Source organism: Paraburkholderia caffeinilytica (genome assembly GCF_003368325.1).
GTDB classification, from domain to species: Bacteria; Pseudomonadota; Gammaproteobacteria; order Burkholderiales; family Burkholderiaceae; genus Paraburkholderia; species Paraburkholderia caffeinilytica.
This window is the reverse complement of the sequence record NZ_CP031466.1, coordinates 3,564,116-3,619,047: the sequence shown is the minus strand read 5'-3', so window position 1 is coordinate 3,619,047 and position 54,932 is coordinate 3,564,116. Positions and strand designations below refer to the sequence as shown.

General features: G+C 59.7%; 44 protein-coding genes and 4 pseudogenes (1 of these 48 cut by a window edge). 37 read left to right on the top strand and 11 right to left on the bottom strand.

Going from position 1 to position 54,932, the window contains the following annotated elements; genetic code table 11:
- Nucleotides 1-270: 270 nt before the first annotated feature.
- From DSC91_RS15935 to DSC91_RS15915, 3 genes and pseudogenes are all read right to left on the bottom strand, one after another.
- Nucleotides 271-477: a hypothetical protein gene (locus DSC91_RS15935; RefSeq protein WP_115779613.1), complete on the bottom strand. Its 207-nt coding sequence runs from the start codon at nt 475-477 to the stop codon at nt 271-273.
- A 172-nt stretch (nt 478-649) separates the two neighbouring features.
- Nucleotides 650-926: pseudogene (locus DSC91_RS15930) on the bottom strand (HU family DNA-binding protein).
- A 2,530-nt stretch (nt 927-3,456) separates the two neighbouring features.
- The gene (locus DSC91_RS15915) at nt 3,457-5,544 is read right to left on the bottom strand and encodes a Na/Pi cotransporter family protein (protein WP_115779610.1); all 2,088 of its coding nucleotides are present in this window, start codon (nt 5,542-5,544) and stop codon (nt 3,457-3,459) included.
- Nucleotides 5,545-5,949: 405 nt separating this feature from the next.
- On the opposite strand from DSC91_RS15915, the gene DSC91_RS15910 reads away from it, so the two are divergent.
- The 3 genes and pseudogenes from DSC91_RS15910 to DSC91_RS15900 all read left to right on the top strand — a co-directional run.
- Complete coding sequence (locus DSC91_RS15910; protein ID WP_115779609.1) at nt 5,950-6,372, top strand: NUDIX hydrolase; 423 nt, start codon at nt 5,950-5,952, stop codon at nt 6,370-6,372.
- Complete coding sequence (locus tag DSC91_RS15905) at nt 6,369-6,632, top strand: hypothetical protein (RefSeq protein ID WP_115779608.1); 264 nt, start codon at nt 6,369-6,371, stop codon at nt 6,630-6,632. The genes DSC91_RS15910 and DSC91_RS15905 overlap by 4 nt, the downstream gene beginning before the upstream one ends.
- A gap of 219 nt (nt 6,633-6,851) precedes the next feature.
- Nucleotides 6,852-7,043: pseudogene (locus DSC91_RS15900) on the top strand (transposase); the annotation flags it as partial.
- 315 nt (nt 7,044-7,358) lie between these two features.
- Here DSC91_RS15900 and DSC91_RS15895 read toward each other — a convergent pair.
- Together DSC91_RS15895 and DSC91_RS15890 are read right to left on the bottom strand one after the other, a co-directional pair.
- Nucleotides 7,359-8,345, bottom strand: coding sequence for a PDR/VanB family oxidoreductase (locus DSC91_RS15895; RefSeq protein ID WP_208645722.1), 987 nt, complete (start codon nt 8,343-8,345; stop codon nt 7,359-7,361).
- Nucleotides 8,342-9,379 (bottom strand): aromatic ring-hydroxylating dioxygenase subunit alpha, encoded by a 1,038-nt coding sequence (locus DSC91_RS15890; protein WP_115779606.1) that lies wholly within the window; start codon nt 9,377-9,379, stop codon nt 8,342-8,344. Before DSC91_RS15890 ends, DSC91_RS15895 begins: the two co-directional genes overlap by 4 nt.
- Before the next feature lie 80 nt (nt 9,380-9,459).
- Between DSC91_RS15890 and DSC91_RS15885 the strand changes: the two genes are divergently transcribed.
- The 5 genes from DSC91_RS15885 (at nt 9,460) to DSC91_RS37520 (ending at nt 15,089) form a co-directional block, all read left to right on the top strand.
- Entirely contained in the window at nt 9,460-10,383 is a 924-nt protein-coding gene (locus tag DSC91_RS15885; RefSeq protein ID WP_115779605.1) for a LysR family transcriptional regulator, read from the top strand.
- Nucleotides 10,384-10,646: 263 nt separating this feature from the next.
- Complete coding sequence (gene hisC, locus DSC91_RS15880; RefSeq protein WP_115779604.1) at nt 10,647-11,744, top strand: histidinol-phosphate transaminase; 1,098 nt, start codon at nt 10,647-10,649, stop codon at nt 11,742-11,744.
- A gap of 351 nt (nt 11,745-12,095) precedes the next feature.
- Nucleotides 12,096-13,223, top strand: coding sequence for a branched-chain amino acid ABC transporter substrate-binding protein (locus DSC91_RS15875; RefSeq protein ID WP_229758414.1), 1,128 nt, complete (start codon nt 12,096-12,098; stop codon nt 13,221-13,223).
- Nucleotides 13,224-13,358: 135 nt separating this feature from the next.
- Nucleotides 13,359-14,459 (top strand): porin, encoded by a 1,101-nt coding sequence (locus tag DSC91_RS15870; RefSeq protein ID WP_115779602.1) that lies wholly within the window; start codon nt 13,359-13,361, stop codon nt 14,457-14,459.
- 207 nt (nt 14,460-14,666) lie between these two features.
- Nucleotides 14,667-15,089, top strand: a complete 423-nt coding sequence (locus tag DSC91_RS37520) for a P-loop NTPase family protein (RefSeq protein ID WP_162831411.1) — start codon at nt 14,667-14,669, stop codon at nt 15,087-15,089.
- 88 nt (nt 15,090-15,177) lie between these two features.
- Here DSC91_RS37520 and DSC91_RS15860 read toward each other — a convergent pair whose 3' ends face one another.
- Both DSC91_RS15860 and DSC91_RS15855 read right to left on the bottom strand, forming a co-directional pair.
- Nucleotides 15,178-15,549, bottom strand: a complete 372-nt coding sequence (locus DSC91_RS15860) for a hypothetical protein (protein WP_162831410.1) — start codon at nt 15,547-15,549, stop codon at nt 15,178-15,180.
- A 159-nt stretch (nt 15,550-15,708) separates the two neighbouring features.
- Complete coding sequence (locus DSC91_RS15855) at nt 15,709-16,506, bottom strand: hypothetical protein (RefSeq protein WP_115779599.1); 798 nt, start codon at nt 16,504-16,506, stop codon at nt 15,709-15,711.
- A gap of 212 nt (nt 16,507-16,718) precedes the next feature.
- On the opposite strand from DSC91_RS15855, the pseudogene DSC91_RS15850 reads away from it, so the two are divergent.
- Nucleotides 16,719-17,983: pseudogene (locus tag DSC91_RS15850) on the top strand (IS110 family RNA-guided transposase).
- 414 nt (nt 17,984-18,397) lie between these two features.
- On the opposite strand, the gene DSC91_RS15845 reads toward DSC91_RS15850, so the two are convergent.
- Nucleotides 18,398-21,871 (bottom strand): indolepyruvate ferredoxin oxidoreductase family protein, encoded by a 3,474-nt coding sequence (locus DSC91_RS15845; RefSeq protein ID WP_115779597.1) that lies wholly within the window; start codon nt 21,869-21,871, stop codon nt 18,398-18,400.
- A gap of 120 nt (nt 21,872-21,991) precedes the next feature.
- Here DSC91_RS15845 and DSC91_RS15840 point away from each other — a divergent pair, with 120 nt between their 5' ends.
- The 10 genes from DSC91_RS15840 to DSC91_RS15795 all read left to right on the top strand — a co-directional run bounded on the left by DSC91_RS15840 (nt 21,992) and on the right by DSC91_RS15795 (nt 31,486).
- Complete coding sequence (locus DSC91_RS15840; protein WP_115779596.1) at nt 21,992-22,942, top strand: LysR family transcriptional regulator; 951 nt, start codon at nt 21,992-21,994, stop codon at nt 22,940-22,942.
- 162 nt (nt 22,943-23,104) lie between these two features.
- Nucleotides 23,105-24,088, top strand: coding sequence for an NADPH:quinone reductase (locus tag DSC91_RS15835; RefSeq protein WP_115779595.1), 984 nt, complete (start codon nt 23,105-23,107; stop codon nt 24,086-24,088).
- 157 nt (nt 24,089-24,245) lie between these two features.
- On the top strand, nt 24,246-25,058 hold the full coding sequence (locus DSC91_RS15830) for a helix-turn-helix transcriptional regulator (RefSeq protein WP_115779594.1): 813 nt from the start codon (nt 24,246-24,248) through the stop codon (nt 25,056-25,058).
- 358 nt (nt 25,059-25,416) lie between these two features.
- A complete protein-coding gene (locus DSC91_RS15825) occupies nt 25,417-26,049 on the top strand; it encodes an alanyl-tRNA editing protein (protein ID WP_115779593.1) in 633 nt (210 codons plus the stop codon).
- 66 nt (nt 26,050-26,115) lie between these two features.
- Entirely contained in the window at nt 26,116-26,583 is a 468-nt protein-coding gene (locus DSC91_RS15820) for a RidA family protein (RefSeq protein ID WP_115779592.1), read from the top strand.
- 25 nt (nt 26,584-26,608) lie between these two features.
- Nucleotides 26,609-27,595 carry a pyridoxal-phosphate dependent enzyme gene (locus DSC91_RS15815; RefSeq protein WP_115779591.1) on the top strand — a complete coding sequence of 329 codons (987 nt, stop codon included), beginning with the start codon at nt 26,609-26,611 and terminating at the stop codon, nt 27,593-27,595.
- The gene (dmpE, locus tag DSC91_RS15810) at nt 27,592-28,374 is read left to right on the top strand and encodes a 2-oxopent-4-enoate hydratase (RefSeq protein WP_115779590.1); all 783 of its coding nucleotides are present in this window, start codon (nt 27,592-27,594) and stop codon (nt 28,372-28,374) included. Before DSC91_RS15815 ends, dmpE begins: the two co-directional genes overlap by 4 nt.
- A 15-nt stretch (nt 28,375-28,389) precedes the next feature.
- Nucleotides 28,390-29,307 carry an acetaldehyde dehydrogenase (acetylating) gene (locus DSC91_RS15805; RefSeq protein ID WP_115779589.1) on the top strand — a complete coding sequence of 306 codons (918 nt, stop codon included), beginning with the start codon at nt 28,390-28,392 and terminating at the stop codon, nt 29,305-29,307.
- A 12-nt stretch (nt 29,308-29,319) separates the two neighbouring features.
- Nucleotides 29,320-30,375 (top strand): 4-hydroxy-2-oxovalerate aldolase, encoded by a 1,056-nt coding sequence (gene dmpG, locus DSC91_RS15800; protein WP_115779588.1) that lies wholly within the window; start codon nt 29,320-29,322, stop codon nt 30,373-30,375.
- 124 nt (nt 30,376-30,499) lie between these two features.
- Nucleotides 30,500-31,486, top strand: coding sequence for a pseudouridine-5'-phosphate glycosidase (locus tag DSC91_RS15795; protein ID WP_115779587.1), 987 nt, complete (start codon nt 30,500-30,502; stop codon nt 31,484-31,486).
- Nucleotides 31,487-31,547: 61 nt separating this feature from the next.
- On the opposite strand, the gene DSC91_RS15790 is transcribed toward DSC91_RS15795, so the two are convergent.
- From DSC91_RS15790 to DSC91_RS15775, 3 genes are all read right to left on the bottom strand, one after another.
- Nucleotides 31,548-31,805 carry a hypothetical protein gene (locus tag DSC91_RS15790; protein ID WP_115779586.1) on the bottom strand — a complete coding sequence of 86 codons (258 nt, stop codon included), beginning with the start codon at nt 31,803-31,805 and terminating at the stop codon, nt 31,548-31,550.
- A gap of 759 nt (nt 31,806-32,564) precedes the next feature.
- Nucleotides 32,565-33,050, bottom strand: coding sequence for an AbrB/MazE/SpoVT family DNA-binding domain-containing protein (locus tag DSC91_RS15780; protein ID WP_115779585.1), 486 nt, complete (start codon nt 33,048-33,050; stop codon nt 32,565-32,567).
- A gap of 255 nt (nt 33,051-33,305) precedes the next feature.
- A complete protein-coding gene (locus DSC91_RS15775) occupies nt 33,306-33,593 on the bottom strand; it encodes a helix-turn-helix domain-containing protein (RefSeq protein WP_115779584.1) in 288 nt (95 codons plus the stop codon).
- Between the two features lie 244 nt (nt 33,594-33,837).
- On the opposite strand from DSC91_RS15775, the gene DSC91_RS15770 reads away from it, so the two are divergent.
- The 18 genes and pseudogenes from DSC91_RS15770 to DSC91_RS15685 all read left to right on the top strand — a co-directional run.
- Entirely contained in the window at nt 33,838-34,299 is a 462-nt protein-coding gene (locus DSC91_RS15770) for a hypothetical protein (protein WP_115779583.1), read from the top strand.
- Nucleotides 34,300-34,381: 82 nt separating this feature from the next.
- Nucleotides 34,382-34,900, top strand: coding sequence for an HAD domain-containing protein (locus DSC91_RS15765; protein ID WP_229758357.1), 519 nt, complete (start codon nt 34,382-34,384; stop codon nt 34,898-34,900).
- Between the two features lie 149 nt (nt 34,901-35,049).
- Entirely contained in the window at nt 35,050-35,457 is a 408-nt protein-coding gene (locus DSC91_RS15760; RefSeq protein ID WP_175172080.1) for a hypothetical protein, read from the top strand.
- The gene (locus DSC91_RS15755; protein ID WP_115779581.1) at nt 35,454-36,104 is read left to right on the top strand and encodes a hypothetical protein; all 651 of its coding nucleotides are present in this window, start codon (nt 35,454-35,456) and stop codon (nt 36,102-36,104) included. The genes DSC91_RS15760 and DSC91_RS15755 overlap by 4 nt, the downstream gene beginning before the upstream one ends.
- A gap of 776 nt (nt 36,105-36,880) precedes the next feature.
- Nucleotides 36,881-37,858, top strand: coding sequence for a DNA-binding protein (locus DSC91_RS15750; RefSeq protein WP_115779580.1), 978 nt, complete (start codon nt 36,881-36,883; stop codon nt 37,856-37,858).
- Nucleotides 37,855-39,477 (top strand): tyrosine-type recombinase/integrase, encoded by a 1,623-nt coding sequence (locus tag DSC91_RS15745; RefSeq protein WP_115779579.1) that lies wholly within the window; start codon nt 37,855-37,857, stop codon nt 39,475-39,477. The genes DSC91_RS15750 and DSC91_RS15745 overlap by 4 nt, the downstream gene beginning before the upstream one ends.
- 790 nt (nt 39,478-40,267) lie before the next feature.
- Complete coding sequence (locus DSC91_RS15740; RefSeq protein WP_115779578.1) at nt 40,268-41,065, top strand: DUF6602 domain-containing protein; 798 nt, start codon at nt 40,268-40,270, stop codon at nt 41,063-41,065.
- A gap of 1 nt (nt 41,066) precedes the next feature.
- A complete protein-coding gene (locus DSC91_RS15735; RefSeq protein ID WP_162831409.1) occupies nt 41,067-44,354 on the top strand; it encodes a P-loop NTPase in 3,288 nt (1,095 codons plus the stop codon).
- Nucleotides 44,355-44,902: 548 nt separating this feature from the next.
- Complete coding sequence (locus DSC91_RS15730) at nt 44,903-47,275, top strand: bifunctional salicylyl-CoA 5-hydroxylase/oxidoreductase (RefSeq protein ID WP_115779576.1); 2,373 nt, start codon at nt 44,903-44,905, stop codon at nt 47,273-47,275.
- Nucleotides 47,272-48,045: an SDR family NAD(P)-dependent oxidoreductase gene (locus tag DSC91_RS15725; protein ID WP_115779575.1), complete on the top strand. Its 774-nt coding sequence runs from the start codon at nt 47,272-47,274 to the stop codon at nt 48,043-48,045. The genes DSC91_RS15730 and DSC91_RS15725 overlap by 4 nt, the downstream gene beginning before the upstream one ends.
- Entirely contained in the window at nt 48,042-48,599 is a 558-nt protein-coding gene (locus DSC91_RS15720) for a MarR family winged helix-turn-helix transcriptional regulator (protein ID WP_115779574.1), read from the top strand. The genes DSC91_RS15725 and DSC91_RS15720 overlap by 4 nt, the downstream gene beginning before the upstream one ends.
- 54 nt (nt 48,600-48,653) lie before the next feature.
- On the top strand, nt 48,654-49,505 hold the full coding sequence (locus tag DSC91_RS15715) for an enoyl-CoA hydratase family protein (protein ID WP_115779573.1): 852 nt from the start codon (nt 48,654-48,656) through the stop codon (nt 49,503-49,505).
- A gap of 19 nt (nt 49,506-49,524) precedes the next feature.
- On the top strand, nt 49,525-50,715 hold the full coding sequence (locus tag DSC91_RS15710; RefSeq protein WP_373291946.1) for an acyl-CoA dehydrogenase family protein: 1,191 nt from the start codon (nt 49,525-49,527) through the stop codon (nt 50,713-50,715).
- Nucleotides 50,712-51,155 (top strand): acyl-CoA thioesterase, encoded by a 444-nt coding sequence (locus tag DSC91_RS15705; protein WP_115779571.1) that lies wholly within the window; start codon nt 50,712-50,714, stop codon nt 51,153-51,155. The genes DSC91_RS15710 and DSC91_RS15705 overlap by 4 nt, the downstream gene beginning before the upstream one ends.
- Nucleotides 51,152-51,547: a RidA family protein gene (locus tag DSC91_RS15700; RefSeq protein WP_115779570.1), complete on the top strand. Its 396-nt coding sequence runs from the start codon at nt 51,152-51,154 to the stop codon at nt 51,545-51,547. Before DSC91_RS15705 ends, DSC91_RS15700 begins: the two co-directional genes overlap by 4 nt.
- Nucleotides 51,548-51,623: 76 nt before the next feature.
- A complete protein-coding gene (locus DSC91_RS15695; RefSeq protein ID WP_115779569.1) occupies nt 51,624-53,264 on the top strand; it encodes an AMP-binding protein in 1,641 nt (546 codons plus the stop codon).
- Nucleotides 53,265-53,352: 88 nt separating this feature from the next.
- A pseudogene (locus DSC91_RS15690) lies at nt 53,353-53,586 on the top strand (glutathione S-transferase N-terminal domain-containing protein); the annotation flags it as partial.
- Between the two features lie 206 nt (nt 53,587-53,792).
- On the top strand, nt 53,793-54,932 hold the 5' portion of the coding sequence (locus DSC91_RS15685) for a DHA2 family efflux MFS transporter permease subunit (RefSeq protein WP_115779568.1). The gene runs 387 nt beyond the window's last position; only the first 1,140 of its 1,527 coding nucleotides appear in the window; its start codon is at nt 53,793-53,795; its stop codon lies beyond the right edge, outside the window.

The window sequence follows — 54,932 nt, the reverse complement described above, 5'->3', positions numbered from 1 at the left end:
CGTTCAGATTAGCGCAAGAAAAATCAGACGTTACTGCACCAAATCGTAATAATCAGCGCAATTTTCATAACCACGGAGCTTATGATAGGAATTTGCGCTTACCTTGCTCGTAGGCCTATACGAGCTGCAAATTTCCGCATCCAGTGTGATGGGATGAGCACGCGCTTGCCACGTTCGGGCACCGGCGGGCATTTCGAAGCTGGAGAGTCGAGGTATTTGATCCGCAGGCATCCCGGAATGACCGACGATCGCCCGCGAAGAGATCCAACTTCAGAAAAGCTGATTACCCAGCTCACGCAGGCTGACCCACTTCACAGTGCTCACGAAGGTCCGGCCAGTGGTATCGAGCGATTCGATCATCGCGCGTTGCCCGCGGGCTTCCGCAATGACGCGCACGATGCGCGTCCGGTAACGCAGTAATGCGCCGATCGTTGGGCACGAGATTTCGCGCCCGGTCCGCGATCGTTTCTTTTCCATGCGGATATCGATAGAGACATACAGCGAATCGCAGGGGCCGCAGTACGTCGCGACATCTCGCACTGATGCTACCAGGCCGGCTGGCTGGGGTCTAGGCCTTGCCCGATCACTCCGTGCTGTTGCTGCCGCCAGCATCTGTCGCGGCGATCCGGCCGACGGCTTGCGCCCGGTCTCAGGCGCCGTTCACCGCATCCTTGAACGCCTTGCCCGCCGTGAATTTGACGGTCTTCGCTGCGGGGATCTGGATTTCGGCACCGGTCGCCGGATTGCGGCCGACCCGCGCGGCGCGCGCGCTCGTGGAAAGCGACCCAAAGCCGATCAACTGCACAGTCTCACCTTTTTACGGCGGCCGTGACTGCGTCAATAAACGCATCGATCGCCTCGCCGGTTGCCGCCTTGCTGCCGCCCGTCTTCGCGGCGACCGCATCCGCCAGTTCCTGCTTGTTCATTGCTTTTCCTTTCTGTGGTTGTGAATGTCGCCACCCCACCCGATCTGCACGCCTTTGCGCAATTGGCCGGCGGTCGGACCGATCCGCGATCACAGGCGTTGCGAGCATGTCCCAGGCGTGGATGGTGACGCCGCCGTGAACCCGCGCCTGGGATCGCATCCTTGTGTTGTCGATCGCCCGTGTCAGCGGCATGGATTTGATAACCAGGCGGACGCAGGTCGCTCCCGCGACGCGCCAACTGGGAAATGCGGTCGCTCCCGGCAAGCCCGGGCCCACCCTCGGGTACCTCGGATGATCGCCCGTTGCCGCCCCTGTTGCGTCTACGCACTGCGGGCTGTCCGACGTCCGGGCCGCATCGCAGTGATCCGGTTGCGCGCGCGCCGGTCCTCCGCCGGTGTCCGGCGTGGTCACGCTAGGTGCCATCCGGCGACATAATCGTGTTCCTACAAGGACCAGTGTCCGCAAATGAAGGGGTAGATAGCCCCAATTATGTGGAATTGGACGATTTTTTCGTTGGGAACCAAAACTTGCGAGCTTCGGCCTGCCCTGCGACGATAGGTTTGGAGTTCCTCATATCGCCCAGAAAGCCAAGTCGACCGGCAAATTTCGACCCAACTGAGCCGTTGACCGATTGCGGTCGAGGGACACGTCCAGGCTCGGAAAGAGACATTGGTTTAGAGACGGACGAACCTACCTTGAATCTGACGGCCAGTTCGCGCAGTCCTTGCCCGACCGCGCCATATCGCCTGGAGTTACCTTTGGTCGCCATGTGACCTTTGCTTTCAGGCTTGGAGCGATTCCCTACGCCGCACCAGCCAGCTACCCGATTCGATAGTCTTTCCAACCCGGGCGGCTATGTCTCGTAGTTCAAATCGCATGTGCCACGGCCACCATACTCGATCGAATTATTCTCGGGATCGTCGCTCCCCAGCTTCCCGATTCTCAGCCACGGCTCGGCGAACGGCTTCCAGAAGGTCGGGGCGAGCCTCGGGGTCGGGGACTTCGATCAGCTTGCGCGGAGCCCTGGCTTGGGGCTTAAGCGTCACACCGTAAAGTTTTTGCGGCGCAGTCATGGTTCGTCTCCGGCTTCGGTGACAGCTAATTCGGACGGCAGGCTCGATCCTGCTTCTGGTTTCCGAAAATCAGGCTTTCGGGACTTTACTGAGTAGGGAACTGTGGACTCCGTGCGTCGTGCGTCTCCAGGCTTCGTCGGCGCGTTGCTGGGCCGATTTCACGGTATCTGCGACCCCTTGCTTGCCCTTCGGACCTAGCGAAAACGCCGAAGTCAGACCGGAAAATGTCCGGCGGACGGTCTTGGTGACCATGGCGCGCTCCGCGTTTGTGTCGGAATGGTAAGTCTAGGTCTTTACGTGCAACCCGCGATACTGTACGTTTACACAGTACTTTGGCGAGTCCACCATGGACGCGAGAGGATGCCTCGAACGAAACCGTGCCCGTACGGTCACGCCGCGCCAGGGGAGCCCGCGTCAATCCACTACGCCCTTAAGAGAGTGCTGATGCCGAACCGGCGAGCTTCCCCGATTCGGCATCAGCAACGAGAGCCGGGGCGCACTGGAATCGCTGGAGTGAGTCCAGGAGGAACAGGATGCGTTCGTCCGTCGGGAAGATTGAAATGACAGATGACCTGCGACGACAACTCCGCGAAGTTGAGCAAGCCCTGGTGGCGCTTGAAGGCGTGATTGCCGTGCGAAGGGAGTACATTTCGCTGCTTCAGCGTTTGGGATCTTGTGACAAGGAGCTAGCGTCCCTCGACGCGCTTATGACCGCCTGGTCACGTCTGCAGTCGCAGCGAGACTGCCTTGCCGCAGCTATCGCGAGCGGGGCCCGGTGACTGGCGTCGGGAGTGTCCAGGTCGCATGTCGATTAATATCGATTGTGGTTGGGCACGAGGTGATGGCATACGAGCCCCGGCGTGCTCGACCGTCGAGACATGCAGATCAGTAGCCTTGCACGGTGTTGAAGGAGCAAACGGATCCCGCGAGTGTTAGCGTGACGCGCGCGGCGGCAAAATAAACGCGCTCCGGCATACCGGGTAGCGCCACTTGATCGACAACATCCTTAGTCCGGACAGGCGATCTACCGACGTTTGTGACAGAGTTCGCGCCCCGCGTAGACGGCAGAAAACAGGCCAACGATGACGGCCGCTACGGCCAACGATTCATCCTGTCGTCCGGAGGAGGCCGACGACGTCGCATAAAACCAGAGGCCTATTCCGATTGCCGTCATGAACACGCCAAAGACAAGTCCCCACACCGGTCCCGCCGTATCGGGGCTTCCTAATCTGTGAGACATTTTCATCGCTATACTCCCCGCCCCGCACCGACATTTTTCCTGACTGCCGCAGCCTGCGAGTTCCGCATTGGCACAGTTTGAAGGTAGCGTACGTAGCCAAAAAGACGCCATCAACAAACTAAATTATCATCAAGATTATTTAGAGTCTTGCGATCAAACGGACAGGCACCAATGAACGAGAGGGCAACTGCCGTACGTGAGCGCGTCAATGGTTCGATCATCGATTTTTGAATACGAAAACAATAACCAGGACGGCGATAAGTACCGCAAGCCATTTCAGGCTGACGACGAGCGTGCTCAACCTCTCGACAAGTGCGTTCATCGAGGTTGCGTCACCAGCGTTTGTTTGGTGTTGACCCTCGCGTGAACTGTCGCGTTGACCAGGCACGTCGAAGCTGACTTTTCCGAAGTCGAGCGCGAGATGAACGACATATCCGCTCGCAATTTCCGGCGATTCCATTTCGCTGCCTTCCATTCCCGGTCTGAGAAACAGGTACGACTCCCCCGGAAAATCAGCAAACACCTGCCTCGACACATAAACGTTCTTCAGACACAAACCGACCTTGACCGAGGCAAGGCGGCCAGCCTCAACCCCCTGTATCAGCGCCTTCATGCTGCTTTCCGGCACGTGGCAAGACGCCCACCACTGATCAGGTTCCTGCATCTCCAGGTCCGTCGGGTTGTAGCCGAGCCTTGCGGTGCCCAGTGGGATATCCGAGAACGTCGTACCGAGCACGTCCTGCCATTCACGCAGGCCCTGCCGGTCTGCCGGACGGATTTCCCTGCCCGCGAATGAGATCTGGACCTTGCGGGTGCTATTCCCGTGTTCGCCAATAACTGACAGGCAAGCGTCATCAAAGAAAGCTGTTCCACGGACGCAGGTAGTAAGGGTGGATTGCGCTTCTCCGTCAGCAGGTTCCAGTTGTTGAACGACCTGGAGATCCTGCAAGGTGAGCCAGAGGGAGCTTGCGGGGTAATACGTCTTTGCGTTGCCATCAGAACTGCCGTGTTCTAGCGAGTGGCCGCTGCCCGGCTTCACATCGATTCGCCCGTTCTCCTCACGATAGACCACGTTGACTTTCTTATCGAGGTGCGGATACATCGCTGCCTCGATCTTCCCGGCACCGGGAGACGTCCGGTAAGTCCTGGCTGCGCCATTCAGGCTGTCCAGAATATCGTCATGCGGGCGTACCTCAGCAATGAGCTTGCGCCCACGATCTGACGGTGATGCATGAATGCCCGATAGCATTTCGCCGAAGCGATCGACGAACCGAAGTGCCCTGGGTGCGGTCCCCGACGCTCCGGTTGGAATCCGGCTAGAGGTGGAATCGAGGCACGGCGACTGCTGCGGATCGGCGACTTCTACGGGCGAAGGCAGCAATCGGCTCAACAGGCTCGCATAGAGCGGAAGCATCGGCAGGAATACGCAGGCGAGAGCCACGTTGAAGAGCGTGTGAAAATCCGCAACCACTCGTGCATTGTCCGGTTCCATGGTGACCATGAAGTGGCCGATCGGTCCGAGTGCTGTAAGCGCCAACACAACGCCGGTGACCCGTGTGAGCAGGTTTCCGACCGGCAGTCGCTTCAATATGGGATCGTATGGTGCCGTCCGTGCCAGTACGGGGTTGATCGCGGTGCCGAGGTTCGCGCCCATCACCAGCGCAAAGGCCGTATTGGGCGGGACGACGTTCCGCGCGCAAAGCGAGGTGACAAGCAGGACCGCCGCGACGTTCGAATCTGCTGCCCATGTCAAACCCGCAGCCAGCAAAACATCGACGACCGGTACGGTGGACGCAGCGCCTAGCAGCATGCGAAGGCTTGGTGCATCCTCGTATTCGGTCATCAGATCAAGCAGATGGTGCAGCGCGAGCAGCATCAGGCCCAGACCAATGAACATGCGTCCCAGGTCGTGTGCACGTGTGTTCGATACTTTGCGGAACATCAGCGCGCCGACAAGGATCAGGGCCGGCGAAACGGCTTCCGCGAGGTCGAGTGACAGTAACTGCACGATCAACGTTGCGCCGACGTTTGCCCCCAGCATCACGGCAAGCGCGGGTACAAGTCCGACGAGCCCCTCCGCAGCGAAGCCCTCGACCATGAGTCCGGTCGTCGCGGTGCTCTGCAATGCCGCCGTCGCGCCTATTCCGGCGAGGAAGGCCCGGAAGGGTCCACCCAGCGACCTGGCGAGGAGTGACCGAAGACCTGCGCCGAATGCCCGATGCATGCCGGTTTGGACCATCTGGGTGCCCAGCAGCAGCAAGGCAACGGTGCCAGCAAGATCGATCAGCGTGAACGTCGTTATCATGATTCGGACTCCTGGCGTCCAACCGTTCGCCCACGAGACTTCGGCCCTTCCCCCTTGGTCGGCTGAGCGTCACAGTAAATCGACGCTCGTGGCTCGAACCCGGTTTGAGCATGACCGGCACTCGCCTACCCTGTACGCGGCCCCATGGAGAGTTGTATCAGTAAAAGTTGCCCGACCGCGAGGTGAGCCAGTTTAGCGCGATACCGTGCCGACTGTTAGAGTGGAAAACAACAGTTAATCCCGGATTACCGCGCCAGATACAGCGATGCCTGCTGGTACGCCGCCTAAAAGATTCGGGTGCGGCATTTTCGACAGGATTTACAATGCCGGGAAAAAGTCGCCGGCGCTGCTTGCATTGCCGCAGGTTTCGGCTGATGGTCAAGAGATCAGGTGGGCAGGGAAAGAATGAAAGACAGAGCGACCGTGGTATGCGTGCGGGAAAACCGGATTCTGCTGGTTGCCAGAGAACGATCAAGATGGGCGTTACCTGGTGGGAGAATCTGTCGGGATGAAACGCCCCATGAAGCCGCGCTACGCGAACTGTCGGAAGAAACGACGCTTGTGGCTAATGAGTTGACATACCTCTTTCAATTCACCGGTTTCAACACCTTGCATCACGTCTTTTTCACCGACGTTGCGCATCATGCACGCGTACAGCCCAGCAACGAGATCGCGAAGTGCAGGTGGTTCGCCCCGGTCAAGATAGCGACGCTTTCCGCCAGCATTCCTACTCGTGGAATCGTAGAGCTTTTCTACCGGTATATCCGCACTCTGGAACCGGACGACGTCCAGCGGATGTCGCGGCAGGCGGAACGGGTGAGCCTATGAACCGCACTTATCACTATCACGGATTCGATGTCGAGGTGGCCGTAGAGACTGACTTCAGCTGGCAGGCCGGACGCAGTGCGTTATCCAGCGCGGGCTATGTCGCGGTCGTGAGAATCTGCAAGGCCGGTGCCGCTCTTGCCGTTTTCTCCCCGTTGCGTTTTGGTGAATCTCAAGGCAAGCCATTTTTCAGCGAAGCTGATGCGCTCATGGGTGGCTATAGCGCGGGACGACGTATCGTCGATGATTTGTTCAGTTCATGACACGCGTCCACGCCGTCCCGCAAACATAGCCTTTCATCTAAGGATGATTCAACGACGAGTGACTGCTGTGGGGCCGATGCCCCGTCATTTGTCGGTGCTCCGCGATTGTCTCTTGTTGGCCGAGGGCGTGTGAAAATGCATTGATCGCCTAAACTGAATCAACGCATTCAGACAGGGTGACTCACGAAGCGATTCGTTGAAGGCGATGACCGCAAGCAGGTGGCACTACTTCCCGAATGCATCGATGACTACATTGGACAGGACAATCCGGTCAGGGTCATAGATGCCTTTGTCGACGAACTGGACCTTGCGGAACTTGGCTTCAACGGTACCGCGCTGGTACTGACGGGCCGCCCGTCCTATCATCCAGGCGTGATGCTCAGGATCTATATGTACGGGTACCTTCCTCGACGACGGAGATACGGTGCTCATCAGCGGCTGGGGTGCTAGAAGCCGGATGCCGTTCGCATCGGCTTCGGCGAGTGCCGCGGCGCGATCCTCCCGGCTCGGCCCACAATGTGACGCGCCATCCTGGGCAGCTCTCGCGAAGTCCCTGTTCATCTAGCGGACAGTGAGCATTCGGGGCAAACGACTCGATGGGCAATCGCCGCATCTCTCGCGCATGCGCGGCTTGCGCCGCACGGCGCCTTCGCAATCGAACTACTCTTGGCGTGCAGCGATCGTTTCCGTGCTTCCAGTGCGGCGCCTGCCTGGCAAATCATCTGGCTAGACGCCGAGTATCAGCGTGTCGCTCCGGGCACGCGAAACGCAGATCATCACCGACGACTGCGCACGGCGCTCTACTTCCGACAACACGTAGTCACGATGATCGGCCTCACCGCCGAACAGCGGAGTTTCACACGTACGGCAAAGGCCCTCGCGGCATGCGAACGGCACGCTAATGTCTCGTTGCTCGAGCGTCTCGAGGATGCTCGTGCCAGGCTCGACGCGAAGCCGCTCTCCTGTCGATCGCAGCACGATGTCGAATGCAACCTCGTGGGAGGCGGGCTGAACATTCGAAAGCCCCTTTGTGGAGAACCATTCGAAATGAACGGATTCCGGGGAGCGGCCTGTCCACACCTCCTCTACCGCGTGCATCAGACCACCCGGGCCGCAGCAGTACACGTGTTCCGACGCTACTCCATCAGCGAGCTCGCGAGCGAGGTCCGGAAGCAGGCTGCCTGACTCGTCGTCGAAATGAAACCGCACCGCGGCGCCGAATCCCGCCAAGGTCTCGTAGAACGCAGTGCGTGTCCGGCTACGTGTGCAGTACAGCAATGACCAGCTCTTTTCGTGCGACTGGCACCATCGGATCATGGACAGGATCGGCGTAATGCCTATCCCGCCTGCAATGAACCGGTAATGTCCGGCGTCCCCGACCAACGGAAAATTGTTCCGCGGTGAACGCACCCGCAATGTGGAGCCGACCCGCACGTGCTCATGCATGGCAAGCGATCCGCCGCGACTGTTCGATGCGCGTCCGACCGCAATGACATACCGATTCGTTTCCGCGGAATCGTTGCACAGCGAATAGTGGCGAATCAGGCTACTCGGGGCGCTATCGTATTCAGGCAACGTGATTTCCAGGTGAGCCCCCGGAGCGAACTCCGGCAGTGGCTTGCCACTCGGATCTCGCAACTCGAACGAAGCGACATCGAGCGCCTCTGCGCGATAGCCGGTTACGACGAGCGTCATCGATTCGTTTGCCTTCATGATGGCTGCTCCTCGCGGATCAGCTTATCGACGACCCAGCGAAATTGAGAGAGCGCGGCATCGATGCCGAGCGGCACCATCTTGAACGACGGATCCAGCTCGATATTCTGCTGTTGAGACGTGATCATCTGGCGATCTTCCTCGAACGCGTGCACGATGCCCGCGTGGATTTCCTTCGTGACCTCCGGGCGATCGATCAGGAAATTGTGCGGGTGTGCGAAGAAGTAGTGCGTCGACGTCTCCGTTTCCGGCGTCAACGCCTGGCAACCACGAAACGCGAGAGCACTCTCCCGGTGCTCGACATTTCCTCCCGTACCGGCGGGCATCATTCCGGAATCCATTAGCAGAACCCCCGGCGCAAGAAAGTCGTAATACATCCAGCGATCCACCAGCGCGCCTTCCGGGTAGTTCGCATACTTTGCCGAATACGCCGGCGGTTGCGTACCTTTCACCCATTTCGTCAGGCGGACGCCTCGTTCACCGCGCTCGACTTTCGGCAATACGGATGCATAGTCGGTCGAACCTCCCACTGTCGTGGGGTGCAGGAACGGCAAATGGGAAAAATCGAGCAGGTTGTCTGCGATCAGCAGATAGTTGACGTCGTAGTGAAGATAGCCATCTTGCGAACGCCATTCCGGATGGTCGAGCCAACGAGTATCGGGAATCAGCGACTCATCTGCACGGTCCGGGTTGCCCATCCAGATCCAGATCCATCGATGCGATTCGACGATCGGGAAGCTTCTCACTTTCGCCTGAGGCGGCAGCCTGTCCTGTGCCGGCGCGCTGATGCATTGCCCGGTCCGATCGAACACCAGACCGTGATACATGCATCGGACGCAGTCTCCGCCGTTCTCCTTGCGTCCCATGGACAGCTTCGCTCCGCGATGGCAGCAGCGGTCCTCCAGCGCGATGACCTTTCCAGCCGCGTCTCGCCAGAACACGAGCGGTACGTTGATGATGGTTCTGCTGAGGAATCCTTCATCACCGACATCGTTATCCCATCCCGCGACATACCAGCAATTCCGCACGAACACGTTTCGTCTCCCTTGTTGACCTTGACAACATTGGACAGCACGCCCGAACATTCAACAAGATCATTCTGCGAATAGCTCATATGAACAAAATTCATTTTCCATCGATGGACATGAACCTGCTGCGGGTGTTTCATTCTGTCTACATCGAGAAAAACGTCAGCAACGCCGCCGAGCAGCTCGGGCTGACGCAGTCGGCCGTCAGCCATGGCCTGCGCAAGCTCCGAGAACTCTTCGACGACGAACTGTTCGTGCGTTCTGGTACCGGCATGGTGGCCACCATTCGTGCCCAGCAGTTATTCGAGCCCGTGCATCGAATCATGGAAACGTTAACCGAGCAGGTCCTCGCCATATCGACGTTCGATGCCGGAGCCGCACAACGCGAGTTTTCGCTGGCGATGGGAGACATGGCCGAGGTCGTGTTTCTTCCCCCGCTGATACGCCATTTACGGACACATGCGCCGAACTGCACGTTGCGCGTCCAGAGGATGCACAACGACGCAATGCTGGATGCACTGGAACGCGGAGAGGCCGAGCTCGCCCTCGGCAACCTGCCGGAGGCACACGGTCACTTCTACAGCCAGACCATGTTCCAGCACGGCTATGTCGTGCTGGCATCGACTCAGCACCCGCGTATCAAATCGCGCTTGACGTGGAAAGACTATGCGCGCGAAAAACACATTGTCGTAAGGTCCGGCCTGGACTTCAATCTTCAGGAAAAAGCGCTCGCGCCGCGCGGGATCAAAAGAAGCGTCTTTCTGACCGTCAGTGGATTTCTCTCCGTCCCCTGGCTCATCCGAGGTACGGAGTATCTCGCGACCGTTCCTACGCGCCTGAGCGAGGGAATCACCCAAGCCGCCGAGGTCAAGCAGCTTGACCTTCCCGAATCGATCGAGCCTTACGGACTTCAGTCCGTCTGGCACCCGAGATGGCACAAGGATCCCGGGCATCGCTGGCTGCGCGAGACGCTGTTTAATCTGATGAACCGCTATCCCGAGATGCCCTGACCGCGCCTTCGTGCTCGCGGCTGAATTGCAGCGACACGGTGATTTCGAGTCACGCCACAACATTCCCGCTTAGTTTCATCGCGCTGCGCGACGCTTGCGGCCAACCGAAGAATGAAGGACGTTCATGATGTATATGAGCGGTGCCGCATTGCCAAGCAGATTTTGTATGGATCAAATGCGCCCATTCGTTTGAGCAGGTCTGTAGCTCTACTTGTGCTACTTCGGAATGGTATTGCTGAAACTTCGCATCGGATGAGGAAAGTATGGTCGACGTTGTATCGCAGGTACTCAAGGCGCACCCGTATCAGGCCGGCAAGCCGATTGACGAACTGGCTCGGGAGTTCGGAATCGATCCATCGAAGATTGTGAAGTTGGCCTCCAATGAAAACCCTTTGGGCATGTCACCCAAGGCCCGGCGCAATGCATTGAGGGCGGTGCAGACGTCTGCGCTCTACCCTGACCCGAACGGATTCGATTTAAAGGCTTCGCTCAGCCGGCAATTCGATGTTCCTCAAGCATGGATTACCCTCGGGGCCGGCTCGAATGACATACTTGAGCTAATTGCGAGCGCATTCTTGACGATGGGTAGGTCGGCCGTGTTTGCGCAGTACGCGTTCTCGGTCTACGCGCAAGCGACGCTGCGCACAGGCGCCGACGGCATTGTCGTGAATGCAAGAGACTTCTCGCATGATCTCGATGCGATGAACCGAGCGACCCGCGGCGATACTAAAGTCATCTTCGTGGCAAATCCGAACAATCCCACCGGAACGTATCTTGCACCAGACAAGCTCGAAACGTTCATCGCCTGCATGCGTAGCGATATCGTTGTCGTTCTCGATGAGGCGTACAACGAATATCTCGCCCCCGAGTTTCAGTACGACAGCATCGCGTGGGTAAAACGATATCCGAACCTCATCGTGACACGCACGTTTTCAAAGGCCTACGGCTTGGCCGGGCTACGTGTTGGTTACTCGATCAGTTCCTCGGAAGTGGCTGGTTTCTTGAATCGCATCCGTCCCGCGTTCAATGTAAGTAGTGTGGCGCAAGCTGCGGCAATCGGAGCGCTTGAAGATCAGGATTTTCGAGAGCAAACATTTCGACTCAACAAGCATGGGCTGGAGCAGCTCGCTACAGGGCTTAGAAAGCTCGCCATTCCCTGCCTGGAGTCGTATGGCAATTTCGTTCTCGCCCGATTTGGTGCCAATACCTCGCGCGTAAACGCCTACCTGCTGCGCCACGGAATCATCGTGAGGTCGGTCGACAATTATGGGCTTGGCGACTGGTTGCGCATCTCGGTGGGGTTGCCAGATCAGAACGAGTTGTTTCTTCGCACACTTGAGCGCGCGCTCATCGGAGCCTAATCAGTAATCTCCGAAGCAGCGCTAGCGGTAGTACACGGTCCTGCAATCATCCGACACCCGAAGATAGAAGTCCTCCATCAGCCGCGCCGGCAACCTTCGTACTTGTAGTGCGTCGGCCGCTCGTTGCACATGTTCTTGAGGATCTAGGCTTCATCTAACGATAGACGAATGACGGATTGTTTCGGAACAATCCGGCGTCGCATGCTATCGCTTTTATTCAATGAATCAATTGTCTTTTTGGTAGCGGCAGTGGTAGTTGGGAAGTTCATGTGAAAGCCATAACGCGCGGCTCTCTTCACATATTAAAAATTAGAAGTACCAATTGGAGACTGTATGAAAAACATTCGCAACATGAAGGTGGAGATGATGGCGCTCGCCATTTTCTCTCTGCCATTAGGGAATGTAGCTTACGCGGACGAAGTGGTGCGGATTGGTCATGTCGCGCCGCTAACTGGAGGCATCGCGCATCTGGGTAAAGACAACGAGAATGGCGCGACCTTGGCAGTTGAGGAAATCAACGCAAAAGGTCTGGCGATCGGCGGGAAGAAGATCACGCTCGTACTCGATTCGCAGGATGACGCCGGCGATCCCAAGACTGCGACCCAAGTCGCACAAAAATTGGTCGATGAAAATGTCGTTGCGGTCGTTGGACACCTGAATTCGGGAACGACGATTCCCGCGTCGAAACTTTACAGCGATGCAGGAATCGTCCAGATTTCTCCGTCCGCGACCAATCCCATCTATACGTTGCAGGGCTTCAAAACGACATACCGATTGGTCGCAACGGACGGACAGCAGGCACCGGCGCTGGCTCACTACGTGGCAAAGAAACTGCACGTGAAGTCGGTTGCCATCGTTGACGATTCGACCGCGTACGGGCAGGGCTTAGCGGCGGAATTTGCAAAGCAGGCGACTGCACTTGGGATAAAGGTCCTATCCCACGACGCTACAAATGACCATGCTGTAGATTTCCGTGCGATCGCGACGAAGATCAAGGGAGAGAATCCCGACGCGATTATGTACGGCGGCATGGATGCCACTGGCGGCCCGTTCGCAAAGCAGGCACGGCAACTTGGCGTGCAAGCGAAGTTTCTCGCGGGCGACGGCGTGTGTTCGCCGACGTTGTCAAGCCTTGCGGGCGAAGCGACAGACAACGTGGTTTGCTCGGAAGCGGGGGCAGCGCTGGAGACGATGCCTGAGGGGGCCGCGTTCACGGCAAAGTACACGAAGCGATTCGGTCATCCGCCATTGGTCTATTCGCCTGAGACCTACGATGCCGTCTACATCATTGTCGATGCAATGAAACGTGCGAATTCCACGGATCCCAAAAAAATTCTGGACGCCATGCGCTCTACGGATTACCACGGCATCACCGGCGAGACCGTCTTTGACTCAAAGGGCGACCTGAAGCACGGTGTGATTTCTCTCTACCAATACATAACAGGAAAGAAGACATTGCTCGACTCGGTCAGCATGTAGTGTGATCCAGGATCGTGGCCGGCCTCGATTCATCTTACATGCACGAATCCAGTTGCGAGATAAGACCGCAGCCGAGCTAACGTTCGCGTGATCACAATGAAGTATAACGAATCGTCTACGAGAAATTTAACGGCAATGAAAACGACAGCATTTATTAGATTGCTCGCCGGCACCATGCTGGCTGGCACAGTGCCATATGTTCACGCACAAAGCTCCGTCGCGCTGTACGGAATCGTGGACACCAGTCTGCGCTACTTGACGAACGCGGACGCAAAAAACGACAGTCAACTGGCGATGGGCGTGGGCCCTGTTACCGGGAGCCGGTGGGGTCTCAAGGGAAGTGAAGATCTCGGCGGGGGGTTACAAACGATCTTCCGCCTCGAGAATGGATTCAACCTTTGGAACGGTCAGTTGGCGAGCACCAATACCCTTTTCAGTCGCCTCGCCTATGTCGGTCTTTCGAGCAACCGATATGGCGCGGTGACGGTCGGTCGCCAGAACACCCCGCTTTTCGATCAACTCGGCGATGTGTATGACCCGCTCACAGTTGGCAACTACGATCAGGATGGCTGGCTTCCTGGCGCTCTCGGCTATGGGTTGCGTTCGAACAATGCGATCAAATATAACGGGCAATTTGGCGGCCTGAACGTCGAGGGAATGTACAGCGTGGGAGGTGTACCAGGAAGTCTCGGCGCCAGCAGCATGTATGGTCTGACAGCGTCGTATGTGGTTAATGGCCTTTCGTTCGACGCGGGTTATCAGCAAAACAGCGACAGCGCCAACAACAAGTTCCGAGTGGTCAACGTGAGCGCAGTCTATTCGCTCGATTCGGTCAAGGCATACGCGGGCTGGTTGCACGCGCAGGACAACACCGGCATCGTGGATCTTTACATGGGCGCGACAGGCTCACCGGCGTCTACATGGACGCCGAAGACAAAGACAAATCGAATTGACGACGGGTTCTACGTCGGAACGACGTGGCAGGTAACGTCGCCGTTGCTCCTCACGGCCGCCGGCTACTACGACCACTCGCGAAATGCGCTCAATAGCGACGGCACAACTTTGGGGCGTGGGACTCGATACTCTGCTGCTCTGCTTGCAGAATACTCGCTTTCTAAACGGACGGAGGTGTACGGGACCGTTGACTACATCCGTGGGACGGGGGCGGCGACTGCAGACTTTCCTGGTCGCAACAACCAGACGGGCATTGCAGTGGGTCTTCGCAACATCTTTTGAAACTGCTGGTTTGGCTGACTCTCGATCTGGAATGCACCCCTGCTCACCGTGTGGGAATTGGTAGCGGGGTGCAGACATGATGCTGTGCTGGTACGCATGTCTGTTCCTCGCGATTCCTTTCGTGACCTGGCTCCTGTTTCGTAAATCTCATAGCCGAGACAGTCGGGGTGAGGCACGAACGGTGAAAAGCTGACCGGATTCCGAAACGTGCGCGGCGAAGCACAGCGTTGCGCAGGCTATCTCGCGGCAGCCCTCGACGATGGTCTGGCAACAGCAGCGATCGAAACCTTACCAGAACACGGCCGCACCGCCGCTTCCCGGAATTTGCGTGCCTTCAGGGCGGCCGCCTTCCACAATGCCAACCAGCTGCGGGCCGAGCGTGAAGCTGTCGAGCGTGGCTTTCGTAGCGCCGAAGGCGGAATCCATGTTCTGGGATCAACGACATCGCTCGAAGCGGAGATTAATACACTCACCGCTACTGTGATTTTCGCCGAAAATGAGCTTCTTAGCGAAGACGGTCGACCTTTCACGATCGCCGAATACAAGGATATGGCGGCACACGCAGGTCGGCTTGGCTTCAATGAGACAGGCAAGGCGATCATCCTTGCCGGCCCTAGCCGTAACCAGTAGGCCATCGGCATCGCGCAACCACTCGGCAGCGATCGCAAAGGCATCGTTCAAGCGGTCAGTTATCGCCATGCTTCTTTCCATTTCCGATTTAGTCGGCCGTGTGCCGGCGGCACTCGAACAGCAGCGCCTGCGCATACGCGGGACCTTCGCCGTGTTCTACCATCAGCCTGCCGACAGCGGCCGGATGGGATGTCCGGATTTCGCCGCCCCCGATCTGCTGGGCGGTGTAGCTTTGCTGCAGTCCGATCGCTGAAAACCCACCATGCACTATCTGTAGCGCAAGTTCAGCCGATTCGGCGAGCCTCACCAGCAGATCGGGATCGGCCGCGACGTAATCGGGCTGCCCTCCTTCCGTGACTGGTAGCGACGGCAGTTGCCGTAGCAGATCGCGCAGCGGGCGGCGGATCATCTCGCCTGGATTTGCGATCTCGGGTGACGTGGGAAGCGGGCTTGCATTCATGCGCAGTCTCTCTTGAACGACAAAAGCCGGAGCACAGTGCCCTAGCTTCGTGATGGTTGATCGGTACAGGAAAGAACGACGCGCGCGGCGTCGGAGGATTACGTCAACGAGAACGAATGAGCGGACTCATCGCCGGCGGAAGAGCCCATCGTGACACGTTTATTGTGTAGCGACTGGCTGCCCGGCTAGCCAGCTGTTGATGTCGCTGAGCACCTCTTTCTCGACACCGAGGAAGCCGTGCGGCGAATGCCCGCCGCATTTCTGCGAGGCGTCACCGTTGCCGTCCGTCGAATCGACCGAGACGAAATCGAAGTGGTTGTGCTCGGCCAGACGCTTGCCCGCATAGGCAGGAGACGATACACATTCGTCATGCTCGTTCGAGATGACCAGTACGCGATGCTTGGCGCCGTCCGCTTCGAGGTTGGAGATGGTAGCGCTGCCCTTGTGCGAGACGGTCACCGGGGACGTCAGCACAAACGCATCGGCCAGCGTCGGATCGCGGCCCAGCGCGTTGCCCACCGAAACCGTCTCGGCGCTCGTACCGACCAGCGCGATCTTTGAATTCGGGAAGCGTTGCCGCCACGTCGCCATGACGGCCTGCGTATCCGTGAACGACGCCTTGCTGCGACGGAATAGGTCATCGACGCCTTCGGTATGGTCGGACGGCGTATCGACCAAGACAACCGCATCGCCCCAATCGATCCAGTGATGCGCCGGGCGAATCAGAAAGTTGCCCTTGAGCGTGGTCGCCCCGCTCGCGTCGAGATGTAAGTTGCCCGGCGTACCGCCGAACAGGACTATTACCCATGGCGGGCTCGGCGACGGCGACTCGATAAAGATGCTTTGCGTCACGCCGTCCCGTGTCGGAAACGTCACGAGGTCGCCATGATCGAGCGGGTTGGCGTGGGCGTTCGCGGCGACGAGCAAGGCGGTGACTGCGTAACAGAAGCGTTTCATGCGGATTCCCCGTAAAGTGGTCTAGTCAGCGGGCAGCCCCCGTTACTATCTTCACTCCTCGATAATTGAGGATTTGGCCAGCCAGGCCCGGCATGATTCCCGCCCCCAGTCGCAGTCATGATCCGGGGGGTGTTGTCACCGGGTCTGGTGGGTGGCTGGTGATCGCTAATAGGGGCTCGGCCGGGCACATCTTGAGGCCGTCCGTAACGTGGATGCCGAGACTTGCCACCGATGTTGCAGGCCAACCAGCTCAATCTGCACAAACACTTCGATGCAAGAAAACCAACAACATGACTCCGTCGATGTCTTCGTCGGCGTTGACGTAGGTAAAGGCCATCATCACGCCGTCGCTCTCGATCGGACCGGAAAGCGCCTGTACAACAAAGCGCTTCCAAACGATGAAACCAAACTGCGCGCCCTAATCACCGAACTCAAGGAGCACGGCCAACTTCTATTCGTCGTCGACCAGCCCGCCACCATCGGCGCGCTGCCGCTGGCAGTCGCTCGGGACGAAGGCGTTCTGGTCGCCTATCTGCCAGGTCTGGCCATGCGCCGCATCGCCGATCTGCATGCGGGCGAAGCCAAGACCGACGCCCGCGATGCCGCCATCATTGCAGAGGCCGCCCGCTCGATGCCGCACACGCTGCGCTCGCTTCGACTTGCTGACGAGCCGCTTGCCGAACTCACCATGTTGTGCGGTTTCGACGACGATCTCGCCGCGCAGATCACGCAGACCAGCAACCGCATTCGCGGCCTGCTTACCCAGATCCATCCCGCACTGGAACGGGTTCTGGGGCCGCGCCTCGACCATCCGGCCGTGCTCGATCTGCTTGAGCGGTACCCGTCGCCCGCCGAGCTTGCCGCGACCAGCGAAAAAGCACTCGCCAACCGCCTCACCAAACTTGCACCTCGCATGGGCAAAAGCCTTGCTGCCGAAATCGTTCAGGCGCTCAGCGAACAGGCTGTGGTCGTACCCGGTACGCAGGCAGCAACCATCGTCATGCCGCGTCTGGCCCAGCAGCTCGCGTCTTTGCGCAAACAACGCGACGAGGTTGCCAGCGAAGTTGAACGCCTGGTGCACGCACACCCTCTTTGGCCGGTCCTGACCAGCATGCCGGGAGTCGGCGTCAGGACCGCCGCCAGACTCCTCACGGAAGTCGCCCACAAAGCCTTCGCTTCAGCTGCGCATCTCGCAGCCTACGCCGGCCTCGCCCCGGTCACCCGACGCTCAGGCTCGTCTATCCGTGGCGAACACCCCTCCAGACGCGGCAACAAGGTGCTCAAGAGAGCGCTCTTCCTCTCCGCCTTTGCTGCCCTGCGAGACCCGACTTCGAGGGACTATTACGCCCGCAAGGTCCAGCAGGGCAAGCGCCACAATCAGGCGCTCATCGCTCTTGCCAGACGGCGCTGCGACGTGCTGTTCGCGATGCTGCGCGACGGAACCTTCTACCACCCGAAATCAGCCCCTAATGCTTGACGAAACACATAGGGGCACCCCCCGCCGCGGGAACAGACCATTCGCCTGGGTACAACAATCGCAGCCACAATTCTCTGCGGACAGAAAAGTTGCAAATCAACTACCGTAATTTTCGGCGCAGGGTTCACGAAGCCAAGACACCACGCGGTTCTTCCTCGTTGTCTGGAGGGAATACGAAGGTGCCTGTTAATATGCGAGGTGACGCAGCGACTAATTAATGTCCGCTCGTGACACTCATTCCGGCTACACCGACCTCACGACAGGCAAGAATGTGTTTGTCGCGACAACCTTGGCCAAGGACGGCGCATACGACGATCAATTGCTCCTGTTCGAAAGGGCTGATGCGTGGCACCCGTATCAATCCGACCGTCGCGACCGCCGATGCGCTGCACTCCGCAGTTTCCGTCGCAGCCGTCACTGCCGAATGCCTTTGACAAGACGGCCTTCAAGTTCGTCCCAGCGCTTCGATGCGCTGTCCATCGCATGGCCCTTAACATGCCCAAAGCCCCGTACGTCTGCAGGAAGTTGCGCAATCTGCCCGGCCACGGACATATCCAATGTCTCAGAGGAGGACAGCAGTAATTCGATAAATGCGATGTACCGATCCCGCCATGCCCGTTCGCGCCGGCGCTCGTCGTTGCGGGCGAACGGGTCGAAAGGCGTCTCACGAAGCCACTGCAGGCGCGCGAGAACCAACATTGGCCAGCGCATCCATTGACCGACCATGTGTTTGCGAACGTCCTTACCGGTTCCAAGAGTAGGCGGAGCAAGGTGATAGCTCAAACGAACGCCCTGACCGAACTCCCGTTCGATAGACTTGCGAAAGCTCGCTGACACCAGCATACGGGCGACTTCATACTCGTCCTTGTACGCCATCACCCGGTAGAGCTGGGTTGCCAGCGTCATCGCCAATGACTCGGGCAAGGTACGATTCGCCTGTTCCAGCAGTTTGCGATACCGTAGCGAATACCTCGCACTCCAGTACGCATCGAGGCGTTGCGCACGATCCTCTATCACCTCCACGAGTGATCTCGGCACGGACGGGCTCTCTTCTCCTGCGAGCAGTCGCCCCACGAGTTGCGAGTCGCTAGCGAGATGGCAGCCAATCCGGAACGCTTCCAGATTCTTCGCAACGGCGGTGCCATTGAGTTCGATAGCGCGCTCGATGCTGTCACGAGCCAGCGCAATACGCCCCGATTGCCATCCCATGCCGAGCAACAGCAGATTAGCGAATATCGCGTCGCCGAGCGCGCGCACCGCAACGCGAGCGGCCGGCAATGCGACAACACGCCCATGACTCACCTTTTGATGCAGACGGGTCATGAGATCGCTCACGGGCGCTGACCAGTCACGAGCCTGGATGAACTCAGAGGTCGGGCCTGCGTTCTCGCTGACGATGACGAGCGCGGTGGCGCGTAGTCGAGAAAGTGTGGCGCTGCTGCCAGCCACGACGGCATCCGCTCCAATCAGCAGATCACACTGGTCAGCCGCGATTTTTGTCGCCGAAATTTCATCGTCATCCGCGGCAAGCTGCACATACGAATAGACAGTGCCTCCCTTTTGCGCCATCCCGGCCATGTCCATCACGCGAACAGCCTTTCCTTCGAGATGGGCTGCCATGCCGAGCAAAGCACCAATGGTCACGACGCCCGTCCCCCCCACGCCGCCGACCATGATGCGCAGCGGTGATTTCAGAACCGGCACCTTCGGACTGGACGGCCAGCCCTGTGGCAACCCCTCAAATTTCGCGGGCCGTTTCGTATCGCGTGTATGGACGGTGACGAAGCTCGGACAGAATCCCTCTACACACGAGAAATCCTTGTTGCAACTGCTCTGATTGATGCGACGCTTGATGCCGAGCGCTGTATCGACTGGCTCGACTGACAGACAGTTTGATTTCTTCGAGCAATCACCGCAGCCTTCGCAGATTTCGGTGTTGATAAATGCTCTTTGAGGGAGATCCGGGTATTCGTTTCGCTTGCGCCGACGGCGCTTCTCGCTCGCGCAGGTTTGCGCGTAGATCAGCGCAGTCACGCCCGGTATGACGCGAAATTCGCGCTGCACCGCATCAAGTTCGTTACGGTGCCGTACGGTCACACCAGGTGCAAGACCCTCGGTCTCACCGATCAGGCCCGGCTCGTCGCTCACGATGACCTGTTTGCCGACACCCTCCGCAGCCAGTTGCCGAGTGAGCTGCGCAACGCTAAGCTGGCCATCGACATGCTGGCCGCCCGTCATGCCGACCGCGTCGTTATAAAGGATCTTGTACGTGATGTTCACCTTCGCGGCGACGGCCTGCCTGATTGCCATATACCCTGAGTGGAAATAAGTGCCGTCACCGAGATTGGTAAATACATGTGATTCCTTCGTGAACGGTGCGGTCCCCACCCAGTTGGCACCTTCACCGCCCATGTGAGTGAAGGTCTCCGTACCGCGGTCCATGGTTAGCGCAAGGAAGTGGCAACCGATGCCACCGAGAGCGCGACTACCCTCCGGGACGACGGTAGACGAGTTATGAGGACAGCCACTACAGAAGTAGGCCTTGCGCTCTGCGATGTCGATGATCCGGCGAGAATCGCGCTCCGCCTGTTCGATGTTGCGGACGCTCTCCTCGATGAGACGTTTGATGTCTTCTGGAAGGGTGAACCTGAGCAAGCGTGCCGCAAGCATCTTCGCAATGGGTTCGGGCTGGAGTTCATAATGGGAAATCAGTGGCGCTTCGTCACGGGGCGTGCTCCATTCCCCATGATGATCCGAAGATTTTCCGACGACTTGCGGGCGCAGATGATCGGGTAGCGAATAGAGTTCGTCCTTGATCTGGGATTCGAGGATGGGACGCTTCTCCTCGACGACAATCAGTTCTTGAAGGCCGGCCGCAAAAGCACGAAGTCCGGCAGGTTCAAGCGGCCAGATCATGCCCACACGGAAAAGACGAAGGCCAATACGTTGAGCGGGCTCACCTTCGAGCTTGAGAAGTCTAAGCGCTTCAACGGTGTCTAGATATCCCTTACCGCTTGCCGCGATGCCGATTCGTGCGTTTTCGCATTGCCAGGTCACCTGGTTGATGGCGTTGGCTCGCGCGTAAGCAATCGCAGCTGGAAGCTTGTATTTGTATAGCCGCTCCTCCTGTGCGAGCGAGCGGTCTGGCCAACGGATATTCAGTCCACCGGACGGCATGGGAGCATCGATAGCTATATCGGGTCGCACGCGCTGGAGACTAACGTCGACGGAAGCAGACGTTTCCACAATCTCGCTTACCAGCTTCATGGAGGCCCAGAGCCCCGACCTGCGGGACATCGCCACCGCGTGCGCACCGAAGTCCAGAATCTCCTGCAGGGACGTGGGATAAAAGATGGGTAATCCGCAACCCATCATCACATGCTCAGACTGATGCGGAATGCTCGAAGACTTGCAGGAATGGTCATCGCCGAACAGCGCTACGACGCCGCCATGCTCCGCAGTACCGGCAAGGTTCGCATGCCTGAGCACATCCCCTGAACGGTCTGCCCCCGGGCCTTTTCCGTACCACAAACTGCACACACCGTCGAACTTGCCCTGACCCGCGAGGTTGGCCTGCTGCGTGCCCCAGCACGCCGTGGCCGCCAGGTCTTCATTGACACCGGGTTGAAACACGACGTCATGGCTCTTCAGGTGCTGTCCCGCTTGCCAGAGCGAAGTATCGAAAGAGCCGAGAGGCGAGCCGCGGTAGCCGGAAATGAACCCCGCCGTGCGCAAGCCATTGCGGGCATCCCGCCGCTGCTGGGAAAGGGCCAGTCGCACCAGAGCCTGCATGCCATTCATGTAGGCCTGTCCCTCGTCGCGAAGGTACTTGTCGTCGAGTGAAGTAAGGGGCTGTCCGGTCGTCGGGATAACGTCTGGGTGGGTCATCGTGCTCTATCTTATGTGGGGGCGAAGCTCGGAACGTTAGGCAAACCAAAGTCTCAATCCAGATACTGAATGCATTGGTTTTATGCAACAATAAGATGCAAGGTAAATCATATTTGCGTTATGCGTAAAACTCTGGACGGCGGTCTCCTCCACGCGATGCGTGCCTTTCTGCGGGTCATCGACAGCGGTAGCTTTACCGCCGCGGCCGGGCAGATGGATCTGACCACCGCACAAGTCTCCCGGCTCGTCACCGAACTCGAGAAGCGGCTTGGCGCCAAACTTCTTCAGCGTTCGACGCGCCAGCGCCTCCTGACTGATGTCGGCGCGGACTATGCGGAACGTTGTCGCGAAGTGCTCGCTCTCGTCGAGGAAGCCGACGCCAACGCATCCGGTACAAGTACAACCCCTCACGGTCGCCTGCGAGTCCAGTGCATGGTCAACTTTGGCCAGCACTACGTCGCGCCGATGATGGCCGATTTTTGCGCCAGCTATCCGCAACTGACCGTCGAATACAGTACGTCGCAGTACGTGCCTGACCTGCTCGCCCGAGGTGTCGATGTCAGCCTCTATCTGGCGGAAAAGCTCGCCGATTCGGGGCTGGCGGCGAGACGGCTGGGGACGACGTTCTCGGTCCTTTGCGCTTCACCTGAGTACCTCGAGCGATACGGCGAACCGCAAACGCCCGATGACCTTAACGGACATACGTGCCTGCGACTGGTCAACCCGTCAATCCGCCCCGAATGGAATCTGATCGACGACAGCGGAATGACCCGGAAACTCGACGTGCATGGCAAGTTGATCGCAGATACCCCGGACATGGTGCTCGATGTGGCCATGCAAGGTGCAGGCATTACCTTATTGCCGCTCTTTACCGTGATCGACGCTGTTCGTGCGAGGCGTCTGAAGCGCGTGCTGCCCGCATGGCGCTCACCCGACATTGGCCTCTACGCTTTGCTCCCCTCGCGGCACTTCCTGAATGCCAGGACAAGGGCGTGGCTCGAATGGGTTGAGACGCAAATCGCGCCGCAGGTTGAAGCCGACGCCGCATTTTTTTCCGGAAGGGCCCGATAGCAACGAGGTGCAGCCGCGGATGGCAGTTTGTATGGTCAATTTTTTACAAGCGCGTTTCAGTCCAAAGGATCACAGTATCGGCAATGTTGCGTTGGAAACGTTCGCCCGAAACACGTCGGATTGCGAGCGCTGTTCGCTAAACGAGTCTGGAGGTTGAAAGACATGAAGGCTGCGTACTATTCATCAAAAGGCCCCGCCCGAGACGTTCTCGTCGTTGGCGAACAGCCTGATCCAGCCCCGCAGGCGGGTGAAGTTCTCGTGTGCCTCACACACTCGGGCGTGAATCCTTCAGACGTCAAGTCGCGCTCGGGCGTCACAAGTCCCGCAATGGAGTTTCCGCTCGTTATTCCTCACAGCGATGGCGCGGGCGTCGTCCAGGCCGTTGGGGAAGGCGTTCCGAAACAGTGGATCGGACAGCGGGTCTGGACGATCAACGGCCAGTGGCAGCGGCCATTCGGTACAGCAGCCGAACTGATCGCCTTGCCCGAGAGTCAGGTGGCGCCTCTTCCTGACAGCGTGTCGACCGAGACAGGCGCCTCACTTGGTATTCCGCTCCTGACGGCCTGGTACGCGGTGCATGCTTGCGGAGGGCTGCTCGGCAAGACAGTTCTTGTCTACGGTGCCACCGGCGCGGTAGGCGGCTACGCTACGCAACTGGCCGCGCTCTCGGGTGCAAGGGTCATTGGCGTCGCAGGTAGCCGGGAGAGATGCCAGCTCGCCTCCCGCCTCGGCGCCGAGTGGGTCGTCAATCGCAACGAGGAGGAGGTGGCGGCTTCGGTACGCAAGATCACAGCCGGCAAGGGTGTAGACGCCATCATCGAAGTCGACGCAGCAGCGAATGCCGGTAAATATGGAGAGTTGTTGAGGTTTGGCGGCGACGTGATCATCTATGGCTCGGGGGCTGGATCAATCGAGGTCCCTTTCCGGCCGATGATCGTTGGTTTCGCGAATCTGCGATTTTTTATCGTCTACAACTTGCCCGTCCCGACGAGAAAGACAGCCATCGACGTGCTCACCCCTCTGTTGGAACGAGGCGCGCTGCAACATCCGCAGATCGAAATGTTTGCCCTGTCGGAAATCGCGAAGGCCCACGAACGCGTTGAGTCCGGTGCGAACGCAAAAATCATCGTCGACACACGCGGATAGCACATCGTGGTGCTTGCCAATGGCGGATACCGGTCCGCAATTTACGTATGTCTATAATGTGAACGATGTTGTGGATGGTTCATAGAACGCAGGACAGGTTCCGCCTCGGAGCGACGATTCGCTCAAGGGTACGAGGAAAGTCCTGCAGGAGGCCCTGATGAAGGATCGCGTCGAGTACAAACGCAGCGAGGAGATTCCCGGTCTCGTGCTGAGCGAGGCGCGCTTTTCTGACTTCCGCTTCGAACGTCACTACCATCTGGACTACCATATCGCGCTGGTGACCGAAGGTGTCCAGCGACAGGGATTTCATGGCGAAACACTGCTACTTACGCCGGGCAGCATCCAGTTGATGCCCCCCGGGGAAGTGCATGACGGCATCAGCGCTGGAGACCAGTCTTACACACTCAAAACGTTTCGCCTCTCACCTCAGTTGCTGGACGGGCTCGGAGAGGAAATCTCGGGTCGGGACCGTTTCCCTGCACTCGGTGGCGCCGTCCTTCAGGATTCGTCGCTTGCTGGTCACCTGTCCCGGTTGCACGATGCGCTACGGGCAGCTCCGCCAGGCGCCGCCCCCATTGAAGTGCAGTCCGAATGGCTGACGTTACTTGACCGTCTGTTCATCCAGGCGTGTATGATCAAGCCACAGTTTGTCAAAGGCACACTCACGTCGGGACAGTGGCAGCGAGTCAAAGAGTATTGCGATGTCCACCTGGCGGAAAAGATTACCCTCGAGGAGCTTGCTGCCCTTTGCAATCTCGAGCGCTTCCACTTCCTCAAGCTTTTCAAACGAACCGTCGGCATGACACCGCACGCCTGGGTCGTGCGGCTGCGGCTGGAGCGCGCGTGCTACCTGCTGAGTCACACCGACCGGGCCCCGTCGCAGGTCGCTCATGAAGTCGGCTTCTACGACCATAGCCACTTCACTCGCGCGTTCCGGCAAGCCTTTGGCGTATCCCCGTCGAAGTATTGACATTCCAGATCCCAGCAGACCAGTCAAGACGCTACGCCCGTCGACATCCCCCGCAGCACTCAACGACGCTGTCTCAACACATTGACGTCACGCCGCGATGTCCCTGGCCGCTAGTCCCTGTGTGGCGTCCCGTCCACGCTGGGCGCTCTGCCGGCAATTGAATCGCACAAGCGAAAAACTCAACTTTTTACAAGCGGGACGAGCGTGCGTCCTTTAACTTGGTGTCATGCGGGAAGTGAATTGTCCTTCCCCGAAGGTTGTGCCTCACGAGTCGCCTTTTGCCGGCATGACCGAGACACGTCGGTCGAGTTTTGACATAGCCAGATCACGACGATGAATATGCATTGAGGAATACGAAATGACACAACGCGCGTATTACAACAGCGACGAACTGACCATGCGAACGCAGGTGCTCGACTGTTCGCCCGACCACGACGGCAAGTTCCGGGTAACACTAACCGCGACCCTGTTCCACCCGCAAGGCGGTGGACAGCTCGCCGACCAGGGGACCATTGCCGGCGTGAAGGTCGGACGCGTGATTCAGGAGGGCGACAAGGTGATTCACATCGCCGAGCAGGAGGTTGCCGTCGGCGAGGCCCTGATTGAAGTATCGCCCGAGGTCCGCATGCTGCATGCACGACTTCACTCTGCCGGTCACCTGATTTCCGGTGTCGTGGAGCAGATGGGGTGGTACGCGACCAAAGGGCACCACTGGCCCGGTGAGGGCCGAGTGGTTTTCGAGCCGCGCGGTAACCCACAGCCGCTTACCGCCGAAGGTGTGGAGCAGGCAGTCAACCAGCTCATTGCGGACGACGTGCCGCGTCATTTGACCGAAACAGATGGCATGAGGTCTGTGTGCTTCGGAGACCTGCCGATGCATAGCTGTGGCGGCACTCACGTCGGGTCTGCCGGACAGGTCGGCCCTATCAGGATCCTGAAGCTAAAGGAGAAGAAAGGACAGCTCTCGATCCAATACGATCTCGAATCCTGATTTTTCCGATTTCACTCTGCCGTTTGTGTTACGTGTCGACCCCTACTCACCCTTAAGGAGTTTTTTATGAATCGCACTGAACTGGATGCCCGTCTTGCAGAACTTGGCATCGAACTGCAACCGCCGAAGGCCGCAATCGCCAACTATGTTCCCACCGTTCTGGCGAATGGCTTTTTGCATATTTCCGGACAAGTCGCGTTCAAGGACGGCAAACCGTTCGCGCTCGGCCAGGTCGGCAAAGAAGTAAGTTTCGAGCAGGCCAAGGAAGCGGCACGCATGAGTGGCATGGCGATCCTGTCGCAACTTCGTTCGCAGCTGACGGGCGACCTAAGCGTGATCCGCGTCTGTTCCGTAACAGGCTACGTGCACGCAGACACGGAATTTACGGAGCACCCGGAAGTCATCAACGGTGCCTCGGAGGTCCTCGTTGAAGTTCTCGGCGAGAAGGGCAGACACAGCCGTGCTGCGGTCGGTGTATCGAGCTTGCCATTTCGTTGCCCGGTCGAGGTCTCCGCTGTCATCCAGCTTGGCTAATACCCTTCACTGATGAAGTCCCGCTATGACACTGCATATCGAAACACCGCTGATCAAATCCCGTGCGCTCTCACTCAAGACCGACAGAACGGTGCTCCTGAAGCTCGAAGGGTTGCAACCGAGCGGCTCATTCAAGCTGCGAGGGGTTGGCTTCGCCTGCGAAGAACATAAACGCCGAGGAGCGCGCCGCTTCGTCGCGGCATCAGGCGGCAACGCAGGGTACGCGGTGGCCTACGCGGGCCGGGAGCTTGGCATTCCGGTAACGGTCGTCGTGCCACAGACGACGTCTGCGCGAGCCAAGGCTCTCATTCGTGGTGAAGAGGCAGACGTCGTGGTTCACGGGGCGTCCTTCGCTGAATCCAACGCCTATGCACTTTCGATTCTGGGGGAGGGCGACGCGTACCTCCATGCGTTCGACGACCCTCTGCTCTGGGAAGGCCACGCGACGATGGTCGAGGAGATCGCCCGGCAAACCGAACGCCCTGACCTGCTTGTTTGCTCAGTCGGCGGTGGTGGCCTGCTTGCGGGCGTCATTGAAGGACTGCGACGAGTCGGCTGGAACGATATCCCGGTGCTGGCAGTCGAGACCGACGGGGCTGCCTCCTACAACGAGGCGCTCAAGGCTGGCGAACCGGTCACGCTCCCGAAAATCCAGTCCGTAGCGACGTCGCTGGGTGCTAACAAAGTATCCGCCCGCATCGTAGCGCTCGCCAAAGAGCATCCCGTCCGAAACTGCCTGGTGACTGATGCTGAAGCCATTCAAGGCAGCGTGACTCTTCTCGAAGAGCATCGCCTTCTGACCGAGCCGGCATGCGGGGCATCGGTGGCTGCGCTTGCCCAGGTTCCCCAGCATTTTCCGAATGCACAGCGCATCGTAGTCATTGCGTGCGGTGGTGTAGGTACGACAAGCCAGCAGTTGCTGGAGTGGTCGGATTTTTGCCGGCTGGAAGGCGATCAGATCGGCGCCAGTCGTTCCAATGAAGTAAAAGCCTCCGAGAGTCAACACCCATGAACGACGCTCTTATCAACTCGCTTGGTGACGAACTGTACGCCGCAGCAAAAAACTGTCGCGCGGTCAACCCACTCACCGGCCGCCACCCCGACCTGACGACCGATGACGCCTACCGCATTCAGCAACGCGTGAACGCCCGTCGCATCGAGGCGGGCGAACGCATCATCGGCAAGAAGATCGGTGTGACATCGCAGGTCGTGATGGACATGCTCGGGGTCTATCAGCCCGATTTCGGCATGCTTACCGACGCGATGCTTTACAAGGAAGGCGACGCGATATTGGCCACCTCCCTGATCCAGCCCAAGGCTGAGGGAGAAATTGCCTTCGTGCTCAAGCACGATCTCCAGGGACCAGGGGTGACAGCCGCCGATGTCCTCGCCGCAACTGAAGGCGTGATGGCCTGCTTTGAGATCGTCGACTCGCGCATCCGCGACTGGAAAATCCGTATCGAAGACACGGTGGCCGACAACGCATCGTGTGGCGTATTCGTGCTTGGCAGCCGCGTCGTCGATCCGCGCGAAGTCGACCTGGTCGAATGCGCGATGAAACTGGAGAAGAACGGTGAAGTGGTGACCACAGGCTCAGGCTCTGCAGCGCTTGGAAACCCGCTCGAAGCGGTTGCGTGGCTGGCGAACACGTTGGGCCAACTGGACGAGTCATTGAAGGCCGGTGAGGTGGTGCTGTCTGGCTCACTGGCGGCCATGGTTCCAGTGGCGACCGGCGACAGCCTCAGTGTGTCTATTGACGGCATCGGCGGTTGCTCGGTGCGCTTCGTTTGATCCGCAGGAGGAAACATGGCAAAGAACAAGGTGAAATGCGCATTGATCGGACCGGGCAACATCGGCACGGACCTGTTGGCGAAGCTGCAGCGCAGTGAAGTACTGGAGCCCGTGTGGATGGTGGGCATCGACCCCGAATCCGATGGTCTGAAAAGAGCGCGCGAGTTGGGCCTGAAGACGACTTCGGAGGGCGTAGACGGCTTGCTGCCGCATGTAAAAGCCGACGACATCCAGATCGCATTCGACGCGACCAGTGCATACGTGCATGCGGAGAACTCGCGCAAGCTCAATGAACTGGGTGTGATGATGATCGACCTCACACCCGCCGCCATTGGCCCTTATTGCGTGCCGCCCGTCAATCTGAAGCAGCACGTCGGTAAAGGCGAGATGAACGTCAATATGGTCACTTGCGGCGGCCAGGCGACGATCCCCATGGTGTATGCGGTGTCGCGCGTGCAGCCCGTACGGTACGCCGAAATCGTCGCGACGGTATCCAGCCGATCGGCCGGCCCCGGAACGCGCAAGAACATCGACGAATTCACGCGTACGACAGCCGGCGCAGTTTCGAAGGTTGGAGGAGCCAGGGAAGGCAAGGCGATCATCATTATCAACCCCGCCGATCCGCCGCTCATCATGCGCGACACCGTGCATTGCCTGGTAGAGGGCACACCCGATGCCTCCGCGATCGAAGAGTCGGTCCACGAAATGATCGAACAGGTGCGCAGGTACGTGCCCGGCTACAGGCTCGTCAATGGCCCCGTGTTCGACGGTGAGCGCGTCTCGATTTACCTGGAGGTTGAGGGCCTCGGCGACTATTTGCCCCGGTATGCAGGCAACCTCGACATCATGACGGCCGCTGCGGCGCGCACCGCTGAGATGTTCGCCGAAGAAATCCTGAGCGGTTCGCTGAAGCTCGAACCCGTTGCTCACTAAGGGGAGCCAGACATGAATATCAAAGGCAAGAAGATCGTCGTGCATGACATGACGCTGCGCGACGGAATGCATCCGAAACGTCACCAGATGACGCTGGACCAGATGAAGGCGATTGCTCAGGGTCTGGATGACGCGGGCGTGCCGCTGATCGAAGTCACGCACGGCGACGGACTTGGCGGCAGTTCCGTGAACTACGGTTTTCCCGCTCACACAGACGAGGAATACCTTTCCACCGTCATTCCCCTGATGAAGCAGGCGCGCGTCTCGGCACTCCTGATTCCGGGCATTGGCACGGTGGACCATCTGAAAATGGCACACGAGCTTGGCGTAAACACGATCCGCGTGGCCACGCACTGTACGGAAGCCGATGTCTCGGAACAGCACATCAGCCTCGCACGCAAGCTCAATATGGATGCCGTCGGTTTTCTGATGATGGCCCATATGAATACACCCGAAGGTCTCGTGAAGCAGGCACGGCTAATGGAAAGCTACGGTGCGAACTGTGTCTACGTGACAGACTCCGCCGGCTACTTGCTTCCGGAGGATGTAAAGGTGCGTCTTTCCGAAGTACGCGCGGCGCTGAAACCGGAAACCGAACTCGGCTTTCATGGTCACCATAACCTTGCGATGGGTGTAGCGAACTCCATCGCAGCCATCAAGGTTGGCGCGACCCGCGTCGATGCAGCGGCCGCGGGTTTAGGTGCCGGTGCCGGCAACACACCGATGGAAGTGCTCGTCGCGGTGTGTGAGCGCATGGGCATTCAGACGGGTGTCGACGTCTGGAAGATTCAGGACGTGGCAGAGGACCTGGTCGTGCCTATCATGGACTTTCCTATCCGCGTCGATCGCGATGCACTCACGCTCGGTTACGCAGGCGTGTACGGTTCTTTCCTTCTTTTTGCGAAGCGCGCAGGACAGAAGTACGGCATACCGGCTCGCGACATTCTGGTCGAACTCGGACGCCGCGGCATGGTCGGCGGCCAGGAGGACATGATCGAGGACACTGCGCTCACCTTGGCCAAGGCGCGAAATCTGGAACCGGCCGTCGTGGCCCCGCGTGCGGCTTAAGTTCTGCTTCGAGGGCGATCGCGCGCTTCAATGCGCGCGTTTCTCTCAACGTGCGGACACGGTATCTCGAAGATATACGGCACACGGCAGCGCATCGCTTTGTTGGCCCGGAGGGAGAGATTCGATGGGTTTGAATGGTTTTTTGGATATCCATCCGGAGGTTGCTGAGGCATTAAGTGCAGGGCGACCGGTTGTGGCATTGGAGTCATCGATCATCTCGCATGGTTCCTCCTGGCCGGGGAACGCTGAAACCGCGCTTGAACTCGAAGCCGAAGTCCGCGCCCACGGCGCGATACCTGCCACCTGCACGATTCTGGACGGCCGTATCAAGGTTGGGCTGACACGTGACGAGATTGGTCGCCTCGGTCGCGGCGGTCACGATGTGGCCAAGGTCAGCCGACGCGACATTCCGATTCTTGTTGCGTGTGGCGGTGACGGAGCGACGACGATCTCGGCGACGATGGTTATTGCAGACCTGGCGAAGATTCGTGCGTGTGCGGCTGGCGGCCTCGGCGGGGTACATCGGGGCGCGCACGAGAACTTCGACATTTCGGCTGATCTGCAGGAACTCGCCCGCACGCCGGTGGCATTGGTATGCGCCGGCGTCAAATCGATCCTCGACATCCGACTGACCCTGGAATATCTGGAGACGTATAGCGTGCCGGTGATCGGCTATTGCACCGACAGCCTTCCCGGGTTCTTCACTCGCGACAGTGAGTTCCCTGTCGACATACGTCTCGACGATCCTCAGCGGATCGCTCGCGTCATGAGAGCCAACTGGGCACTCGGTCTGAGCAACGGCCTTGTGATTGCCAATCCAATTCCCGAACCATTCGCGTTGCCTCGTGAGGACATCGATCTCGCCATTGAGCAGGCACTGGCGGAAGCGGATTGGGAAGGTATAAGCGGCAAGGGCGTGACACCGTTCCTTATTTCCCGTGTGAGCGCATTAACTGACGGGGCAAGCGCGGAAGGCAGTGTTCAGATTGGTCTCAACAACGCGAGGCTGGCGGCCGCGATAGCGGTCGCTTATGCGTCGCTTCCGAACAGTGCCGAGCCAAACATGGCAAAGGTGTGCACAAAGCGCCTGGCAGCCGACTTCGACTGGTAACCGTTCGTGGGTGTCGGCTGGGAAAGCGCAGCCGCCTAATGGCGTGCTGCGCGCCTTCATATCAGGGCCGCTGCGACGCTTCCAAATATCTCTTCAGTCTTTGAACTCCTTCATCCAGCCAGTCATGGCTGCTTGCGAAGCACCAACGGAGATAGCCTTCACCTTCGGGACGAAAAGCGATGCCAGGTGCAAGGCCGAGCTTGCCGTCGGAAACGAGTTGTTGCGCAGAGGAGAGGCTGCCGTCGATCCGGAAGAGTAAGTACATCGCGCCTTTTGCAGGCGGCCCGGCTTGCACACCCGGAATGGTTGTCAGCCCCATTGCCAGATGATCGCGAGCGTTTCGGAGACGCTCAGCTGTCACCGTAATTCCAGTGAATGACCGGCAGCAACGGCCGATAACTTGGCGACCAACGCGGCGACGCGAGCGTCCGTTGTACTCCGGATGCGGTCATGGCTGTTTGAGGAGTCGGAACGGCAGTTGTGGGTCGACTTCTGCCGGATGCAGCCGGGTCGACGATGGCCTCCCATCGTCGGTTCAGCATCAGACCGGGTTCGACCAATTTCGGCCACTCGACGTCTCCCGGACAATCGTCGACAATTCGCGCCCCCAAAGAAAAAGCCATGAGGGCGGTATTGCATGACGAAGGCGCTAAGTTACCTTCATGAAGTTTGGTATTGCCCGGCGGGCGCGGCAACTATCTTCCCGCATGCATCCCGCATGGGCCGGACGGAGACGCCGCTCGGAGCCTCAACGAGCCAGGCAGTGAATGGGTATGAACGTTCTGGGCAACGTCACATATTCAGGCGATGAACATTTACTCCGAGTTCATCGGCTACGGAAAATACAGTGCCCGTTACGACGACGATCTCCTTCCCTATTCGCAAGCTATGTATGAACGCCAAGCCGCGTGCTTAAAGTGAGAGTGGCCGTCGTCGTCGGTCGTGCGACGCAGTGCCGGCGGGAGCGGCCGTCGGCTCGACAACGCAGTCGTGCCGGCGTGGCAGTGCGTGTCCAGTCACGTAGAGTGAGTTCAGTGGTGATCCCAGCGGCTGTGGTAGGCAAACTCTGACAAGGGTTTCAATGTCCGCGCACAACGAGACTATCGCCTTGCCGCTGTAACTCCACTTCATCTCCACATGTCCATCCCATTTTGCGAATCACCTCCTCCGGCAGCGAAAGCTGGGGGCTTCCGCCGAAGTCACCGGCAGTCAGCGTCGCGATACAGCCTGTCGCGTGAAGCTCACATGCCGGCCAATGCCTCAAAAGCAACACTACCAGATCGTCATCGGACTCCGGAAGCAGTAACCAACTGGCGCATACGCTTTCCGAATACTCGGACCACGCCCAGACCACTTGCTCATCCGTCGCGACACGCCCTGTTGCCCTCAAGCAGGCCTTCATGCGCTTGATTGCATCGGGAAACTCCGCAGCCAGACTCCGCATTTCCATCAATGACCGTCCCATCTGCGCCTCCACTCTCGCAGTCGCAATTGCAACATCGTCGCATATAACGGAATGCCGCAGCGGCACAATCTCAGCACCGTATCGAAAGTCGAGCTGCACGACAGTCGAAGGGAGTCGGCCCGCCAGGTTTCGAGTGCTGTAAAACCAGAGTTCGCATGGGTACCCAAAATGGCCGGGCGAAGTGAACACAGGATAGGCCCGGCTCGCGGCACTCCTGCATGCGCCGCCCCCAGGCCCTCGACGAATCGGGGCGGCCAAAGTAGCGAGCACCGCCGGAGCGGACTCGACGACTTCCAGTACGGAGAGGTATAGATTGTCACCTGGAACCACCGCGATCGCACGCCGCTGTTACTGTCACTTTTCTCCGAAGATTTCCAGTAACTGTGTGCGCAGAACATTCGTCACCCGATCGATATCTTTCGGAGTGAATCGGTCCATGTAGGCAACGGTCAACAATGTAAGTGGGTGGATTCCAAGCACTCCCGCTAACTTCTCGATCTTTCCCAGTGTGGGCGACTTCAGACCCCGTTCGATCGTACTTATGTACGTCCGGCTGGAGATCAGCCCAAAATCTTCCTGTGTGACATTGGCTATTTCGCGAAGTCGCTTCAGTGCGATGCCGAACTCGGCCTCGGAGCGCATGCAAGTCCTCCCATAAAGGACTTGATGTACTCATTTCGAACACTAAAGAACTACAATCTATAGTGTTCATTTGTTACCATCAGCGATTTCCCATGTGGGACGTACCCGCGCAGGAGACGACTGCCGGAGGCCACGTAGCGAAGATATCTCGTTGCGGGCACTGGTTGCCTGCGGGAACGGACGACGGGTGAATTGCACGACAGGAAGTCGACAGGATGTCAGTTAGTTACCTCAAGGAAGATGGATGTTAATGACGGATGCGACCTGGGCCCAGCGTGACGCGTTCAAACAGCAACTTGCGACGCCCTACCAGGCGTGGGACAGCGTCGGGTGGACGGACGAGCCCCTGAATTTTCTGGTGATCGCATCGCACAAACGACGGGTTGATGCCTCGCTGCCGGCTGGATGGCTATTAGCTGGTTCCGAAGTATTGCTCGAGGCGGTTTCGAAATGCGAGCGAGATAGCTTCCTCGTCTACGTACTGGATCGCGCCACTGATGGTATCGGCCTCCATCTTTACCAGGTTGCCGGCATCTGGCGGGAGCGCAAGCCAAACGCAGGCGACGAACCCTGGAGGTGGTATTCGACCAGTCATGGTGAGCTGAAACCATGCACGCGAATTCGGCGTGATCTCGCATTTCCACCGGAACTGGTCAGCGAGCGGAGCTTTGACACTACCGTTGTCGCTACCAGCCGGGATGCTTAACGTTTTCAGGCCACATCAAGGCTGCTGGTGGCCCCTTTGCGCTCAGATGAGAGAATTTTCGCGCCACGTACACCCGCGTTCCGTGGCAACGCCGCCTCCCGAGCAAACGGGCGGCCAGGTCCTGTACCTGGATTTTGATGGGGTGCTGCATCCGGCAGACGTCTGGCGGCGTCCAGGAATCGGCCCCTACGTGGCATCTCCCCCGGGACATACGGTGCTCGAACATGCCGGTTTGCTCGACGAAATCCTGGCGCCCTATCCAGGCGTGCGGATCGTCCTTTCGACAAACTGGGTTGTTGTCTACGGCAGCGTCCTTAAGGTCGTACGCCGGTTACCGGTACGGCTGCGCGACCGTGTCGTCGGCGCGACCTTTCATGGCGATATGGACGCAAACCGGTTCAGGGAGATGCCACGAGGCAAACAGGTCTGCTCGGATGTAGTGCGTCGACGGCCGCACGCATGGCTGGCGCTCGACGACCACGACGAAGGATGGCCCATATGGTCGCGCGATCACCTCGTCATAACCAACCCTGTGCTGGGCATCAGCGACAGCCAGGTGATGGCGAGACTTCTGGAAAAACTGGCCGGTTTCTTGGAATAGGACAACTGGCGCGGCATCGTCCTTCACGTCGTGCCGCTCGCCAACGACAGGGTCGGTCGTTTTCTTCCTGAAATCCAGGCGTTCAATCGCAATAATTGCGAGTGTCTCTGCATCGCTACATGCAAACTCCTGTAATGAGGGTTGCGACCATGAATACTCAGGCCATTCCTGAGGACTTTCCTCGCGAACCCGCCCAAGGCACCGTCGGTGGGTACCAGCCGAAAGTTCTGCTCAGCCGGGCCGGTGACCAGCTTATCTCCGGATTGACCGATGAAGAGCTCTCCACGCGATACGATGCATGCGAAGACCTCGCCGGACAGCTTGCATCCTACGCCCGCCGGAAACTTGCCGGGAATCCGGTGCAGTCACTGCGCGATACACTTTCCAGGATCGAAACCGATGTAACCAGGAACTTGTCCCCGGGACAGTGGGACATTTCCCCGGCCGAGATCACCTGGATCATGAAGCGTGTTCGCGAGCTGCTGGCAGAAGAACTGCAGAGTGACGGTACCCCTGGAATACCAGAGACTGTGCGTCATGAAGTGAGGCGGCCATGATCCGGGCCCATGACCAATCCACCACAGATATCCCGACGACGGAGCTCGTGCTCAGCCTGCGCCTGCCGGCCGGCACCGACCCAGCCATCGTATCTTCCCTGAAACAGGGTTTGGAGGATCTGGTGGCGGCCGTTCTGACGCAAACGCCCTTCGAGGAAGCGATTATCAAGCGGGCAGATGATCTTGCCACCGCGATCACAGGCCTCTCGGCGCCGGTCACAGCCCTCATCGAAGAGCGCATCTGGCGTCAGGAGGCCATGCGTGCCGTCTTTGCGCGGGGCAACTGGCTCACGGCCGGGCAGATCAATGCGCTCCAGGCCGCACCGCCCGCCAACAGGGCGCAGCCGGCCAGCGGCTGGAAGCGCCGTGGCCACATCTTCAGCGTGTCGATCGGCGGCAAGGAATACTTTGCCGGCTACCAGTTCGACGCCATGTGCCAGCCACTGCCGGTCATCAAGGACATCCTGGCTGCACTCGGCCCGGTAGCCGACTCGTGGAAGATCGCCGCGTGGTTCCATTTCCAGAACGGATGGATCTCTGGTACTGGAGAGCACGAGGGCGAGCCCGTCTCTCCGGTGGACGCGCTCGACCGACGTGAAGCCGTGATTAACGCCGCCAGGCACATGCATGGGACGTACGTTGCCTGATCAGGTAGAAAAAACCTGGGTATCCGCATTTCGTCGTTGATGCCGACAAACTCTGCTGCGTTGCGGAAATTGGAGATGCTGACTACGCGTTGCTCGATGGACGCATTTCGACTGCGTTTCGCGTGTACACGGTGTGTCAATTGACCGTAGCAGCCTCGTTGCCGACCCGGAATCACGCCGGGCAAGCCGCAGCCGCGACAGGAGCGATCCCCGGTGCTGCGGGCCCTCACCGGCGGGACGTAACCGTAGCCAGTCCGCGCCGCGGCCGGGCAATGCATACCTCAGCGCCCGCCGCCCGATGCCGGCCTGGTTGCCATCTCCGGCGCGACAGTCCAGCTGCGTGGGCCATTGGCCGGATGCGCGAGCGCCGACCGGGCCGGAACCCCAGGCCTTGCCAGCTCGATGCTGGCAACCACCACCGCCGCTTCGTCCGGTCCAGCAACACTGCCCCGCTGAAGAGCCGGTTCGCTTAGCTAAGACTGCTTCCTTAGCTGGCCAGCCAGGAAAGCAGTTTCACGCAAACCACTGACCCTGACGTGTCACCCTGTCTGGTGGCCAGAGCATCCCGGACCTGACGGCCGGGCACTGGTGCGGCCGTCAAGTCCGGTGGGATAGACGCCGGTTTCCCGTGATAAGGGGGTTTATCACGGCAACCGGCTCCATTTCTGACCGGAAAACGGTTTTCTGGCGTCAGGCGTGTGCGTAATCTATGCTGGAATTTCCCGCCTGCGCCCGCCTGGTTCTGCTTCCGTCCCCGGGCGCACTGGAGTCCCGCCATGGCCCGCCCCGCCGCCGTCTCCGCCGACCAGATCCGCACTACCGTGCTCACGATGCTCGCCGAGGCGGAGCTGGATCCCGACCATGCCCCGCCGACCAGCGAACGCTTCCGCCGGGTGGTGTCGGTGCGCAAGCTGCGCGCACGGCTCGGTGCCGGCGACCCGGCGATGCTCTCACGCACCCTGAACACGATCGAGGCCGAGGTGGTGCGCGCCGGCCTCGCGCAGGTCGCGATTCCCGGCCTGCCTGACCCGATCGCCGAACAGATGCGCGCGCTGTGGCAGGCGGCGGTGACCGTCCAGCTCGACGAGGTGGTGCAGATGAAGGCCGCCGCCACCGAAGCTAGTGAGGCGGCCGAGGTGGCGCGACACGACGCCGACCTGCGGGTTGAGCTGCTGCGGGTGGAACTGGCTGACCTGCGTGACCAGATCTCGACGCGCGACACGGCACTCGCCACCGTGCGCGCGGAATGCCGTGCCGCCGCCGACAGGATGGCAGAGGCCGACAGGGCGGCCACGGACCTGCGCGCAGGACTGGCCTCCGCAAACGCGGCACGTGACGCCGCGAACGCCGAACATGCGGCGGCGGTCGCCGCGGTTCACGCCCGCTACGAAGGCCTGTCTCGGCAACTGCTGCAGGAAACGGAACACCAGCGGCACGCGCTGCAGGCCGAGCGCGAACGAATGACGGAACAGATCGCCCGGGGACAGGAGCGGGTGGCCGCACTCGAAGGATTACGCGACCGGCTGCTTACCGAACTCGCCAGCGAGCGCAACGCCCACCAGCACGCCGCAGCCGAAGCCGCGGCACTGGCCACGGTCGCTGCTGAGCACCGCGCCCTGCTGGAAGCCGTGCACGCCACTACCCACCGCCAGGCGAAGCCAGCACCAGTCCGGCACCGCAAAACTCCGGCCACATCGACGCCGGCAGCGCCGCCCTCCCCGGCCGGCGCCCCCGCGCGGAGGAAGGGACAATGAACCCTTCCGGCTGGATCGATACCGCTGCGTCGCCCCCGCAACCGCTGCCCGATTCGATTGACGCGGCGCTCGACTACCTCGCCGGCGCGACCGGCCATCCGGTCTACACCCGCTGGACGCTGTCGCGCCTCAAGCGCGGCTGCCCGTCGCTGGCCGACGCGAAACGCGAGCACCCCGCCGTGTTCGCGCTGCTGCTCGAGCACGAGGCCGCCGTCGAATACTGGGACCGCGGCCGCCTGCGGGTTGTGCCGGCGGCTGACGCGCCTCCCCCCGAAACCATCCTCGAACGCGTGCTGCACCAGCACCGACGCCGCTTCCACGAGGTCGCCTACGGCAACGTGCCGGTCACGGCAGGCTCCGGTGCGTCCTCATCCTCGTCCTTGCCCGCGACCGCAACGGCTGCCGTCCGGCTCGCGGCGCTCGGGCCGCCGCCCCTCGCCCAACATGCCGCGCATGCTGCCAGCACCACGAGCTGCGCCGCCGGCGGGTGGCTCGCGCGAGCCGGCCGCTTCGTCAATCCGTCGATGGTCACGAACACCCTCGGCGTCATGGACGACGCCCAGGCCGTGCTGCTCTTCCTGCGCGATCGCGCGAGCCGCTCGCCCCACACACTGCGTGCCTATCTCGCTGACCTGCGCCGCCTGATCGCCTGGTGCGAACGCGAACGGCTCGGGCCGCTGTCGGACCTCACCCGTCACGACCTGCTCGCGTACCGGCGCGCCATTGAACTCCACCAGTGCCCGTCGGGCCAGCGTCCCGACGCTGGCGAAGCGGCACCATCAGGCTCCCGCCCCCGTATCCGTTCCGGTCAACCGCATATCCCACTGGCACGGTCGACGGCCGTGCCCTCGCGCGCCCTCGCGGTGGTCTCGAGCCTGTTCCGTTACTGGCTCAGAACCGGCTACCTGATCGCAAATCCGGCCGCGGACCTGTGCGGCGGCAGCGCCGCCCGCGCCGCGTGGACCCCGTCGCGCATCATGCCAGCAGGCGTCATCGCGCTGTGCGACGCAGTCGTGGCCGGGGCGGCACCGGCGGACCTTCCAGCACTGGTGTGGGCGCGCCGCTGCGCAATCTGGTCGCTGTACCGCTATGGCGGCGTGAGGCTCGCGGAACTGGTGTGGTCGGACGCCACCGGGTTACCCCGGCTCGATGCGGATGCGGACACTGACAGCCACTGGACCCTGCACGTCCTCGGTAAGGGCGGCAAGCTTCGAGCCATTCCGCTGCCCGCCGTCGCCCTGCCGCCGCTGCGCGCGTACCGGCTCGCGCGCGGCCTGCCGCCTGTCCCCGTGCCGTTCGAACGGCTGCCGGTGATCCACAGCGAGAAGCGCGACGCGCTCGGTGCAAGCGGCCTGTACGATGAGGTCAAGGCGGTGTTCCGGGCGGCGGAAAACCGTGTCGCACCCGGTGACGGCGTGACGCGGACGGTCCTGCGCGCGGCGTCGACGCACTGGCTCCGGCACGGCTACGCGCACACGCTGGTGGTCGACCACGCGGTGCCGCTGCCGGTCGCGCAGCAGTTGCTGGGACACGCCTCGGTGCAGACGACTGCGGCGTACGCGAAGAGCGATCTCACGCAGGCCCGGGCGTTTGTGGAGGGGAGTTTTCCTCGCCCCTGAATCTACCCAAATGTTGTTCAGAATCGCAGTTCCGGTCCACCGGACTCTTAATCCGTGGGTCGAGTGTTCGAGTCACTCACCCCCACCAAAGAATTCAAGGACTTAGCAGCAATGCTAAGTCCTTTCTCCTTTTTCCTTGGCTGAAGGCAAATTTTCGCTGAATTTAGACCCTGCATACATGCATAAAATATGTTTATCAGGAATGTTCTCAACGTCGGTCAGCGCTCTTTCAGAGCGTCGATTGTCGGAAGCGTGCGAATGATTTGGTGGAGTTGCGAGCGCCGCCGAGCGCTATTCAAGAGCAGGCGCGCAGGTGTGGCGGTGTGTCTACATTGCTCGGACTATTTTCAGAGATTCCGGAAAATCGGTGCGTTCGGATGCGATGTTGGAGGCGTGCGATATATTCGGTCGGCTCGCTTGATTTCAGTGTCGATCTCCCGCACTAGCCGATTTAGCTGCTTCATGCGGTCGGCGAACGGCCGCTCGTTTTCGGTAGAGGCGCAGCAACGCTTCACGACAGCGCATAAGGATCGGCGATCTACCGACGTCCGCCCACTCTTCGACATTCTGCAACCGTGCGTAGTCGCCGGAGCGTGACGCGTACGAACTCGTCCAAGACCAACCTTTACCGCGCAAGTAGAGACTGCGACAGGTTTCTTTCGTCCAACCGCCGTGTCAGTGGGGAATATTGTCACCATAGCAACGGTCAAGCTATGATGGTATTCGCAGTTCGATATCCCGACAGCATGCATCAACGGTCTTTCCCTCGATAAAATCAAGGACCCGAACAATGATAGTGCCGGATGCAACTGCATTCCTAGAGAGTTGGGCGGACGAATTGGCCTCGCGTTCGAATCGTGTGCGTAATCTGATCGGCGACGCTCACTGGCTATCGGATGGCAACCACAAGGAGGCGCTCCTGCGGGACTTCATACAACGGCATTCTCCCCGGCACCTCTCGATCTCAAATGGATTTATAAAGTCTTCGTCGAATCACGGACGCTGCTCCCCGGAAATCGATATCCTCATCGCAGATGCATCAACACATGCCCCACTGTTTGCAGAATCCGATCTGTATATTACGCCGCCTATCAGCGTCGTGGCTCATATGCAGGTCAAAACCTCATACGCAAAGGGCGAAGTAATATCCGCCCTTCAAAACGTTCACGATAGCCAAGCAATCATCGCCGCCCATGCGCGACCAGCTCGAGTATGGCGCGCAATATTCTTCTACACGGTACCCGACAGTCGAACCCCGGCAACAATAATCGATACTTTAGAAGACTCACTGCGGGAGCTAGCCAAGTCAAACTGGACGACCAACGGTCCGAGCATCGAAGACGTTATACCAACTTGTATTGTTGCGCTTTCCGATTGGGCGATATTTCTTAAGCCAGATGGACTCGAGTCAGTCACTCTCCGTTACTTTCAACTCGGAAAACTGAGTGCAGCGTGCGCAATGGCAGATCTCTTTGGCGCAATCCGCCGCTGGTCAGGTGGCGAAGTCACGGGGGATCTTGACCAAATGATTGAGTCGCTATCGATTCCCACTCCCCTCGTTCGCACAATTAACCTCTGCCCCCTTTGATATGAAAACTATTTCGCTTGAAGCGGCACTGGTTTCTTTAACGCGCCGGCCCGGAGTCATCATCGGTCCCGATGTCACGTGTGCCCCAGGGACGATCTCCAGCGTACTTTCTGGCTCGGTCCGGGTTATAGCACCGGAACAACTCAACATGCTCGAGCAGGGACAACACTTTCGTCCTGCCATCGATGCCTTGGCGACACAACTGCAAGATCGGCTACCCCGTTTGACAGATGAAATTCGGGCGAGAATTCGGGATCTGAAAGCGTCATTGGATTTGCCGTATCTAGCGAAGGCAGGATGGTCGGCATGTATATCTCTTACCGACGACGTATTGTTTGAATCAGCTCTAAGAAATTATTTCGACACAATCCCAAGCTCACTAAGCGCAACGATCATCGACGGACCGTCGCTGATGCCACCGGAGCGCACCATACCAATCTACAAGCTGCTGGGAAATCTAAATAACCGTGATCCAGCTTCCACTCTGGCGATGTCGGAATCGGAATTGCTCGTTCGCCAGCAGATGTGGCCACGAATGTTACGTACGTTCCCAGACTACCTCAGAGAGGGACCGCTTTTCGTCCTAGGCGCCGCATCTGTAGCACCGCTCGTACGAAGCATATTGGGAGCATTCCTTGGCATGGGGCGGCCGAATGTTTCGAAGCTCGTGTTTCTGAAAGATGACCCAACCCTGCGCGACGCCACGGTCGTGGCCCTGTGCAGTCAATTCGATACATCTGTTGTCGACGCAAGCCTCAGAGATCTGTGTACAGCGATTGCCGAACTCAAACCTCAGAGGACCTACGTGCATACTGAGGCACCGAAAACCTCTTCCAAGCTTGATCAGCTACTCGGAAAGCACGAAGCAATTGTGTCGTTAGTACCCTCATCGATCGACGAATCGACACGGAATACACTTCATCTTCCCGCACTTATCGATGGACTCTTTAGGCCTGCGGCCATCGATTGGCATCCATTCGTTATGGGACTCGATCTTAGACGTACGATTACCGACAAACTAAAGCCGTCAATTGTCGCGTCACTCGACGAATCCCTGAACGGTCGTCTACGTCCAGTGGTAGCGCGCGGGGAAGCTGGTATTGGAAAGACGATTCTGTTGAAGAGAACTGCAGTTGAGCTGGCCGCCGACGGCTCTATAGTGCTCTGGTGTCGCAGGTCAGCAGGCCCAGGATGGACTCGAAATTTTCGTGCCCTTGCGAGCGACCTCACGGAGCATTTCAAGTCTGCACCGAAACATTCCGGGGTCGTGATCTTTTGCGATGACCCTTGGGCGTTGCGCATGGATGCCAGTGAACTGATGGGTTGTTTTGATCGATTCCCTGGTCGTATCGCGTTCGTCTTCGCACTAAGAAATTCGGATTTCTTTTCATGGGAGCACAGTACGCTTCCTCTGGGGAGTGGAACGACCAGCGACTACGAGATTCCATACGAACTCGACGATCAAGAATGGAAAGAGTTAGGCGTCATGCTGCAGAAAATCGGAGCGGTGAAGGACCAAGCGGAAGCGGATAGAGAGATGTCGCTCGTGCCCCGCAGGAATGCGTTGGATATTCTATGCAGCCTTTGGTATCTAATTCCTGAGACACGCTCTCAACTCGCGGACTCATTACGGGACGAGTACTGTCGACTTGGTAATGTTCGAGAATCTGTCGCGAACACAGCGCAGGAAATCGCCGCTGACAGTGACACTGCGAGGCAAGCATATGAATATGTGACCGTCACGAGCAATCTCGACATTGGGCTACCGACAGAAGTGCTTGTCCGCGCGCTCGGTATAAATTACGGCGATTGGCTAGACATGATAGTCGACGGAAAACCACTGTGGGGCCTGCTCTATGACGAGCAAGACTCAGAGAGTGGAAATACTGTTTTCCGCACAAGAAACGAAATCGTAACGCGCGTTCTTCTGGATCTGGTCAACGGTGGGGTAGGCCACGTTGGCGAATACAGAGTTTTACGTGACTTGCTCCGTGCTTGCGATGGAGGTTCAGCTATCTATCGAAATTTTGTGGTGGAGGTTTTGGTCAGGAATAGAAACCAACTACAGAAAGTACTGAGTTATGACCAAGGAATGGATCTATTTGATGTAGCCCGTAGCGCGCTCGCACATGACGACCGGCTACTCGAGCATCATAAGGGCATCTGGATAGGCGACGTTGGACGCGACACCTTAGCTGCCTACGGCCAACTCGAGAAGGCACTCAGGACGGAGGTTTATCCAAGCGCCGAGCGCGACGCACCACTTGAGCATATCCACACATCGATGGCGTCGACTATCGTAAAAATGATAAAGGCTGGCCAACAGGACCGCACCATTGGCTTTCAGCTCGTACGCGATCATCTACGTCAAGCATCAAGTTCTACGTACTTCAACGCCCATACCGCGCACGTTTCTGGCAATCTTCTCTTCGAACTGGCCCAGCAAAACGGCCGAGCTGCATCAGACGAGATTGCGATGGCATCGATCAGCGATGCTCTCCAAGAAATTGAACGTGCTTTCCAGTTAATCGGCGCTCGCGCCAAAAATTCCTTCCGCCATGAGAAGAGCATAGCGATGCTCTCCGATTTGCAGCATAAAATAATTCGCTCGATACTCGACTTGACCTCGATGAAGGCGCTCGCACAGAAAATGTTTAACGAAACAAAGAGTCAAGTCGGTTTCGAGGTAGTAGCTCGGCGTTTACTCGTCGAGGCATCAGAGGGCGACAAGGGTCATGCGTACAATGGGGTGAACGAATACATTGCACAATGTTCGATCCAGGTTGAAGCTCAGGGAGCACATCTATCCGCCGAGCTGATTGTGATACGGGTTGACCTTGTTATTCGGTGGAGAATTCAACGTTTCCTCTCGGTGCATTGGGATGACTTTACCAACGACGTCAGATTGGCTTTGGAAAATCTACGTTATCGTGACGATGCGATAAAGCGGTTCTACTACGCGGTCGGGTTGTTTCACCTAAAGCATGTTACGGAAGCAAATGCCATTTTCGCCAGCCTTCGACGACTTCAGCTATCAGCAGGTCCTCGTGAGATTAGGTGCTACTACCTGAGTGACGCTGGCGATGCCCAACGAATGCAAGGGATCGTAGAGCGTAAGCATAACTACTCATATATGTTTGTGACCGAATTGCAATTGTCAGTTCCCATGCGGTCCCCAACTGCGGGGGGCGGGTCGGGTTCGGTGGTTCACGCATATATTGCGTTTGCGTTGAACGGACCGACGGCAGTTCTGGACAAACCCGGACCTAGTGACATCGGACTTCCTTGATTGCGGACGATCCACAAGCAAGGGGATTGACAGGAACAACGACGGAAGAAGCAGAACTAGCGTCGGCAAATCGGTCACGTTCGTCGAAGTCGCTTTTGGCTGTGGTGGCTCGCTCGGTTGGTGTTTTCACGCGCCGAACGCCGCAAGCGGGACACCGCCGGCGAGGCTGCGGAGCTACTTGCTAATCTCCGCGGTGCTGGAGGCTGGGTTGAGCGGCATTCGCCGCATGGCGGCAGAAGGGATTGATCGCCGTTAGTTGCGAATTAGGGTTGGTATTTCGATAGCTCATCCAGCCGAGGCTGAGAACCCGCCCTTGACAGTGCGCTGATGATTTGGCCGTCCGTCGGCCGCAGAGCGATCTACGCTCTCACCATTTCGATATTTCGCATTGCGGAGTGACGTAACACTTTTTATTCGCAAGTGACACTTTTCATTTCTAGGATCAACGTAAACCCTCATTCAATGTGCGTCGCCCGCCCATTTACTTGACATCTAAACTATCGAAGCCTAAATTACTTTCCACAGCAAGGTTCACATGGAGAGTCAACATGCGCATCGTATGTATCGGCGGCGGCCCGGCCGGCTTGTACTTCGGCCTGTTAATGAAGGGCCGGAACCCGGCATACGACGTCACGGTGGTCGAGCGCAATCGCCCCTATGACACCTTCGGCTGGGGCGTCGTGTTCTCCGACCAGACGCTCGGCAACCTGCGCGCCGCCGACGCCCCCAGCGCGGACGCGATTCTCGACGCCTTCAACCACTGGGACGACATCGAGATCAATTTCCGCGGCAGGCAGGTTCGCTCGTCGGGCCACGGCTTCTGCGGCATCGGCCGCAAACGTCTGCTGAATATCCTCCAGGCGCGCTGCGAAGAACTGGGCGTCAAACTGGTTTTCGAAACCCAGGTCACCGACGACGCAGTCTACGAAGCCGACCTGATCGTCGCCTGTGACGGCGCCAACAGCGCCATCCGCCAGAAGTACGCCGCCACCTACACGCCCGCGGTCGACATGCGCGATTGCCGCTTCGTCTGGCTCGGTACCAAAAAACTCTTCGACGCCTTCACGTTCGCCTTCGAGGAGACCGAGTTCGGCTGGTTCCAGGCCCACGCCTATCGCTTCGACGATCAGACCTCGACGTTTATCGTGGAAACACCGGAGCGCGTGTGGCGCGCCGCCGGTCTCGACGAAATGAGCAAGGAGGACAGCATCGCGTTCTGCGAGAAGCTGTTCGCCAGGTATCTGGACGGCAACCCGTTGCTATCGAACGCCGCGCATTTGCGCGGATCATCGCAGTGGATTCGCTTCCCGCGCGTCGTCAACGAGGAATGGGTGCATTGGCGCGCCAACGCCGACGGCACGCAAACGCCGATCGTGCTGATGGGCGACGCGGCGCACACCGCGCACTTCTCGATCGGCTCGGGCACCAAGCTCGCGCTCGAAGATTCGATCGAACTCGCCAACAGCATCGGCGCGCATCCCGGCGATTTGCCCACTGCGTTGAAGCACTATACGGATGTCCGCAGCATCGACGTATTGCGCATTCAGAACGCCGCACGCAATTCGACGGAGTGGTTCGAGCATGTCGACCGCTATACGTCGTTCGAACCGGAACAGTTCGCCTATTCGCTGCTGACGCGTTCACAGCGCATTTCGCACGAGAATTTGCGCGAGCGTGACGCACGCTATCTCTCCACATTCGAAGACTGGCTCGCGCACCGCTCAGGCATTGATCGCACGCCTGACCAACACTCCGTCCCGCCGATGTTCACGCCCTTCAGGTTGCGTGGCGTCACGCTGAAAAATCGCGTAGTCGTCTCGCCGATGGCGCAATACTCCGCCGTCGACGGCATCGCCGGCGACTATCACCTGATGCATCTCGGTGCCCGCGCCATGGGCGGCGCCGGGCTGGTCATGACGGAAATGACCTGCGTGTCGCCCGAAGCGCGCATCACGCCCGCCTGTCCGGGCATGTATGCACCGGAACATCTCACGGCATGGAAGCGCATCGTGGATCTCGTGCACCGTCAGTCCGATGCGAAGATCGGCATTCAGTTGGGGCACTCCGGCGCAAAAGGCTCGACGCGCGTTGCGTGGGAAGGCATCGACCAGCCGCTTGACGAAGGGAATTGGCCACTCGTGTCCGCTTCGCCGCAACAATATTTGAGCGGCGTCAGCCAGGTCTCGCATGAAGCCACCCAGGACGAACTCCGTGAAATCGAAGCGCAATTCGTACGCGCCGTGCACATGTCCGCCGAGGCCGGCTTCGATTGGCTCGAGCTGCACTGCGCACACGGTTATTTCCTCTCGAGCTTTCTGTCGCCGTTGACCAACCATCGCACGGACGAATATGGCGGCTCGCTCGAAAACCGCCTGCGCTACCCGTTGCAGGTCTTCAAGGCGATCCGCGCTGTCTGGCCGCAAGACAAGCCGATTTCCGTGCGTATTTCGGCTAACGATTGGGTCGAAGGCGGCACCACGCCCGACGACGCCGTGCAAATCGCCCGCGCCTTCAAAGCGGCAGGCGCCGATATGATCGACGTCTCGTCGGGCCAGGTCAGCAAGCAGGAAAAGCCCGTGTTCGGCCGCATGTTCCAGACGCCATTCGCCGACCGCGTGCGCAACGAGGCCGGCATCGCAACGATCGCTGTTGGCGCGATCTCGGAAGCGGACCACGTGAACAGCATCATCGCAGCGGGCCGTGCGGATCTCTGTGCAATCGCGCGGCCGCATCTGGCGAATCCGTCGTGGACATTGAACGAAGCCGCAAAAATCGGCTATTTCGATGTGACATGGCCGAAGCCTTACACGGCGGCCAAGTCGCAACTCGAACGCAATCTCGAACGCGAGCGTGCACAGGCCGCCGCGAACGCAGGGCTGTCGCCGCAAGAACGCGCGCATCGCGCCGAAGGAACCACGTGAATACGCCCAGCACAACCCTCGCGGGACAACACGCCGTCGTCACGGGCGGCGGCAGCGGCATCGGCGCAGCGGTAGCTGAAGCGCTGTTGCGCGCCGGCGCGCGCGTTACCTTGATGGGACGCAATGCGCAACGTCTCGATGCGCAGCGAGAGAAGTTCAGCGGGCTCGGCGAGGTCGCCTGCATCAGCGTCGACGTCACGCGCGAAGAATCGGTCGACAAGGCATTCGCCGAGGCCGGCGCAATCGACATCCTCGTCAACAACGCCGGCCAGGCACAAGCCGCGCCCTTCACCCACACCGACATGACGCTCTGGCAGCGCATGCTCGACGTGAACCTCACCGGCGTCTTCCTCGGCACGCGCGCCGTGTTACCCGGCATGCTCGAGCGTGGCCACGGCCGCATCGTCAACGTCGCGAGCACGGCGGGGCAAATCGGCTATGCGTACGTTGCCGCTTACTGCGCCGCGAAACATGGGGTGATCGGCCTGACGCGTTCACTCGCGCTGGAAGTCGCGACGAAAGGCGTCACCGTCAATGCCGTGTGCCCCGGCTACACGGAGACGGAACTGCTGCACGCATCGCTCGAACAGATCACCAGCAAGACCTCCCGCACGGAACAGCAGGCGCGCGAGAGCTTGCTTCGCTCGAATCCGCAACATCGCTTCGTCAGCCCGGAGCAAGTCGCCAATGCCGTGCTTTGGCTCTGCCAGCCCGGCTCGGATGCGATCACGGGCCAATCCATTTCCATCTCCGGTGGAGAAGTAATGTGACCAAGTCATCGAACCTCAAAAAACCCGCGGCGGCTGAAGCAAAGCCGCCGCGCAAAGGCGTCGCCAAACCAGCGGAGAACGTCGTGGATCTGGAAATGAGCACCGGCGCCGATAGTCACATGGGCCTGCGTTTGTGGCTGCGCATGCTGACCACGACCAATCTCGTGCAAGCCGAACTGCGCAAGCGCCTGCGCAATGAATTCGACACCACGTTGCCGCGTTTCGATCTGATGGCACAACTCGAACGTCATCCGGAAGGGCTGAAGATGACCGAACTGTCCCGCCGTTTGATGGTGACGGGCGGCAACGTGACCGGCATCACGGATCAACTCGAAAAAGAAGGTCTGGTTTCGCGCGAGGCCGATCCCAACGATCGCCGCTCGATCAGCGTGTGCCTCACCCCCGCGGGCCGCAAGGCGTTCGACAAGATGGCCGTCGCGCATGAGCAATGGGTTGTCGAACTGTTCGGCGGCTTGAGCCTCGACGAAAAATCGCGCACCCATCAGCGCCTCGGCAAACTCAAGAAACATCTGCTCGACAGTCTGAAAGACTGATCCGCACTCACACCGGGCAACCATCCCGCATGGGACCCGAATAGGGAGACATTCATGACTCGATCCAACGCCGACGCACTGCTGGCCGGCAATCGCCTGACGCTCGCCGGTTACGAGGCGCGGCACTTCGGCTGGTCGGTCGCCGACAAGGTCGCGACGATCACGCTGAACCGCCCCGAGCGCAAGAACCCGCTGACGTTCGAATCGTATGCGGAGTTGCGCGATCTTTTCCGGCAACTCGCCTACGCGACCGATGTGAAGGCGATCGTGATTCACGGCGCGGGCGAGAACTTCTGCTCCGGCGGCGACGTGCACGACATCATCGCGCCGCTCATCGATCTGCCGATGCCGGAACTGCTGCTGTTCACGCGCATGACAGGCGATCTGGTCAAAGCGATGCGCCATTGCCCGCAACCCATCATTGCCGCGGTCGACGGGGTCTGCGCCGGGGCCGGCGCAATCCTGGCGATGTCGTCCGATATGCGGCTCGGCACCGCGCGCAGCAAGCTCGCGTTTCTGTTCTCTCGCGTCGGCCTCGCCGGTTGCGACATGGGCGCTTGCGCGATCCTGCCGCGCATCATCGGTCAGGGACGCGCCGCCGAATTGCTCTTCACCGGCCGCTCGGCGAGTGGCGAGGAAGGCCACGCATGGGGTTTCTACAACTGGCTGAGCGAACCGGCAGCGCTCCTCGCGGACGCACAGAAGCTCGCCGCCGATCTCGTCGCCGGCCCGACCTTCGCGCACGGCATCACGAAGACCATGCTGCACCAGGAATGGAGCATGAGCATCGACGAAGCGATCGAATCCGAAGCGCAAGCCCAGGCAATTTGCATGAGCACGCGCGATTTCGAACGTGCGTATAGCGCGTTTGCCGCTAAGTCTCGCCCCGTATTCGAGGGAGATTGAATTGAACGCCAACAGCAATATGGATCTGCACAGCGCACTGGCCTGGCCGTTTTTCGAGCCGCGCCATCGCGAACTGGCCACGGGTATCGAAGCCTGGTGCCAGGCGAATCTCTCGCATGGGGAACACGATGACGTCGACGCGACCTGCCGCCGCCTGGTCCGCGAGCTCGGGTCGGCAGGCTGGCTGAAATACGGTGTCGGCGGCGTTGCCTATGGCGGAAACGGCGATACGATCGACACACGCGCTGTGTGCCTGCTGCGCGAGACGCTCGCCAAACATTCCGGGCTCGCGGATTTCGCATTAGCGATGCAAGGACTCGGCTCAGGCGCGATCTCGCTCGGCGGCACGCATGAGCAAAAAACACGCTACTTGCCACGGGTCGCAAACGGTACAGCGATCGCCGCCTTCGCCTTGTCGGAGCCGGAAGCAGGATCGGACGTCGCCGCGATGTCCCTCTCAGCACGCGAAGAAGGCGACGCCTACGTACTCGACGGCGACAAGACGTGGATCTCGAACGGCGGCATCGCCGATTTCTATGTGGTGTTCGCGAGAACCGGCGAAGCGCCGGGTGCACGCGGCATCACCGCGTTCATCGTCGATGCCGACACGCCGGGCCTGGAAATCGCCGAACGCATCGACGTGATCGCGCCGCATCCGCTAGCGCGTTTGCACTTTGCCGGCGCACGCGTGCCACGCCGCCAGATGCTCGGCGCACCCGGTGAAGGTTTCAAACTCGCCATGCGTACGCTGGATATTTTCCGTACGTCGGTGGCGGCCGCGTCGCTGGGCTTTGCACGTCATGCGATGGCTGAAGGTCTCTCGCGTGCATCGTCGCGCAAGATGTTCGGCCAGACGCTCGGCGATTTTCAGCTCACGCAAGCCAAACTGGCGCAGATGGCGTTGACGATCGACAGCGGCGCATTGCTGGTCTATCGCGCGGCCTGGCTGCGCGATCAGGGCGAAAGCGTGACGCGTGAAGCGGCGATGGCCAAGTGGCACGCAAGCGAAGGCGCGCAACAGGTGATCGACGCCGCCGTGCAACTGTATGGCGGCATGGGCGTGCAAAGCGGCACGGCCGTCGAGATGCTGTATCGCGAGATTCGTGCGTTGCGGATCTATGAAGGCGCGACCGAAGTGCAGCAATTGATTGTCGGCCGCGATCTCCTGAAGGCCCACGCCGCGGAAGTCGTCAAGGACGCAGCGAAATGAACCCCACCTTCGAAAGACCGGTCCGCATCCGCTTCCAGCACTGCGATCCGGCCGGCATCGTGTTCTTTCCGCAATATCTGGTGATGACCAACGCCTTGGTCGAAGACTGGTTCAACGAAGGTCTGCAGATCGATTACGCACAGATGATCGCGCAACGCCGCGTCGGCTTGCCGATCGTCAAACTCGATTGCGAGTTTTCGCGGCCGAGCCAGATGGGCGAGACGATCACGTTGGCACTCAATGTCACGAAGGTCGGACGCCGCTCGATCGGTATCGAGATCGTCGGCCAGCACGGCGACGAAACCCGTTTCCGTGCGAAACAGGTGCTCGTGACGACATCGCTCGAAAACGGCACATCCATCGACATTCCCGCAGACATCGCGAGCGCGCTCGCGGCGTTTGTTCCACAGCCTGAATCCATCGAGGCGAACCGCTCATGAAAAAAGCTCTCCTTCCCGCCGGCTGGATCAAACCGCGCGGCTACGCGAACGGCGTCGCGGCATCCGGCACGCAAGTGTTCATCGCCGGCCAGATCGGCTGGGACGAGCAGGCGCGTTTTCAGACCACCGACTTCGCACAACAGGCGATCCAGGCGCTCAGGAACGTCATCGCCGTCCTGCACGAAGCGGGCGGCAGGCCCGAGCACCTGGTCCGGCTGACGTGGTACGTCACGGACAAGCGCGAATACCTCGCCTCGCTGAAAGACATCGGCCGTGCGTTTCGCGAACTGATCGGCGACTACGACATCGCGATGAGCGCGGTACAGGTCGTCGCATTGATCGAAGACGAAGCCAAGGTCGAGATCGAAGCCACGGCAGTCATCCCCCAGTAAGCACACGCAATACGCAATATCTAGCCACCCAGCCAACCGAAGCGCATTCAGCCGGCACAACGTCCGGGAGACCATGATGGAACCGTCAGCACACGTCGATACCTTCGCGCGCGACAATCTTCCGCCGCAGGATCAATGGCCTGTCTTTCTGCTCGACAACCCGGACGTTGCTTACCCGGCGCGCTTCAACTGCGCAACGGAACTGCTCGACAGAACGATCGAAGCGGGACATCGCGATCGTCCGGCGATCTGGTCGGACGTCGATGGGAAACCGCAGGCAACCACTTATGGCGAGTTGCTTGCCCTGGTGAATCGCAGCGCGCACGTGCTGGTCGGCGAAATGGGTTTGCAGCCGGGCAACCGCGTGCTGCTGCGCGGACCGAACACTTTGCATATGGCGGTGACGGCGCTGGCCGCGCTGAAGGCCGGCCTCGTGGTGGTGCCCACCATGCCGCTGCTGCGGGCGAAAGAACTCAAGCAGATCATCGAGAAGGCGCAAGTCAGCGCCGCGTTATGCGATGCGCGCCTGACCGACGAACTCGCGCGCTGCAACAATCCTCAGGACGAGTTCTACTGCGCGTGCCTGAAACAAACGCGCCTGTTTCATGACGATTCCGCCGATTCGCTCGACACCCTCGCGATCGACAAACCGGACCACTTCGCCGCCTGCGACACCGCCGCCGACGACGTCTGCCTGATCGCCTTCACCAGCGGCACGACGGGCGCGCCGAAGGGTTGCATGCACTTTCATCGCGATGTGCTGGCGATGTGCGATCTGTTTCCGCGTCATGTTCTGAAACCCTCATCGAGCGATGTGTTTTGCGGCACCCCGCCGCTCGCCTTCACATTCGGTCTTGGCGGTTTGCTGTGCTTTCCGCTGCGCGTCGGCGCGTCGACGGTGCTGATCGAGCGGCTCACGCCCGAGACCTTGCTGCAGACCGTCGAGCGCTTTCATGCAACGATCATGTTCACCGCGCCGACGTTCTATCGGCAGATGGCGCCGCTCGTCGCGCATCACGACATCTCGAGCTTGAAGAAAACCGTCTCGGCGGGAGAAGCGTTGCCGGATTCGACGCGCCGCCTATGGCACGACGCAAGCGGCATCGAGATGATCGACGGGATCGGCGGCACGGAGCTGATCCATATTTTCGTCTCGGCGCAAGGCGACACGATTCGCCCGCACGCCATCGGCCGCGCGGTGCCGGGCTACGTCGTGCAAGCGGTAGACGACACCATGCAGCCGGTCCCGGCTGGCACGATCGGCAAACTCGCGGTACGCGGTCCGACCGGCTGCCGCTATCTCGCTGACGAGCGGCAAGCGAAGTTTGTCCGCGACGGCTGGAACCTGCCCGGCGACTCGGTCTATCTCGACGAAGACGGCTACGTGTTCTATCAGGCGCGTGCCGACGACATGATCGTCTCCGCCGGCTACAACATCTCCGGGCCGGAAGTGGAAAGCGTACTGATGCAACACGAGGCGGTGGCCGAATGCGGCGTGATCGGCGTGCCCGACGAGACACGCGGGCAAATCGTCAAGGCTTTCGTGGTGCTGAACCCAGGTTATGCGCCGGACGACAACATGGTCGCGCAATTGCAGGACTTCGTGAAAAACAGCGTGGCGCCGTATAAATACCCGCGCGTTATCGCGTTCATCGGGGCGCTGCCGCGCACCGAAACCGGCAAGATCAAACGCTTTGAATTGCGTACGCTCGGGTAGCCGCTCATGTAGCCTCTCTTTCCTGGAGCCCCGCCTCGGCACAACGCCCCTATGATGTGACACTCCACAGGCCAACGTCTATCGACCCATGCTGATCGTCCATCATCTGAACAACTCCCGCTCGCAACGCGTGTTGTGGCTGCTCGAAGAACTCGGCGTGCCGTACGAGATCAAGCGCTACGCGCGCGATCCGAAAACGATGCTGGCGCCGCCGGAGTTGCGCGCGGTCCAGCCGCTCGGCAAGTCGCCCGTCATTACCGACGAGGGCGAGACGCTCGCCGAATCCGGTGCGATCATCGAGTATCTGGTCAACAAGTACGGCTAACGCCGCCCAGGAATTCGTAGTTGTGGCTTAAAAGTCGCGGGTGCTAGACTAAAATTTCCCCTTGCCGTCAACGGCTTGCCAACCGGACTTCCGGCTTCGCGCCAAGTGGCGGCAGGTCCGGCATCCGCTTTCACCCGCTTGTATCAGCTTGCGTCTGTTGGCATCTGCTCGCGTCCGATCGACCAGGGCAAAGGAGCCCCCGCATGACCCATTCCCTCCACGGCAACACACGCTGGCTGGCGCTGATCGTTCTGTGCCTCGGCGTGCTCATGATCGTGCTCGATACGACGATCGTGAACGTTGCCTTGCCGTCGATCGCCGCGGACCTCGGCTTTACCGAGACCTCGCTGGTGTGGGTGGTCAATGCGTACATGCTTACCTTCGGCGGCTGTCTGCTGCTTGGCGGGCGGCTGGGCGATCTCTATGGCCACCGCAAGCTGTTCCTCGGCGGCATCACACTGTTCACGCTGGCGTCGCTCGCATGCGGCCTGGCGAATTCGCAATTCCTGCTGGTATGCGCACGCGCCGTACAGGGTCTGGGCGGCGCAGTCGTCTCCGCTGTTTCGCTGTCGCTGATCATGAATCTGTTCACCGAGACCGGCGAACGGGCGAAAGCGATGGGCATATACGGTTTCGTCTGCGCGGGTGGCGGCAGCATCGGCGTGCTGCTCGGCGGTCTGCTGACCAACCTGCTGAGCTGGCACTGGATCTTTCTCGTCAACCTGCCCATTGGCATCGCCGTCTACGCGCTGTGCCTCGCGCTCCTGCCGTCGGCACGCGGTCATGCTCATGGCGAACGGCTCGACGTGGCCGGCGCGGCGACCGTCACGGCTTCGCTGATGCTCGCTGTGTACGCGATCGTGAACGGCAATGAAGCCGGCTGGACCTCGGCGCAGACGCTCGGCCTGCTGTTCGCCGCGCTCGCGCTGCTGGCGGTGTTTCTCGTGATCGAGGCGCGCGTGCAGCATCCGTTGATGCCGCTCGGTCTGTTCCGCCTGCGCAATGTCGCGACCGCCAATGTGGTCGGCGTACTGTGGGCGGCGGCGATGTTCGCATGGTTCTTCATCTCCGCGCTGTATCTGCAGCGCGTGCTCGGCTATCAGCCCTTGCAGGTCGGCCTCGCGTTTCTGCCGGCCAATCTGATCATGGCGTTCTTTTCGCTGGGCCTGTCGGCTCGCGTGGTGATGCGCTTCGGTCTGCGCGCGCCGCTTGCCGTCGGGCTGCTGGCCGCGGCGTGTGGCCTCGCGCTGTTTGCGCGCGCACCGGTCAATGGCAGCTTCGTGCTTGACGTACTGCCCGGCATGATCCTGCTCGGCTTCGGCGCGGGCATCGCGTTCAATCCC

Excerpts from the sequence above, each read along its gene's own strand:
- DSC91_RS15770 (WP_115779583.1), top strand. The coding sequence starts at position 33,838 with ATGTTAATGACGGATGCGACCTGGGCCCAGCGTGACGCGTTCAAACAG.
- DSC91_RS15730 (WP_115779576.1), top strand. The coding sequence starts at position 44,903 with ATGCGCATCGTATGTATCGGCGGCGGCCCGGCCGGCTTGTACTTCGGC.
- DSC91_RS15875 (WP_229758414.1), top strand. The coding sequence starts at position 12,096 with ATGAAGGTGGAGATGATGGCGCTCGCCATTTTCTCTCTGCCATTAGGG.
- DSC91_RS15860 (WP_162831410.1), bottom strand. The coding sequence starts at position 15,549 with ATGAATGCAAGCCCGCTTCCCACGTCACCCGAGATCGCAAATCCAGGC.
- DSC91_RS15715 (WP_115779573.1), top strand. The coding sequence starts at position 48,654 with ATGACTCGATCCAACGCCGACGCACTGCTGGCCGGCAATCGCCTGACG.
- DSC91_RS15755 (WP_115779581.1), top strand. The coding sequence starts at position 35,454 with ATGATCCGGGCCCATGACCAATCCACCACAGATATCCCGACGACGGAG.
- DSC91_RS15740 (WP_115779578.1), top strand. The coding sequence starts at position 40,268 with ATGATAGTGCCGGATGCAACTGCATTCCTAGAGAGTTGGGCGGACGAA.
- DSC91_RS15815 (WP_115779591.1), top strand. The coding sequence starts at position 26,609 with ATGACACTGCATATCGAAACACCGCTGATCAAATCCCGTGCGCTCTCA.
- DSC91_RS15895 (WP_208645722.1), bottom strand. The coding sequence starts at position 8,345 with ATGAAGGCAAACGAATCGATGACGCTCGTCGTAACCGGCTATCGCGCA.
- DSC91_RS15700 (WP_115779570.1), top strand. The coding sequence starts at position 51,152 with ATGAAAAAAGCTCTCCTTCCCGCCGGCTGGATCAAACCGCGCGGCTAC.
- DSC91_RS15830 (WP_115779594.1), top strand. The coding sequence starts at position 24,246 with ATGAAGGATCGCGTCGAGTACAAACGCAGCGAGGAGATTCCCGGTCTC.
- DSC91_RS15790 (WP_115779586.1), bottom strand. The coding sequence starts at position 31,805 with ATGGGGCTGACAACCATTCCGGGTGTGCAAGCCGGGCCGCCTGCAAAA.
- DSC91_RS15805 (WP_115779589.1), top strand. The coding sequence starts at position 28,390 with ATGGCAAAGAACAAGGTGAAATGCGCATTGATCGGACCGGGCAACATC.
- DSC91_RS15710 (WP_373291946.1), top strand. The coding sequence starts at position 49,525 with ATGGATCTGCACAGCGCACTGGCCTGGCCGTTTTTCGAGCCGCGCCAT.
- DSC91_RS15760 (WP_175172080.1), top strand. The coding sequence starts at position 35,050 with ATGAATACTCAGGCCATTCCTGAGGACTTTCCTCGCGAACCCGCCCAA.
- DSC91_RS15915 (WP_115779610.1), bottom strand. The coding sequence starts at position 5,544 with ATGATAACGACGTTCACGCTGATCGATCTTGCTGGCACCGTTGCCTTG.
- DSC91_RS15750 (WP_115779580.1), top strand. The coding sequence starts at position 36,881 with ATGGCCCGCCCCGCCGCCGTCTCCGCCGACCAGATCCGCACTACCGTG.
- DSC91_RS15870 (WP_115779602.1), top strand. The coding sequence starts at position 13,359 with ATGAAAACGACAGCATTTATTAGATTGCTCGCCGGCACCATGCTGGCT.
- DSC91_RS15855 (WP_115779599.1), bottom strand. The coding sequence starts at position 16,506 with ATGAAACGCTTCTGTTACGCAGTCACCGCCTTGCTCGTCGCCGCGAAC.
- DSC91_RS15905 (WP_115779608.1), top strand. The coding sequence starts at position 6,369 with ATGAACCGCACTTATCACTATCACGGATTCGATGTCGAGGTGGCCGTA.
- DSC91_RS15910 (WP_115779609.1), top strand. The coding sequence starts at position 5,950 with ATGAAAGACAGAGCGACCGTGGTATGCGTGCGGGAAAACCGGATTCTG.
- DSC91_RS15775 (WP_115779584.1), bottom strand. The coding sequence starts at position 33,593 with ATGCGCTCCGAGGCCGAGTTCGGCATCGCACTGAAGCGACTTCGCGAA.
- DSC91_RS15705 (WP_115779571.1), top strand. The coding sequence starts at position 50,712 with ATGAACCCCACCTTCGAAAGACCGGTCCGCATCCGCTTCCAGCACTGC.
- DSC91_RS15795 (WP_115779587.1), top strand. The coding sequence starts at position 30,500 with ATGGGTTTGAATGGTTTTTTGGATATCCATCCGGAGGTTGCTGAGGCA.
- DSC91_RS15735 (WP_162831409.1), top strand. The coding sequence starts at position 41,067 with ATGAAAACTATTTCGCTTGAAGCGGCACTGGTTTCTTTAACGCGCCGG.
- DSC91_RS15840 (WP_115779596.1), top strand. The coding sequence starts at position 21,992 with ATGCGTAAAACTCTGGACGGCGGTCTCCTCCACGCGATGCGTGCCTTT.
- dmpE (WP_115779590.1), top strand. The coding sequence starts at position 27,592 with ATGAACGACGCTCTTATCAACTCGCTTGGTGACGAACTGTACGCCGCA.
- DSC91_RS15825 (WP_115779593.1), top strand. The coding sequence starts at position 25,417 with ATGACACAACGCGCGTATTACAACAGCGACGAACTGACCATGCGAACG.
- DSC91_RS15820 (WP_115779592.1), top strand. The coding sequence starts at position 26,116 with ATGAATCGCACTGAACTGGATGCCCGTCTTGCAGAACTTGGCATCGAA.
- dmpG (WP_115779588.1), top strand. The coding sequence starts at position 29,320 with ATGAATATCAAAGGCAAGAAGATCGTCGTGCATGACATGACGCTGCGC.
- hisC (WP_115779604.1), top strand. The coding sequence starts at position 10,647 with ATGGTCGACGTTGTATCGCAGGTACTCAAGGCGCACCCGTATCAGGCC.
- DSC91_RS15845 (WP_115779597.1), bottom strand. The coding sequence starts at position 21,871 with ATGACCCACCCAGACGTTATCCCGACGACCGGACAGCCCCTTACTTCA.
- DSC91_RS15935 (WP_115779613.1), bottom strand. The coding sequence starts at position 477 with ATGGAAAAGAAACGATCGCGGACCGGGCGCGAAATCTCGTGCCCAACG.
- DSC91_RS15835 (WP_115779595.1), top strand. The coding sequence starts at position 23,105 with ATGAAGGCTGCGTACTATTCATCAAAAGGCCCCGCCCGAGACGTTCTC.
- DSC91_RS15695 (WP_115779569.1), top strand. The coding sequence starts at position 51,624 with ATGGAACCGTCAGCACACGTCGATACCTTCGCGCGCGACAATCTTCCG.
- DSC91_RS15885 (WP_115779605.1), top strand. The coding sequence starts at position 9,460 with ATGAACAAAATTCATTTTCCATCGATGGACATGAACCTGCTGCGGGTG.
- DSC91_RS15745 (WP_115779579.1), top strand. The coding sequence starts at position 37,855 with ATGAACCCTTCCGGCTGGATCGATACCGCTGCGTCGCCCCCGCAACCG.